At 71.9% G+C, this 55,983-nt stretch carries 54 protein-coding genes (2 of these 54 only partly in view); 18 read left to right on the forward strand and 36 right to left on the reverse strand.

Annotation, left to right across the window (positions count from 1 at the left end; all coding sequences use genetic code 11):
- The 5 genes from QFW80_RS08380 to QFW80_RS08400 all read right to left on the reverse strand — a co-directional run.
- Window positions 1-718, reverse strand: the 5' portion of a protein-coding gene (locus QFW80_RS08380; RefSeq protein ID WP_280601226.1) for a glycosyltransferase. It extends 416 nt beyond the left edge of the window; 718 of the gene's 1,134 nt are visible here — the first part of the coding sequence; the start codon lies at window positions 716-718; its stop codon lies beyond the left edge, outside the window.
- An 18-nt stretch (window positions 719-736) separates the two neighbouring features.
- Window positions 737-937, reverse strand: a complete 201-nt coding sequence (locus tag QFW80_RS08385) for a zinc-finger domain-containing protein (protein ID WP_280601227.1) — start codon at window positions 935-937, stop codon at window positions 737-739.
- Window positions 938-1,152: 215 nt separating this feature from the next.
- Entirely contained in the window at window positions 1,153-1,863 is a 711-nt protein-coding gene (locus QFW80_RS08390; RefSeq protein ID WP_280601228.1) for a pirin family protein, read from the reverse strand.
- Between the two features lie 10 nt (window positions 1,864-1,873).
- Complete coding sequence (locus tag QFW80_RS08395; RefSeq protein WP_280601229.1) at window positions 1,874-2,593, reverse strand: YceI family protein; 720 nt, start codon at window positions 2,591-2,593, stop codon at window positions 1,874-1,876.
- Between the two features lie 199 nt (window positions 2,594-2,792).
- Complete coding sequence (locus QFW80_RS08400; RefSeq protein WP_280601231.1) at window positions 2,793-3,383, reverse strand: malonic semialdehyde reductase; 591 nt, start codon at window positions 3,381-3,383, stop codon at window positions 2,793-2,795.
- A gap of 91 nt (window positions 3,384-3,474) precedes the next feature.
- On the opposite strand from QFW80_RS08400, the gene QFW80_RS08405 reads away from it, so the two are divergent.
- On the forward strand, window positions 3,475-4,452 hold the full coding sequence (locus tag QFW80_RS08405) for a mitochondrial fission ELM1 family protein (protein WP_280601232.1): 978 nt from the start codon (window positions 3,475-3,477) through the stop codon (window positions 4,450-4,452).
- Window positions 4,453-4,871: 419 nt separating this feature from the next.
- Here the strand turns inward: QFW80_RS08405 and QFW80_RS08410 are convergent, their stop codons facing one another.
- On the reverse strand, window positions 4,872-5,204 hold the full coding sequence (locus QFW80_RS08410) for an EF-hand domain-containing protein (protein ID WP_280601234.1): 333 nt from the start codon (window positions 5,202-5,204) through the stop codon (window positions 4,872-4,874).
- Between the two features lie 140 nt (window positions 5,205-5,344).
- Window positions 5,345-6,553: a DesA family fatty acid desaturase gene (locus QFW80_RS08415; RefSeq protein ID WP_280601236.1), complete on the reverse strand. Its 1,209-nt coding sequence runs from the start codon at window positions 6,551-6,553 to the stop codon at window positions 5,345-5,347.
- Window positions 6,554-6,663: 110 nt separating this feature from the next.
- Here QFW80_RS08415 and QFW80_RS08420 point away from each other — a divergent pair, with 110 nt between their 5' ends.
- From QFW80_RS08420 to QFW80_RS08435, 4 genes are all read left to right on the forward strand, one after another.
- On the forward strand, window positions 6,664-7,500 hold the full coding sequence (locus tag QFW80_RS08420; RefSeq protein ID WP_280601237.1) for an ABC transporter ATP-binding protein: 837 nt from the start codon (window positions 6,664-6,666) through the stop codon (window positions 7,498-7,500).
- Entirely contained in the window at window positions 7,493-8,320 is an 828-nt protein-coding gene (mutM, locus tag QFW80_RS08425) for a bifunctional DNA-formamidopyrimidine glycosylase/DNA-(apurinic or apyrimidinic site) lyase (RefSeq protein WP_280601238.1), read from the forward strand. Before QFW80_RS08420 ends, mutM begins: the two co-directional genes overlap by 8 nt.
- A gap of 66 nt (window positions 8,321-8,386) precedes the next feature.
- On the forward strand, window positions 8,387-8,950 hold the full coding sequence (locus tag QFW80_RS08430; RefSeq protein WP_280601239.1) for an ECF-type sigma factor: 564 nt from the start codon (window positions 8,387-8,389) through the stop codon (window positions 8,948-8,950).
- Window positions 8,951-9,032: 82 nt separating this feature from the next.
- Complete coding sequence (locus QFW80_RS08435; protein WP_280601240.1) at window positions 9,033-11,912, forward strand: serine/threonine-protein kinase; 2,880 nt, start codon at window positions 9,033-9,035, stop codon at window positions 11,910-11,912.
- Here QFW80_RS08435 and QFW80_RS08440 read toward each other — a convergent pair.
- Window positions 11,848-12,471 (reverse strand): thymidine kinase, encoded by a 624-nt coding sequence (locus QFW80_RS08440; RefSeq protein ID WP_280601241.1) that lies wholly within the window; start codon window positions 12,469-12,471, stop codon window positions 11,848-11,850. The two genes, QFW80_RS08435 and QFW80_RS08440, sit on opposite strands and share 65 nt — an antisense overlap.
- 90 nt (window positions 12,472-12,561) lie before the next feature.
- Between QFW80_RS08440 and QFW80_RS08445 the strand changes: the two genes are divergently transcribed.
- A complete protein-coding gene (locus QFW80_RS08445) occupies window positions 12,562-14,535 on the forward strand; it encodes a UvrD-helicase domain-containing protein (RefSeq protein WP_280601242.1) in 1,974 nt (657 codons plus the stop codon).
- Between the two features lie 30 nt (window positions 14,536-14,565).
- On the opposite strand, the gene QFW80_RS08450 is transcribed toward QFW80_RS08445, so the two are convergent.
- A complete protein-coding gene (locus QFW80_RS08450) occupies window positions 14,566-15,219 on the reverse strand; it encodes a YceH family protein (RefSeq protein ID WP_280601243.1) in 654 nt (217 codons plus the stop codon).
- A 107-nt stretch (window positions 15,220-15,326) separates the two neighbouring features.
- On the opposite strand from QFW80_RS08450, the gene QFW80_RS08455 reads away from it, so the two are divergent.
- Both QFW80_RS08455 and QFW80_RS08460 read left to right on the forward strand, forming a co-directional pair.
- Window positions 15,327-16,271, forward strand: coding sequence for a 5'-nucleotidase, lipoprotein e(P4) family (locus QFW80_RS08455; RefSeq protein ID WP_280601244.1), 945 nt, complete (start codon window positions 15,327-15,329; stop codon window positions 16,269-16,271).
- Between the two features lie 238 nt (window positions 16,272-16,509).
- A complete protein-coding gene (locus tag QFW80_RS08460; RefSeq protein ID WP_280601246.1) occupies window positions 16,510-18,081 on the forward strand; it encodes a hypothetical protein in 1,572 nt (523 codons plus the stop codon).
- Between the two features lie 19 nt (window positions 18,082-18,100).
- On the opposite strand, the gene QFW80_RS08465 is transcribed toward QFW80_RS08460, so the two are convergent.
- The 17 genes from QFW80_RS08465 to QFW80_RS08545 all read right to left on the reverse strand — a co-directional run bounded on the left by QFW80_RS08465 (window position 18,101) and on the right by QFW80_RS08545 (window position 30,801).
- Window positions 18,101-18,598 (reverse strand): hypothetical protein, encoded by a 498-nt coding sequence (locus QFW80_RS08465; protein WP_280601247.1) that lies wholly within the window; start codon window positions 18,596-18,598, stop codon window positions 18,101-18,103.
- A gap of 110 nt (window positions 18,599-18,708) precedes the next feature.
- Window positions 18,709-19,023 (reverse strand): hypothetical protein, encoded by a 315-nt coding sequence (locus QFW80_RS08470; RefSeq protein ID WP_280601248.1) that lies wholly within the window; start codon window positions 19,021-19,023, stop codon window positions 18,709-18,711.
- Window positions 19,024-19,094: 71 nt separating this feature from the next.
- Entirely contained in the window at window positions 19,095-19,436 is a 342-nt protein-coding gene (locus QFW80_RS08475) for a hypothetical protein (RefSeq protein WP_280601249.1), read from the reverse strand.
- 62 nt (window positions 19,437-19,498) lie between these two features.
- Window positions 19,499-20,137 (reverse strand): hypothetical protein, encoded by a 639-nt coding sequence (locus QFW80_RS08480; protein ID WP_280601250.1) that lies wholly within the window; start codon window positions 20,135-20,137, stop codon window positions 19,499-19,501.
- A gap of 90 nt (window positions 20,138-20,227) precedes the next feature.
- Window positions 20,228-20,671: a hypothetical protein gene (locus QFW80_RS08485; protein ID WP_280601252.1), complete on the reverse strand. Its 444-nt coding sequence runs from the start codon at window positions 20,669-20,671 to the stop codon at window positions 20,228-20,230.
- An 88-nt stretch (window positions 20,672-20,759) separates the two neighbouring features.
- Complete coding sequence (locus QFW80_RS08490; RefSeq protein WP_280601254.1) at window positions 20,760-20,969, reverse strand: hypothetical protein; 210 nt, start codon at window positions 20,967-20,969, stop codon at window positions 20,760-20,762.
- 128 nt (window positions 20,970-21,097) lie between these two features.
- A complete protein-coding gene (locus QFW80_RS08495; protein WP_280601255.1) occupies window positions 21,098-21,820 on the reverse strand; it encodes a hypothetical protein in 723 nt (240 codons plus the stop codon).
- A 1-nt stretch (window position 21,821) separates the two neighbouring features.
- The gene (locus QFW80_RS08500; RefSeq protein ID WP_280601256.1) at window positions 21,822-22,334 is read right to left on the reverse strand and encodes a hypothetical protein; all 513 of its coding nucleotides are present in this window, start codon (window positions 22,332-22,334) and stop codon (window positions 21,822-21,824) included.
- Window positions 22,331-23,674 carry a FliI/YscN family ATPase gene (locus tag QFW80_RS08505; RefSeq protein ID WP_425603529.1) on the reverse strand — a complete coding sequence of 448 codons (1,344 nt, stop codon included), beginning with the start codon at window positions 23,672-23,674 and terminating at the stop codon, window positions 22,331-22,333. The genes QFW80_RS08500 and QFW80_RS08505 overlap by 4 nt, the downstream gene beginning before the upstream one ends.
- Window positions 23,675-23,685: 11 nt before the next feature.
- Window positions 23,686-24,372 carry a FliH/SctL family protein gene (locus QFW80_RS08510; RefSeq protein ID WP_280601259.1) on the reverse strand — a complete coding sequence of 229 codons (687 nt, stop codon included), beginning with the start codon at window positions 24,370-24,372 and terminating at the stop codon, window positions 23,686-23,688.
- Window positions 24,362-25,024, reverse strand: a complete 663-nt coding sequence (locus QFW80_RS08515; protein ID WP_280601260.1) for a hypothetical protein — start codon at window positions 25,022-25,024, stop codon at window positions 24,362-24,364. Before QFW80_RS08515 ends, QFW80_RS08510 begins: the two co-directional genes overlap by 11 nt.
- A complete protein-coding gene (gene sctJ, locus QFW80_RS08520; protein WP_280601261.1) occupies window positions 25,002-25,799 on the reverse strand; it encodes a type III secretion system inner membrane ring lipoprotein SctJ in 798 nt (265 codons plus the stop codon). Before sctJ ends, QFW80_RS08515 begins: the two co-directional genes overlap by 23 nt.
- Window positions 25,800-25,819: 20 nt before the next feature.
- A complete protein-coding gene (locus tag QFW80_RS08525; protein WP_280601262.1) occupies window positions 25,820-26,233 on the reverse strand; it encodes a hypothetical protein in 414 nt (137 codons plus the stop codon).
- A 96-nt stretch (window positions 26,234-26,329) separates the two neighbouring features.
- The gene (locus tag QFW80_RS08530) at window positions 26,330-26,665 is read right to left on the reverse strand and encodes a hypothetical protein (protein WP_280601263.1); all 336 of its coding nucleotides are present in this window, start codon (window positions 26,663-26,665) and stop codon (window positions 26,330-26,332) included.
- Between the two features lie 136 nt (window positions 26,666-26,801).
- Entirely contained in the window at window positions 26,802-28,067 is a 1,266-nt protein-coding gene (locus QFW80_RS08535; RefSeq protein WP_280601264.1) for an FHA domain-containing protein, read from the reverse strand.
- 65 nt (window positions 28,068-28,132) lie between these two features.
- Entirely contained in the window at window positions 28,133-30,190 is a 2,058-nt protein-coding gene (locus QFW80_RS08540) for an FHIPEP family type III secretion protein (protein WP_280601265.1), read from the reverse strand.
- Between the two features lie 164 nt (window positions 30,191-30,354).
- The gene (locus QFW80_RS08545; protein ID WP_280601266.1) at window positions 30,355-30,801 is read right to left on the reverse strand and encodes a flagellar biosynthetic protein FliO; all 447 of its coding nucleotides are present in this window, start codon (window positions 30,799-30,801) and stop codon (window positions 30,355-30,357) included.
- 126 nt (window positions 30,802-30,927) lie between these two features.
- On the opposite strand from QFW80_RS08545, the gene QFW80_RS08550 reads away from it, so the two are divergent.
- The 6 genes from QFW80_RS08550 to sctT are packed head-to-tail and all read left to right on the forward strand — an operon-like array spanning window position 30,928 to window position 35,840.
- Window positions 30,928-32,007: a sensor histidine kinase gene (locus QFW80_RS08550; RefSeq protein ID WP_280601267.1), complete on the forward strand. Its 1,080-nt coding sequence runs from the start codon at window positions 30,928-30,930 to the stop codon at window positions 32,005-32,007.
- Window positions 32,008-32,010: 3 nt separating this feature from the next.
- Window positions 32,011-32,607, forward strand: coding sequence for a response regulator transcription factor (locus QFW80_RS08555; RefSeq protein WP_280601268.1), 597 nt, complete (start codon window positions 32,011-32,013; stop codon window positions 32,605-32,607).
- Window positions 32,600-33,721, forward strand: a complete 1,122-nt coding sequence (sctQ, locus tag QFW80_RS08560; protein ID WP_280601269.1) for a type III secretion system cytoplasmic ring protein SctQ — start codon at window positions 32,600-32,602, stop codon at window positions 33,719-33,721. Before QFW80_RS08555 ends, sctQ begins: the two co-directional genes overlap by 8 nt.
- Window positions 33,722-33,761: 40 nt before the next feature.
- A complete protein-coding gene (locus tag QFW80_RS08565; protein WP_280601271.1) occupies window positions 33,762-34,784 on the forward strand; it encodes an EscR/YscR/HrcR family type III secretion system export apparatus protein in 1,023 nt (340 codons plus the stop codon).
- Window position 34,785: 1 nt separating this feature from the next.
- The gene (gene sctS / locus QFW80_RS08570) at window positions 34,786-35,052 is read left to right on the forward strand and encodes a type III secretion system export apparatus subunit SctS (protein WP_280578834.1); all 267 of its coding nucleotides are present in this window, start codon (window positions 34,786-34,788) and stop codon (window positions 35,050-35,052) included.
- Window positions 35,052-35,840 (forward strand): type III secretion system export apparatus subunit SctT, encoded by a 789-nt coding sequence (gene sctT / locus QFW80_RS08575; protein WP_280601272.1) that lies wholly within the window; start codon window positions 35,052-35,054, stop codon window positions 35,838-35,840. The genes sctS and sctT overlap by 1 nt, the downstream gene beginning before the upstream one ends.
- 112 nt (window positions 35,841-35,952) lie before the next feature.
- Here sctT and mdoH read toward each other — a convergent pair whose 3' ends face one another.
- The 10 genes from mdoH to QFW80_RS08625 all read right to left on the reverse strand — a co-directional run bounded on the left by mdoH (window position 35,953) and on the right by QFW80_RS08625 (window position 52,419).
- Complete coding sequence (mdoH, locus tag QFW80_RS08580) at window positions 35,953-37,875, reverse strand: glucans biosynthesis glucosyltransferase MdoH (RefSeq protein WP_280601273.1); 1,923 nt, start codon at window positions 37,873-37,875, stop codon at window positions 35,953-35,955.
- A complete protein-coding gene (locus QFW80_RS08585) occupies window positions 37,872-39,374 on the reverse strand; it encodes an OpgD/OpgG family glucan biosynthesis protein (RefSeq protein WP_280601275.1) in 1,503 nt (500 codons plus the stop codon). The genes mdoH and QFW80_RS08585 overlap by 4 nt, the downstream gene beginning before the upstream one ends.
- A gap of 117 nt (window positions 39,375-39,491) precedes the next feature.
- On the reverse strand, window positions 39,492-41,531 hold the full coding sequence (locus tag QFW80_RS08590; protein ID WP_280601277.1) for a M3 family metallopeptidase: 2,040 nt from the start codon (window positions 41,529-41,531) through the stop codon (window positions 39,492-39,494).
- Window positions 41,532-41,664: 133 nt separating this feature from the next.
- A complete protein-coding gene (locus QFW80_RS08595) occupies window positions 41,665-43,254 on the reverse strand; it encodes a serine hydrolase (RefSeq protein WP_280601279.1) in 1,590 nt (529 codons plus the stop codon).
- Between the two features lie 19 nt (window positions 43,255-43,273).
- Window positions 43,274-44,389, reverse strand: a complete 1,116-nt coding sequence (locus QFW80_RS08600) for a YkvI family membrane protein (RefSeq protein WP_280601281.1) — start codon at window positions 44,387-44,389, stop codon at window positions 43,274-43,276.
- Window positions 44,390-44,407: 18 nt separating this feature from the next.
- The gene (locus QFW80_RS08605) at window positions 44,408-45,448 is read right to left on the reverse strand and encodes an N-acetyltransferase DgcN family protein (protein ID WP_280601283.1); all 1,041 of its coding nucleotides are present in this window, start codon (window positions 45,446-45,448) and stop codon (window positions 44,408-44,410) included.
- A 53-nt stretch (window positions 45,449-45,501) separates the two neighbouring features.
- The gene (locus QFW80_RS08610; RefSeq protein ID WP_280601284.1) at window positions 45,502-47,853 is read right to left on the reverse strand and encodes a TonB-dependent receptor; all 2,352 of its coding nucleotides are present in this window, start codon (window positions 47,851-47,853) and stop codon (window positions 45,502-45,504) included.
- A 311-nt stretch (window positions 47,854-48,164) separates the two neighbouring features.
- Entirely contained in the window at window positions 48,165-49,313 is a 1,149-nt protein-coding gene (locus QFW80_RS08615; RefSeq protein WP_280601285.1) for a DUF819 family protein, read from the reverse strand.
- Window positions 49,310-50,326: a dipeptide epimerase gene (locus QFW80_RS08620; protein ID WP_280601286.1), complete on the reverse strand. Its 1,017-nt coding sequence runs from the start codon at window positions 50,324-50,326 to the stop codon at window positions 49,310-49,312. The genes QFW80_RS08615 and QFW80_RS08620 overlap by 4 nt, the downstream gene beginning before the upstream one ends.
- A gap of 74 nt (window positions 50,327-50,400) precedes the next feature.
- A complete protein-coding gene (locus QFW80_RS08625) occupies window positions 50,401-52,419 on the reverse strand; it encodes a serine hydrolase domain-containing protein (protein ID WP_280601288.1) in 2,019 nt (672 codons plus the stop codon).
- 275 nt (window positions 52,420-52,694) lie between these two features.
- Here QFW80_RS08625 and QFW80_RS08630 point away from each other — a divergent pair, with 275 nt between their 5' ends.
- The 4 genes from QFW80_RS08630 to QFW80_RS08645 form a co-directional block, all read left to right on the forward strand.
- Entirely contained in the window at window positions 52,695-53,456 is a 762-nt protein-coding gene (locus tag QFW80_RS08630; RefSeq protein WP_280601289.1) for a helix-turn-helix domain-containing protein, read from the forward strand.
- A gap of 120 nt (window positions 53,457-53,576) precedes the next feature.
- Window positions 53,577-54,740, forward strand: coding sequence for a zinc-dependent alcohol dehydrogenase (locus tag QFW80_RS08635; protein ID WP_280601290.1), 1,164 nt, complete (start codon window positions 53,577-53,579; stop codon window positions 54,738-54,740).
- Between the two features lie 147 nt (window positions 54,741-54,887).
- Entirely contained in the window at window positions 54,888-55,649 is a 762-nt protein-coding gene (locus QFW80_RS08640; RefSeq protein ID WP_280601291.1) for a DUF72 domain-containing protein, read from the forward strand.
- Window positions 55,642-55,983, forward strand: partial view of a DNA-formamidopyrimidine glycosylase family protein gene (locus QFW80_RS08645; protein WP_280601292.1) — the 5' end (the start) only. It continues 387 nt past the right edge of the window; only the first 342 of its 729 coding nucleotides appear in the window; it begins with the start codon at window positions 55,642-55,644; the stop codon falls past the right edge of the window. Before QFW80_RS08640 ends, QFW80_RS08645 begins: the two co-directional genes overlap by 8 nt.

The following is a 55,983-nucleotide window of genomic DNA, read 5'->3' on the forward strand; positions in this document are numbered from 1 at the left end:
CGGCCTGGACCGCGCCGGGCATCCACAGCCGCACGTCGCCGCCTTGGCCACGCAGCATGGCCAGCAGCGCGATCGCATCGGCATGGCCCTTGAGCCGCGTCCCGCGCCCGGGCAGCAGCAGCAGCGGGCCCTCGCCGCCCAGCGCCGGATACCGCGCGGCCACGCGCGCGCGCGCCGCACGGTCGGGCATGGGCGCGCGCGGGAACTGCGCCGGATCCACCCCGCGCGGGATCACCCGCAGGCGCGCCGGATCGGTGCCGGGATAGTGCCGCAGCACGTAGTCGCGCACGGTTTGCGACACGCAGATCACGCGTTCGCCACGCGCCATGATCGCGCTGTAGCGCGAGGGCGAGTTCAGCCCGTGCACGGTGGTGACGAAACGCGGCCGCGGTGGCGACGCCATCCCGCGCACCGCGTGCCAGCCCAGCCAGGCCGGCAGGCGCGAGCGCGCGTGCACGATATCGACCTGCTCGCGCGCGAACAGCCGTCGCAGCGCGGGCACGTGGCGCAGCGCCAGCAGCGACTTTCGGCCGATGTCGAGGGTGATGTGCTCGGCGCCGGCGGCCTGCAGCCGTGGCACCAGGCGCCCGCCGGCCGAGACCACGATCGCGCGGTGCCCGGCGCGCACCAGGGCGTCGGCGATCTCCAGCGTGGACCGTTCGACGCCGCCGGACTCCAGCGCCGGCAGCAGCTGCACCACGGTCAGCGGGCGCGGCACGGCTGGGCCGCCGCGGCGTCAGTCGACGAGGACGAAATGGGCGCCGCAGTACGGGCAGTCGGCCTGGCCACCGTCGGCTTCGATCGGCAGGTAGACGCGCGGATGCGAATTCCACAGCGCCATCGACGGCAGCGGGCAGCTCAGCGGCAGGTCGGCGCGGTGCACCTCGTACTGGCGCTGCGCGTTGGCTTGCGTGGGCTGGGGCTGGGTGGCGGTCATGGCGGCGGCAGGGAAGTCGGAAAGCCGCGGCATTCTACCGCGGAAGCGGGCGTGCCCCGGCCTCGGCCACGGGACGCGACCTGGCCGGATCGCCCACGCTCGCCGCATGCGCCGGGCGCCCGGCGCCGGACAGGCGGCTGCGCCCAGGCGGCATCCCTGCCGCTCCGGCAGCGTTGCCAACGCACGCAGGAGCTCCGCGCGGCGACGCGTGCCGCTCAGGGTGGCAGGTCGAACAGCAGCAGGTCGGCCACGTCTCCCGGCCGGCCCGCGAGCCGCAACTCGCCCGACTCGGCGGTGAGGCCGACCGCGTCGCCGGCCGCCAGCGCCTCCCCGTCCAGCGTCGCGCCGCCCTGCGCCACGTGCAGCCAGTACAGGCGCGCGGGATCGAGCGGATGTACCAGCTCTTCGCCCTCGGCCAGCCGCGCGCCGCGCAGCCAGGCCTGCTGGCGGATCGCCAGGCTGCCCTGTTCGCCGTCGGGCGAGGCCAGCGTCGCCCACCGGCCCTGCCGCTTGGCCGGGTCGAACATGCGCTGCGCATAGGCCGGCGGCAGGTCGCCGCGGTCGGGCATGATCCAGATCTGGAGGAAGTGCACCGGCTCGCCCTCCGAGCCGTTGTACTCGCTGTGCTCGATGCCGCTGCCGGCGCTCATCCACTGCAGCTCGCCCGGCCGCAGCACGCCGCTGCTGCCGGTGCTGTCGCGATGCGCGAGCGCCCCGCTCAGCACGTAGCTCAGGATCTCCATGTTGGCGTGCCGGTGCGGCGGGAAGCCGCCGCCCGGCGCCACCCGGTCCTCGTTGATCACGCGCAACGGCCCGAAGCCCATCCACGCCGGGTCGTGGTAGTGGCCGAACGAGAACGTGTGCCGGCTGTCGAGCCAGCCGGCCGACACGCGGCCACGTTCGTTGGCGCGGCGGACGACGCGCATGGCCGTGTCCTCAGCCCGCCGGGACGTCGGCGCCTTCCGCCGCCGCGACCATGGCTTCGGTGGTGATGCGCAGCTCGACCTCGTCGCTCACGTTCGGCGCGTAGGCGCCGACGCCGAAGTCGCTGCGCTTGAGCGTGGTGGTGGCATCGAACCCCGCGGCCGGACGCTTGGCCATCGGGTGCTCCGCGAAGCGGTTGATGGTGGCGTCCAGCACCACCGGCCTGGTGATGTCCTTGACGGTGAGGTCGCCGGTGATCTTCAGCCGGTTGCCGCCGGCGGATTCGACCGACGTGCTCTTGAAGGTGATCGTCGGGAACGTCCCCGCGTCGAAGAAATCGGCGCTGCGCAGGTGCTCGTCGAAGTCGCTGGAGAACGAGTCCAGCCCGGCCAGCGGCAGGGTCACCTCGACCGACGAGGCGGCCACGTTGTCGGCGTCGTAGACGATCGCGCCCTCGGCCTGGCCGAAGTTCGCGATCGGGTTGGAGAAGCCGAAGTGGCTCCACCGCGCGACCACGTTGGTGTGGTTGGGGTCGATCACGTAGGTGCCGGAGACACCTTCGACTGGCGCGGCATCGGATGTGGCCGGTTCCGCGGCGGGCGTGGCGGCGGCATCGGCCACGGGCGTCGCGGGGGCGGCGGAATCGGCGGCGGCAGGCGGTTCGGCCGGCGAGCAGGCGGCGATGGCCAGGGTCAGGGCGAGCGGAAGCAGGAGCAGGGCGGGACGTTGCATGGGAATCACCTCGGAATGCGTGTGTGGAAGGCGCGGTGCGGAGCGGACGGCTGCCTCGCGCGCGCGACGGGAACTGCGGAACTTCACTGCTTCGCCGGGCGCGAAGGTACCGCCCCGGCGCGATGGTGGGACCCGGCGCGGCCACGACCCGCGCTGCTGCAGGCAGCGGCCGGTTCCTGCACGCCGGGCACGGGATGCGTCATTCGATGCGCGCCGCCTCGTCGAAGGACAGTCGCGGCGAGCGCGGGTAAAGCACGCTCTCGTCGCCCCGCCCGAGGTTGACCAGGATGTTGGACCGCACGTTCGTGCCGGCGAAGAAGGCCGCATCGACCTTGGCGTTGTCGAAGCCCGACATCGGCCCGGTATCCAGCCCCAGCGCGCGCGCGGCCAGGATCAGGTAGGCCGCCTGCATGCTCGAGCCCCGCAGCGCCACGCGCTGCAGCCGTTCCTCCGGCGAGCCTTCGAACCAGGACTTCGCATCGACATGCGGGAACAGCACCGGCAGCTTGTCGTAGAAGCGCAGGTCGTGGCCGACGATCACGGTGACCGGCGCCGCCATGGTCTTCTCGTAGTTGCCCTCGCTCAGCGCCGGGCCGAGCCTCTCCTTCGCCTGCCGCGAGCGCACGAACACGAACCGCGCCGGACCGGCGTTGGCCTCGGTCGGCCCCAGCTTCGCAAGGTCGTAGAGCCGCCGCAGGGTGGCGTCATCGATCTGTCCGCTGAACGCGTTGTGGGTGCGGGCGTTCCGGAACAGCTGGTCGAGCGCGGAGTCGGACAACGTGTCGGTCATGGGGGTCCTGCGGAAGCGGTCGGGAATGGCTGCAGTGTAGAGTTCCACGCATGACGTTCAGCCGCGGTCATCGGAACGGATGATTACAGAAATGGAACGGGCCGCGGCCTCCGGCACGCATTCGTCGCAGATCTGGTCGCTCAGCGACGGACGCGCCGGCAATGCCCGCCAGGCCGATGCCCTGGCTGCGGCGCTGGGTGGCGCGTCGGCCACGCTGGCGCTCGAACCGCGCGCGCCCTGGCGCTGGCTGGCGCCGCGCCGGTGCCCGGGGGCGCGGCACGCGTTCGGCGAGGCGTTCGCCCAGGCACTGGACGCCCCGCCCGCACTGGCGATCGGCTGCGGTCGCCAAGCCGCGCTCGCCACCCGGCTGCTTGGCGGACGCGGCGCGAAGACCGTGCAGATCCTCGATCCGCGCATCGATGCCCGCCACTGGGACCTGCTGGTGGTGCCGGAGCACGATGGCCGCGGCGGCGGGAACGTGGTGTCCATGCTCGGCAGCCTGCACCCGGTGGACGATGCCTGGCTGGCCGCGGGCCGCGACGCGTTCCCCGCGCTCGGCGACCTGCCCGCGCCGCGCACCGCCCTGCTGGTGGGCGGCCCGACCGCGCACGCGCCCTTCGACGGGATGCGCCTGGACGCGCTGTGCGCCGGGCTCGCCGCGCAGGCGGCGCGCGAACGCGGGAGCGTGCTCGCGACGGTGTCGCGCCGCACGCCCCAGGCCATGGCCGACGCCGTGGCGCGCGCGCTCGCCGGCACCCCCGGCGTGGTCTGGCGCGGCGCCGCGGACGGCCCGAACCCGTATCCCGGCCTGCTGGCCTGGGCCGACCGCATCGTCTGCACCCCCGACTCGGTGAACATGGTGAGCGAGGCCTGCGCCACCCGCGTGCCGGTGCACGTGTTCGACGCCCACCGCACCGACGGCCGGCCGCGCCGCTTCCTCGACGCCCTGCGGGCGCGCGGCCGGATCGACGCCATGGCGGACGCGGACGACGCACAGGGGAACATCGTCCCGCTGCGCGAAACCGCGCGCGTGGCGGCGGTGGTGCGGGAGCGGTTGGGGTGGGCCTGAGCAGAGGCGTCGCGGAACCAGGCTCGCGGCCCGACCTCGCAGCCGCGCGCCGACCGTGTGTCGACGCGATCCCGGGTGCGCTTCGCTTACCCGGGCTACGGACAAGACTTCGGGGGCACCGGCCACGGAGCGTTACCCGCTCGCGTAGCCCGGATAAGGCCGAAGGCCGCATCCGGGTTCGGACGAGCTGCACCTCACTCGCAATCCGGGTGCGCTTCGGTTACCCGGGCTACGGGCAGGACTCCGCGGAGCACCGGTCACCGGAACGTTACCCGCTCGCGTAGCCCGGCTAAGGCCGAAGGCCGCATCCGGGTTCGGGTTCGGGTTCGGTTCCGGTTTCGGGTTCGGGCGAGCGCCCGCTTCCATCGCGATCCGGGTGCGCTTCGCCTGCCCGGGCTACCGGCGCGGCCGTCGAGCGCCTACTGCGGCGGAGCCGCCAGTTCGCGGGCGTCCAGGAATCCGTCGCGGCTCGTGTCCTGGCGGCGGAAGCGCTCGGCCAGGCGGATCAGGTGCTGGTCGCGGGTGAGCGTCCGGCCCTTGCCGCCCGGCTGCTCGGCCGGCGAGAGCACGCCGTCGCCGTCGCGATCCATGCCGTCGAAGGCGTAGCTCATCCAGGCCTGGTATTCGCCGAGCGACACCCGGCCGTCGCCGTCGGCATCCATCTTCGCCAGGTAGTCATCCGTCTTCATGACCTGCGCCACGAGCGGCGCGGGCAGCGACAGGACGAGCAGCAGCAGGGCGACGGTTCGCATCATGGAAGTGTAGCGGCCAACCGTCCGCCGGATCGCGTGGACCGCCGGCACCCGCAGAGTGCCGCGATCGTCAGGGCCGGCACGATGGCCGGCGCAATCGCCATGCTGGCGAGGCCGCCGCAATCGCGGCGGCCGTGGCCTCAGGCACGGACCGACTGCAGCGAATAGCCCTTCAGCCGCGCCGAGTAGTCCTGCAGCGCGCGGATGCCGCTGGCCTCGGCCTCGCGACACCAGGCCTGCAGGCCCTGCAGCGCGTCGCTGGCGTTGGCGCTGCGCGCCTCGAGCACGGCCGCCAAGCGGCGACGGTATTCCACAAGGGTGTGGATGCGCGGACGCTGCGAGATCCACTGCTGCATCTGTTCGCGCGCTTCCGGGTTGAGCCAGCGGCCATCGTCGACCAGGCCCTTGCGCAGGCGTCGCGGCAGCAGCGAGCGCAGCTTCGCGCCGGCGGCCTCGGCCTCCTCGCGCAGCGCCGGCATCAGCACGTTGCGCTGGTAGTCGGTCATGGCCTGGAAGCGGTGCGCGAGCAGCGCGCGCATGGTGTCGGTGTCGGGCACGTGGATGTTCGGGCGCACGTCCAGCGCCGGCGCCACGCGCAGCACCTTGGCCAGGCGCACGGCCTCGAGCCCCTTGATCACCGCCCAGCCGATGTCGAACTCCCACTTGCGCAGCGCGAACTTGGCCGAGCTCGGGAAGGCGTGGTGGTTGTTGTGCAGTTCTTCGCCGCCGATCCACAGCCCCCACGGGGTGAGGTTGGTGGCGGTGTCGGTGGTTTCGAAATTGCGATAGCCCCACCAGTGGCCCAGGCCGTTGACCACGCCCGCGGCCCAGAACGGGATCCACGCCATCTGGATCGCCCAGATCGCGATGCCGGCGAAGCCGAACAGGGCGAAGCTGACGAACAGCAGCAGGGTCGGGCCGAGCGTCGCGTACGGGGTGTAGAGGTGGCGCTCGATCCAGTCGGCGGGCGCGCCCTTGCCGTACTGCTCGATGTCCGCGCGCATGCCGCGCGCCTCGCGATACAGCTCCACGCCCTGCCAGAACACCGTCTTGATGCCCTTGTGCATCGGGCTGTGCGGATCTTCCTCGGTCTCGCACTTGGCGTGGTGCTTGCGATGGATGGCCACCCACTCGCGGGTGATCATCGAGGTGGTGAGCCAGGTCCAGAAGCGGAAGAAGTGCGCGAGCACGGGATGGAAATCCACGCCGCGGTGCGCCTGGCTGCGATGCAGGTACAGGGTCACCGACAGGATGGTCAGCTGGGTGGCGACCAGGAAGTAGGCGGCGAGCGGCCAGAAGCTCCACTGCAGCAGGCCACCGGCGAGGAAATCGATCAGGGACGCGGGCATGACGTGTTCGGAAATGGACGGGACCCCTGCATGATGGGGCCCCCACCGGGCCATGGCCAGCCCTGCGCCCACGTATGGTGTTCAGTCCGATTCATCCCCACCTCGCGCAGATGCCTGCAGACGCCATCCCGCCCGACGCTCCGCTGATCGAATTCGACGATGCCCGCGTGCTGCGCGACGGCCGCGCCGCGCTGGACGGCGTGAGCCTGCGCCTGCCGCAGGGGCGGCACACCGCGATCCTCGGGCCCAACGGTTGCGGCAAGTCGACGTTCATCCAGGTGATGACGCGCCAGCTGTATCCGCTGGCGCATGGCGACGGGCGCGCGCCGGTGCGGATCCTCGGGGAGGCGCGCTGGGACGTGCGCGCACTGCGGTCGCGGCTGGGGATCGTGACCGGCGCGCTGCACGAGGACCTGCTGTCGGTACCGGAACTGGGCGTGCGCGACGTGGTCTTGGGCGCGTTCGACGCGCGGCTCGCGCCGCAGGACGATGCCGTTCCCGCGGCGCCCGACCGGCACCACCGGGCGGCGGCGGCGCTGGACCGGGTCGAGGCCGGGCACCTGGCCGGGCGTCCCTATGCCGCGCTGTCGACCGGCGAGGCCCGCCGGGTGCTGCTGGCGCGCGCCCTGGTGCATGCGCCGCAGGCGTTGCTGCTGGACGAGCCCGCCGCCGGCCTGGACGTTGTCGCCCACGCCCGCATGCTGCGCGCCCTGCGCCGGCTGGCGCGGGAGGGCGTGACCCTGGTGCTGGTGACCCACCATGCCGAAGAACTGATCCCGGAGATCGGCCACGTGGTGCTGCTGCGCGGCGGCCGGGTCGTCGCCGACGGCTCCCGTGGCGCCGTGCTCACGCCGCCACTGCTGGCCCGCGCCTTCGGTGGGCCTCTGCGGCTGCACGACGGTCCGCGGCCGCGCTTCGAACTCGAAGAGGCCGACACCGATGCCTGAGTTGCCCGAGGTCGAGACCACCCGCCGCGGGCTGGCCCCGCACGTCGAGGGGCGGCGGGTGCTGAGCGTGGTGCTGCGCCGCCCGGACCTGCGCTGGCCGATCCCGCCGGAGGTGTCCGGTTTGCTCCCCGGACAGCGCATCGAGGCCGTGCGCCGGCGCGCCAAATACCTGCTGCTCGACACCGCCGCCGGCAGCGCCCTGCTGCACCTGGGCATGTCCGGCAGCCTGCGGGTGCTGCCCGCGGACACGCCGGTGCGCGAGCACGACCACGTCGACCTCGTGCTCGCGCACGCGCGCACCGGCCCGGCGCAGGTGCTCCGCTACAACGACCCGCGCCGCTTCGGCTGCCTGCTGTGGCAGCCGCCGGGCGAGGTCCACCCGCTGCTGCGCGGGCTGGGACCCGAGCCGCTGACGGACGCCTTCGACGGCGACTACCTGTTCGCCCGCAGCCGCGGCCGCCGCGCGCCGGTGAAGGCGTTCCTGATGGACCAGCGGATCGTGGTGGGGGTGGGCAACATCTACGCCGCCGAGGCGCTGCACGCGGCCGGGATCTCGCCGCTGCGCGCGGCGGGGCGGGTCTCGCGCGAGCGCTACCGCGTGCTGGCCGACGCGGTCCGGCGGATCCTCGACCACGCCATCCGCCGCGGCGGCACCACCCTGCGCGATTTCCTCGCCCCCGACGGCGCGCCCGGCTACTTCGAGCAGGAGCTGTCGGCCTACGGGCGGGGCGGCGCGCCCTGCCCGCGCTGCGGGCGGCCGCTGCGGCAGGCGGCGATCGGGCAGCGGACCACGGTCTGGTGCGGGGCCTGCCAGCGCTGACGGCCGGCCGCGACCGGCGCGCCTTCGCGGTATAGTCCCGGCGCTGAACGGGGACTTCTCGCGCGCATGGCCGACACTGCTGACATCACCCTCTGGCTGGACGCCGCGCGTGGCGGCGACCGCGGCGCGCTCGACCAGGTGCTGGCGACGCTCTACCAGGAGCTGCACACCATGGCGCGACGCCAGCTGTCGGGCCAGATGGGCCAGACCCTGGACGCCACCGCGCTGGTGCACGAGGCCTATCTCAAGCTGATCGGCCGCAAGGAGATCCAGTTCGACGACCGCGCCCACTTCTTTGCGTACGCCGCCTCGGCGATGCGCAGCGTGGTGGTCGACTACGCGCGCCAGCGTCTGGCGCAGAAGCGCGGCGGCGACCTGCACCGGGTCACCGACCTGCCGCACGACATCGAGGGCGGCCTGCGCCTGGACGAGGACATGCTGGCCCTGGATGTGGCGCTCAACCGCCTGGCCGGCGTCGACGCCAAGCTCGCGCACGTGGTGGAGCTGCGCTATTTCGGCGGCCTGTCGGAAGCCGAGATCGCCACCCTGCTCGGCCGCTCGGACCGCAGCATCCGCCGCGACTGGCAGAAGGCGCGGATGTTCCTGCTGGCCTCGCTGCAGGATTCGTGACCGGGGAACCGGGCGACATGCGGGGCACGCGCCGGCGCAGGCATTCCGGGACATCCCGGGTTGGGCGGGGGAACGCGGGCTGATGGATGCCGAACGCTGGCAACGCCTGTCTCCGCTGCTCGACGCCCTGCTCGAGCTGGACGAGGCCGCGCGCGCCAGCAGCCTGGCCTCGCTGCGCGAGGACGACCCGCAGCTGGCCGACGACCTGGAGGAACTGATCGCGCTCGAGGCCGGCGGCGACGATTTCCTCAACGAACCGCTGATCGCACCCAATCCGGGCGTGCAGGCGGGCGCCAGCGTGGGGCCGTACGAGCTCGAACGCATGCTCGGCGAAGGCGGCATGGGCCAGGTGTGGCTGGCGCGCCGCGCCGACGGCCTGTACCAGCGGCGCGTCGCGCTGAAGCTGCTGCGCCCCGGCCTGGCCGACCCGAACCTGCGCCTGCGCTTCACCCGCGAGCGCCAGATCCTGGCGCGGCTGGAACATCCGCATATCGCCCGCCTGCTCGATGCCGGCATCAGCAGCGACAACCAGCCCTATCTCGCGCTGGAATACGTCGAGGGCGAACCGATCACCGACTGGTGCCGCGCGCGCGACCCCGGCGTGATGGCGCGGGTGCACCTGTTCATGCAGGTGTGCGAGGCGGTCAGCCACGCGCACACCAACCTGATCGTCCATCGCGACCTGAAGCCGTCGAACATCCTGGTCACGCCGCTCGACGACGTGCGTCTGCTCGACTTCGGCATCGCCAAGCTGCTCGACACGCCCGAACAGGCGCTCGACCACACCCGCACCGGCCTGCGCACCTTCACCCTGCACTACGCGGCGCCCGAGCAGATCCGCGGCGAACCGGTCACCACCATGACCGACGTGTATTCCCTGGGCGTGGTGCTGTACGAACTGCTCGCCGACCGCAAGCCCTACCAGCTCAAGCGCCCGAGCGATGCGCAGTGGGAAGACGCGATCCTCAACGTCGATCCGCAGCGTCCGTCGCAGGTGCTGCAGCGCGCGGCCGGCGAGGACGGCGCGCCCGACGCGCGCGCGCGGCGCCGGGCGCGCGAGGTCACCGGCGACCTCGACAACATCGTGCTCAAGGCGCTGTCGAAGAAGCCCGAGCAGCGCTACCCCTCGGTCGAGGCGCTGGCGCTGGACCTGCAGCGCTGGCTGGACGGCAAGCCGGTGCACGCGCGCGCGCAGAGCATGTCCTACCGGCTGCGCAAGTACGTGCGCCGGCATCGGTGGGTGCTGTCGACCGCCGCGGCGGTGTCGCTGGTGGTGGTGAGCGCGCTGGGCATCGTCGCCTGGCAGGCGCGCCAGGCCCTGGACGAATCGGCGCGCGCGCAGGCGATGCAGAACTTCGTCGTCGGCCTGTTCGAGACCGCCGGCGACGTGCCGTCGGACGCGTCCGTCGACGTGCGTCAGCTGATCGGGAACGGCGAACGGCGGATCGAACGCGAGCTTGCGCACCAGCCGCTGGCGCGCGCCGAACTGCTGGGCGTGGTCGCGCGCCTGCGTGCCGGCCTGGGCGACTACGACCAGGCGCTTGACGTGCTGCTGCGACAGGCGGCGCTGGTGGAGGCGCTCGACGACGCGCCCGCCAGCCTGCGCCTGCAGTCGGCCACCGACCTGGGCCGCGTGCTGCGGCTGAAGGGCGACATTTCCGGCTGCATGGCCCGGATGCAGCCGCAGATGGCGCTGGCCCGGCGTAGCGAACGGCGCCTGCCGGTCCCGGTGTCCGGGTTCTATTCGCAGCTCGGCCGCTGCCACGCCGCGGCGCGGCGCATCACCGAGGCGCGCGTGCTGTACCTGCGATCGCTCGGCCTGCGCCGCGATCCGCTCGACGACGAGCCCGGCATCGTCGAGAACCTCGCCGACCTCGCCAGCCTGCACGCGGCCGCCGGGGACACGCCGCGTGCCCTGGGCGAGATGCGCGCCGCGCTGACCCTGCTGCGCAGCAGCGCCGGCGCCCGTCATCCGCTCGCGATCGAACTGCTGCGTTCGCTGTGCTCGCTCGAGCGCGAATCGAGCAACGTCCCGGCTGCCGAACGCGACTGCCGCGAGGCGCTGGCGCTGGCGACGGAACTGCGCGGGACCAACCACCACGCCACCATCGACGCCCGCCGGCAGCTGGCCGCCCTGCACGTCGACCAGGGCCGCTTCTCCGATGCGGAGGGCGAGCTCCGCGACACCCTGGCCTGGGTCACCGCCCGGCTCGGCCCGCGCCACGTCGATGTCGCGCGCATCCGCAACAGCCTCGCCATCGTGGCCTGGGAGCGCGGCGAGCTCGACGCGGCTCTGGCCGAGATCGCGATCGCCGTCGACATCTGGCGCGAACGCGGCAACGAACCGCTGCTGGCGTCCGGCCTGTTCAACCAGGCGCTGGTGCTCCACAGCGCCGGCCGCGACGCCGAGGCGCTGCCGCTGCTGCGCGAGGCGCTGGCGCTGCGCCGCGCAGCGTTCGGGCCCCGCCACGGGCTGGTCGGCGACACCCTGCGCCTGATCGGCGAGGCCAAGGCCGCGCTCGGCGACGCGACGGCGCTCGAGGCCCTGCGCCAGGCACAGGCGCTGACCCGGGGCGACTACGGTGCGCGCCATTCCCACACCCGGCGCGCGGAGATCTCGCTCGCGCGCCAGCAGGCGCTGCAGGGCGACGCGGTCGCCATCACCCGCCTCGATGCGCTGGCCGAACTGCCGCAGGACGACGCCGAGCTGCGCAAGGCCGCCTGGCTCGCGCGCGCCTACGCCGCCGACGCGCGCTGCCGGCTGCCCGGCGAGCGCGACCTGGCGCTGGCCAGCCTGCAGGCGCTGGCGGTGGTGGTCGCGCAGGCCCAGCCGGAAGGCGGCACGGTGCCGCGCGAGATCGCCCGGCTGCGCGCGACCTGCGTCGGTGGACGCGCGCTCAGCCCAGGGGCAGCGGCGGCTGCAGCGGTTCGATCCGCCCCTCGCCGCGCGAGATCCGCTTGAACTCGGCGCGGCTCACCGACACGTAGCGCTCGTTGCCGCCGATCTCCACCTGCGGCCCCTCGCTCAGCGCGAAGCCCTGTTCGTCCACCCGCACCGTCATCGTCGCCTTGCTGCCGCTGTGGCAGATGGTCTTGATCTCGCTGATCTCGTCGGCCCAGGCCAGCAAGTACTGGCTGCCTTCGAACAGCTCGCCACGGAAATCGGTGCGCAGGCCGTAGCACAGCACCGGCACCCGCAGCGCGTCGACCACCTCGCCCAGTTGCCACACCTGCGGCCGGGAGAGGAACTGGGCCTCGTCCACCAGCACGCAGTGCAGCCGGCCGTGCGCGGCGATGTCGCGCTCCACCAGCGCCTGCAGATCGTCTTCACGGCCGAACGCGACCCCATCGGCCTGCAGCCCGATGCGCGAGGCCACCCGTCCGCGCCCGGCGCGGTCGTCCAGCCGCGGCGTCAGGATCAGCGTGCGCATCCCGCGTTCGCGGTAGTTGTGCGCCGACTGCAGCAGGGTGGTGGTCTTCCCCGCGTTCATCGCCGAATAGTAGAAGTAGAGCTTGGCCATGGGCGGATTCTAGACCGGCGCCGGAACGCGGGCCTCCCGGCGCAGCGCCGCGGCGCGGTAAAATGGGGCCGCTTCCCGTCGTTGGTCCGCATGTCCCTCAATCCCCAGCAACGCGCCGCGGTCGAGCACTGCGACGGTCCCCTGCTCGTGCTCGCCGGCGCCGGCAGCGGCAAGACGCGGGTGATCGTGGAGAAGATCGCGCACCTGGTCGCCACCGGTCGCTATCCGGCCAAGCGCATCGCCGCGATCACCTTCACCAACAAGGCCGCCAAGGAGATGCGCGAGCGCGTGGGCAAGCGCATCCGCGGCGAGGCCGCCGAGGGGCTGACGATCTCCACCTTCCACGCGCTGGGCCTGCGCATCCTGCAGGCCGATCCGGCGAAGCTGGGGCTGCGCCGCGGGTTCTCGGTGTTCGACAGCGACGATGCGCAGACCCAGATCAAGGACCTGATGCCCGGCGCCAAGCCCGACGCCGTGCAGGCGATGCAGTCGCTGGTATCGGGGATCAAGAATGCGGGCCTGTCGCCCGACCAGGCAGCCGAGGTGGCGCGCAGCGCGCGCGAGCACGAGGCGGCCTCGCTGTACGCGCGCTACCAGGCCCGGCTCGCGGCGTTCAACGCGGTCGATTTCGACGACCTGATCCGGCTGCCGGTGCAGTTGCTGGAAACCGACGCGGACGCGGTGGCCGGCTGGCGCGAACGCATCGGCTACCTGCTGGTCGACGAATGCCAGGACACCAACGACGCGCAGTACCGCCTGCTCAAGGCGCTGGCCGGGCCGAAGGCCAACTTCACCTGCGTGGGCGACGACGACCAGAGCATCTACGCCTGGCGCGGCGCCAACCCGGAGAACCTGACCCAGCTGGGCAAGGACTATCCGAACCTCGTCGTGGTGAAGCTGGAGCAGAACTACCGCTGCTCCAACCGCGTGCTGCGCGCCGCCAACGCGCTGATCGCCCACAACCCGCACGAGCATCCGAAGACGCTGTGGAGCGCGCAGGCCGACGGCGAACGCATCCGCGTCTGGGAATGCCGCGACGCCGCGCACGAAGCCGAGCGGGTCGCCGGCGAGATCCACTTCCTCGGCACCGCGCGCAAGGCCGAGTGGGGCGACTGCTGCGTGCTGTTCCGCGGCAACCACCAGTCGCGCGCGCTGGAGAAGGCGATGCAGCTGTTGCGCATCCCCTACCACCTGTCCGGCGGCACGGCGTTCCTCGACCGCGGCGAAGTGAAGGACGCGCTGGCGTGGCTGCGCCTGGTCGCCAACCCGGAAGACGATGCCGCGTTCCTGCGCGCGGTGCAGTCGCCCAGCCGCGGCATCGGCGCCACGTCGCTGGCGAAGCTGGCGGAGATGGCGCAGCACGCGCAGCTGCCACTTTCGCGCGCGGCCGAGTCGATGGGCCTGCTCAAGCAGCTGCAGCCGCGCGTGGCGAACGCGCTGGGCGCCTTCACCGACATCCTGCGCGGCCTGCGCGCCGATGCCGCGCGCCTGGCGCCCACGGATCTTGTGCGCCAGCTCACCGAACGCTCCGGCCTGCTGGCCGCGCTGCGCGAGCAGTGCAGGACCGACGAGCTGTTCCGCATCCGCCGCGGCAACCTGGACGAACTCGCGGACTGGTTCGAAGGCGCACGCGCGTCGGGTCCGGGGGAACTCGCGGCCCAGCTCGCCCTGCTCTCGCACGCCGACAAGGGCGATCCCGGCAACCAGGTGCGGCTGATGAGCCTGCACGCGGCCAAGGGCCTCGAGTTCCGCTACGTGTTCATCGTCGGCATGGACGACAACACGCTGCCGCACGAGGCCAGCCTGGACGAGGGCCGCCTGGACGAGGAACGGCGCCTGCTCTACGTCGGCATCACCCGCGCCAAGGAGCAGCTGTGGCTGTCCTACAGCCTCGAATCGCAGCGCTGGGGCGCGAAGCTGCGCCTGGCGCCGAGCCGCTTCTTCGACGAACTGCCGGCGGCCGAACTGCAACGCGACGGCGCCGACCCGGTGGCCGATGCGGCGCGCAAGCAGGAACGCGCGAGCGCCGGCTTCGCGTCGATCAAGGCGCTGCTGGACGGTTGACCGGCGCCGTCGGCTTCGGTGTAGCGCGCATCAGCGCCTGTCGTCCAGCACCTGCGCCAGCTGTGCGCGCAGGTCCTCCAGCGCGGCCTCCAGCGCCTCGACGCGCGCCTCGAGTCCGGTCGCCGCCGGATGCTTCTGCGACGGAACCGACGCGTGGCCGGCCAGCGCAGCCACGTCCACCGCGCCGCAGAGCTGGTGCACGAAGCGTTCCTCGCGCTGACCCGGCGCCCGGGGCACCACCGCCACCAGCGCCTGCGGATGCTGCGCCAGCCGCTCCAGATGGTGGCGCACGTCTTCGGCATCGGCGAAGCCGTGCAGGCGTTCGCTGCGCGCAAGCAGCTCGTGCACCGTCTGCGCGCCGCGCAGCAACAGCAGCCCGAGCAGCGCCACCTGCGCCCGCGGCAGGCCGAGCACGGCCTCGGCGCGGTGTTCGTAGCGTTCCGCGCGCGAGGAGAACACCTGGCGTGCCAGCCCCCTGCGGTCGAGCTGGCGCAGGGCGTGGTGCACGGTCCCGGCATCGAGCGAGAGCACGGGCTCGCGCGCGGTCTTCTGGTTCGCCGCGGACTGGGCGGCGTTGACGGTGAGCGGATACTGGTCGGGCGTGGTGGCCTGCTTCTCGATCAGGCAGCCCAGCACGCGCGCCTCGGCCTCGGTCAGCGGCAAGCTGTCGGGGGTCTGGTCCATCGGTGGCTCCTGTCGGCTCCCGTATCGGGGTGCGCAAGGATAGCGGGCGGCTGCGCGACACATGCCTTCGCTAAACTCGGAGGTCCTGCCCGAACCCGAGGTTGCGCATGCGCGCGAAGATCCACGCCACGACCACGGCGCTCGCCGCCCTGGCCCTGTCAGTCGCGCTCGCGGCCTGCAAGCCGACTGCGCCCGCGCGCCCCGCCGATGCCGGCGCTACGCCGGCCGATGCCGCCACGCCCGCCGCAACCGCTGCGCCCCCGGCCGCGACCGCGGCCGACGACAACCTCAACGCCGTGCTGTGGGTGCAGCGCTCGGCCGAATACCGGGCCAACGCGATCTCGATCTTCCGCGCCGCCGCCGACCACCTCGACGCCGCCCTCGCCGAGCCGGAGTGGGACGCGCTCGTGCCCGACGAGCGCGAGCAGGCCGCTCCTGCGAAGGGGCTGGCGCCCGCGGTGATCATGGACATCGACGAAACCGTGCTCGACAACTCGCCCTACCAGGCGCGCCTGGTCGCCAACGGCCTGGAATACGACGAGGTGACGTGGGACCAGTGGGTCGCCGAGAAAAAGGCCCGCCCGGTTCCCGGGGTGCTGGAGTTCGCCCGCGCGGCCGAGGCCAAGGGCGTGACCGTGCTGTACCTGTCCAACCGCGCCGTGCACCTGAAGGAGGCCACGCTCGCGAACCTGCGCGCGGCCGGCCTGCCGGTCAAGGACGACAGCGTGTTCCTGGGCCTGGGGACGCACGTGGAGGGCTGCGAGCAGAACGGATCGGAGAAGCTCTGCCGGCGCAGGCTCGCGGGACGCGTATACCGGGTCCTGATGCAGTTCGGCGACCAGCTCGGCGACTTCGTCGAGATCACCGCCAACACCCCCGAGGCGCGCGCCGCGCTGCTGGACGAATACGACGACTGGTTCGGCGAACGCTGGTGGATGCTGGCCAACCCCACCTACGGCTCCTGGGAGCCGGCGGTGTTCAACAACGCCTGGAGCGAGCCCAGGGAGGCCCGCCGCGCCGCGAAGCGCACTGCATTGCAACGAGATATGTAGACAATTCAGATAGTTGCATTGCTTAAATTAAGGTGTTGCATCAGGTTCGTACAGGCGGTAGGCTGACGCCCGCCACAACACGAGTCCTCCGGCCATGCCGGATTCGACGGGGAACCGAACGGTTTCCCGTTTTTTTTTGCCCAACCCTCGGGTTCACCCCAGATACCGGGCGGCGATCCGGCGACGTAGCGTGGGTCGATGACAGGCGTGTGTCGCGCCGTGACCGGGGAGGCATGCCGTGACGTCGATCCCGTCCCCCTTCGACGCCCTGCGCGCGCTGCTGCCCCTGCCCGGCCGCGGCGGGCCGGACGGCGGCCCGTTCGGGCCCCTGGGCGATCTTCCCGATCTCGACGACGGACCGCCGCGCGGGCCCGGCCAACATGCGCGCCATGGTGACGGGCCATCTGGTCCGGCTGGCCCGGGTGGTCCGTTGCGCGCGGACGGACAGGCGCCCCTGAGTCCTTCCGAGGCGCACCAGATCGCCGATACGCTCACCGACGCGATGCGCCAGAATCCGTCGCATCCGCTGTTCCGCGATCTGCCGCAGACCTCGCCCGAAGCGTTCCGGCAGTGGGTGGTCGACGTGCTGACCTCGCCCCAGAGCATGATGCAGGGCCTGCCGCGTGAGACCGTCCACTCGCTGGCCCAGGCCACGTCGGTCGCCGCCGCGCTGCTGCGCGAACCGGGGCCGTCGCCTGCGATGGCCCAGGCGCGTGCGGAAGGCGACGCGATGCGGGCCAGCATCCAGGCCCAGGCGCAGGCACAACAGGCGACGGCCGAGCGCGCACACGCGATGCCGCGTGGCGACGATGCACGGATCCAGGCGTCGCTGGCCCAGCAGGCGGGAGATGGCCGGATGTCCGCCGATCCGCGCGTCGCGTCCGCGCTCGCACAGGCTCAGGCCCAGGCGCCAGGCCAAGCACCGGGCCTGACGCAGGCGCCGCGGGCCGAGACCGGCCTGCCGCCCGGCGCGTTCCCGCCGCAGGGCACCCCGACCACGCCGGCCGCGCAGGTGCCAGGATCTACCGTCGCACAGGGACATCCGGCTCAGGCCCCGGCAGACGCGGCGCGCCCGGCGACCGAATCGCCGGCGACGCTGCTGCAGGCCCGTGGACCCGAGGGCGTCCTGCCGGCCCGTGCCGAACGCGCGGGCGATGCGCTCCCGCAGGGCGGGCTCCCGGGCCTCGCCGGGGCGGCTGGCATCACTCTCGCCGCGGTGGCACAGCCTGCCGGCACCACGTTCGCCCACGCGCCGCAGGACGCGGTCCGCGCCCGCACGCCGGCCGAGCGCCGCGTCGCGCGCGACGCCGCCGCGAAGGAGGCGGCTGCGCAGGAACAGGCCCAGGCCCGCGACGGCGATGGGCGTCAGGAGCAGCGCAATCGGAAGCGGGCGGCGCCTGCGGACGGTGGCGCGGAACGGCGCCCGGCCAGCAGTGCGCCGCCCGGCACATCGCAGGCGAACGCGAACGCAACCGCGACCGCGGCCGGACACGTGGCCCTGGCGGGAGCGTCCGGTGCGGCGCAGGCCGCCGACGACGGCGACGGGGAGATCCGACCCGGCGGCCACCTCGCGCCGGGCGAGGACACGCCCGATGGAAGCGAGGCGGACTCCAGTCCGCCGCAGTGGCTGTACTGGTCGCTCATCGCCGTCACCTATGGCTGCCTGACCGGCGCGCTCGTCTTGATGTCTCCGTGGGCTGCCTCGGTTCCGGTCGCGATCGACGCGATGCCGGCGTGGCGCAACGGACTCACGATCGCCGGGCTGGCGAGCGGGATCTGGGCCTGGCTGATCGCCAGGCGCATGCGCTAGCCGATCGTATTGGCGCCGGTCACCGCGCCGGCACGCACTCGGTCACCATGATCATCTGCATCGGCCCGCCGGAGACGCTCGGGACGTTGCGCTGGCGCGTGACCATCCGCGCGCATTCCGGATCCCGGCCCTTGGCGCTGCGGCTGGTGCGGTCCGACTGGGCCTGTGTCCTTTCCCCCGATACGCGCGCGGCGCCTGGCGCCGCGGCGGCATAGGCGCCCGCATCATGCCGACGCCGCACCCTCTCGCCATCCTCCCTGCCCATCCGCTCCGCGGTGGCGCGCAACCATGCGTCCGCGCTCGACCGACCGTCGGTTCGCACGCGCCGCTGGTACTCGGGCAGGAGTTCGCGGCGACGCTGGTCGATCGCGCGCTGCATGTCCTGCCGCAATGCCTGCTCGTTCACGGCGGCGCGTCCTTGCGTCTGCGCAGAGGCAGGCATGGAGGGGATCAGGAACGCGCCCGCCAAGGCGACCGCGGAAACGAGCATCAGGGAACGCGATGTCGACACGAACATGGCTTCGCCCTCCAACCGTAGACACGCGACCGGACCCTAGCAGGAGCGGCATTAATCGGATGGCAACATTGCGTGACCGTCCGACGCAGACGCCTCCGGCCCCGCTCCGGCTACCGGCGCGCTGGCACGCACTCGGTGACCATGACCATCTGCATCGGCCCGCCACCGACGCCCGCCACGCTGCGGGTCCGTGTCTCGATCCGCGCGCAGTCCGGATCGCCGCGCCGCTGGCGAGCTTGCGGACTGCGATCACCCGCGGGGTCCCGCACGCGGTCGTCGTCGCGTCCGACCGTGGCGCCGCCTGCCGCTGCCCGACCTGCATCCGCGCGCGCGCCGGTCGAGCGGTCGTAGTCCTCACACGCGACGCATGCATACGAGAGCAGACATGCGGCAACAACGGGACGAATGAGCATCTTCGGCTTCATCGAACCTCCCATACAAGAACGCCCCCTGCGAAACGCAGGGGGCGCCTTGCGGAACGACACAAGGACGGGAATCAGCCCGACTTGCGCGCGATCTGGGTGTTGCCCTCGCCCAGGCTCTTGATGATGTTGCTGGTGGCCTGCATGAACATGTTCATGGTCTGGCTGTAGGCGTTCATCTTGGCATTGAGCTCGGTGAGCTGGGAATTCTCGCCACCGTCGGACACACGCTGTTGCTCGGTATCGATGGCCTTGGCCATCTTCACCAGGTTCTCGCCCATCTTGTCGGCGATCTTGCCCAGGACCATCGCGAGGACGACGAGCCAGCTGCCGCCCTTGGCGAGCTTGGCCTCGACGGCCAGCTGGTCCACGCTCATCTGGGAATAATCGTTCATGGTGGGACGGATATCGGTCATGGCTGCTTCTCCTGGGAGTGTCGATTGCGATCGGATTCTTCAGATCTGTGTTCGGTACGAATCTAGCGACCACTGCGCGGTGGCGGACCCCTCACGCGCCGCGCTCTCGACCTGGTGGCATCCGTGGCTATGACCGGCGCCGGTTCGCCGATGCCATTGGACATGGCGGCGTGGACCGAGCCCGGCGATCCTTCGCCGAGCAGTGCGTCGCGGTTGTCCCGCAACCATTCCAGGGCCGCCTGTTCGCCATCGCGCGCCATCCGTTGGCTGAACTCGATCGCGAACTTCGATTCCCTGCGCTCGAATGCAGCCAGCGCGCCGTCCAGCTGGCGGACCAGCGCGTTGGCTTCTTCGTCCGACACCGCACCAGCCGCCTGCAGCGCCTTCGCCGCTTCCATCCAGGTCTCGCGATCCGGGGCCTGGAAGACGGTGTCGGCAGCGTCGACCGCATCCAGCGCCGCGGACAGTTCGCTGCGGATCTGGTCGCGGGTTTCAAGGTCGAGCGAAGGATCCTCACCCAGCAGTTCGAAGAACTGCTGCAGCAGCGCATCCTTCTCCATCTCGACCGCCGCGGCCACTCCCGCATCCGCGCCGTCTGCTTTCGCATGCGCCGCACCGCCGCCATTGCCCACCGTGCCACCCACCACATCGAAGCGGCGGTCGGCGGTTCCTGCGGGGCGGCGGATCTGGCGGCGTGCCATGGGGATTCGGACTACCGGTCGGGAATGGATTCGAATCTAGTGGAGGCGGATCGACAATTCAGCTGGGGCGGACCCTAGGCACCGATCACGCTACGCGGCGGCGCCAGGCGACAGGCCGGGAATCGTCTGCACCAGCTGGCGCATCTGCTCCCCTTGCCGGCGTCCCAGCGCCTCGGCGGCCTCGGCCAACCAGGCCCGGGTGTCGACTTCGCCGTCGCGCGCGAGACGATCGCGGAACTCCACTTCGAGTTTCGCCTTCTCCGCGCGCAGTTCGAGCACGAGCCCGTCATACCTGCGCAGGATCGCGGCCTCGTCGGCCACGTCCAGGCCACCTTGGCGACGCAGGCCGCCGAGCAATTCCATCAGCTCTTCGCGGCTGGTCGCCACCGGCCCATCGCCCTGCGCAGCTACGACGGGTGCGTCGCCCGTCGACACCCCGCCCGCGGCGTCCGGATCGAGGTGGACGGCCGACAGGCGATCGTCTGCAGGGGCCGGGCCACGGGTTGCGGGTCGCTGGGGAGGACGCTTGCTCATGGGTCACCAGTTCCGGGGCGAGAGGCGTGTGCGGTCCGGGGAGTCGGCAGGCGGGCCGTCGCCGGCCCGGCCGCCACCCCCGGAACCGTCAGCTGCCGAGGCCGTTGAGGAACCCGCTGCTGAAAGCGTTGTTGAACACGGCATCGAATGCCGAATCGCCGCTGCCGCCGGACTCGCCGAGCAGCGAACCGACCAGACCGCCGGCCAGCTGGCCGAGCATGGGGTTGCCGGTGTACGCGGTCACCGCGAGATTGATGACGCTGGAAACGATGTCGCCAAGGCCGCTGAGGAAGCTCATGGTGTGGACTCCTGTCTACGTCGATGTCGGGGGTCGAAACATCACGCGCCGGGGGCGCCATCGAAGTGTGCTGCGAGGCCGGGTTCGTCCCAAGCTGGGGCGTTCCCCACCTGGGGCCAACCCTGGCGTCAGCCGTTGTAGTGCGGGTCGATCTGCAACTGGCCGAGGTCGTGTTCGGCGAACCGGCGGGCCAGCGCCGGCGCGGCTTCGCGGATCGCGTCGTAGCTGTCGCGCGAGCGCACGTCGGCGCGCAGCAGCCAGCCGTCGGCGGTCTTGCTCAGCAGCAGGTCGGTGCCAGGCAGCGTCGCATCGGACATGCGCAGCAGCACGTGCCCGTCGCCGTCGGCTGAGGCGGCGCCATCCACCGCCAGCTGGCGCACGTGGCGTTCGAGCATCTCGGCCAGGGCCTTGCCGCTGGCCATGGGCGGTGCGGGGACCGCGGCCTGCGGCGTCGCTCCCGCGTCGCGCAGCGCGGACTGCGCCTGCATCATCGCCAGCAGATCGGCGCCGTCGATCGAATTGGCGCCGAAACCGTTGTTGTCGACACCTTCCTGCTGGCCTGACTGAGCGGCCTGGCCATGCACCGGCGCGTTGGCCTCGCCCTGGCGAGCGGCGGCGTGCGCGGCCTGCCGGCCGGCGTCCAGCGGCGCGCGCGGCAGTTCCTCGCGTTCCTGTGTGCCCGAACGCGCGTCCTGGCGGCCGTGCTGCATCAGCTGGCGGAAGCGGTCCACCTCTTCCTTGGGCGGCGCCTCGCGCGGGCGTTCGCTGGGTCTGTCGTTGTCCGTGCCACGCGTTTCGCCCGCGGAACGGTTCGTCAGCGACGAGGTGCTGCTGCCTTGATCGATGCTCATCTCAGGCTCCATGGAATCGGGTGCGGGCGCAGTGTGCCGCTTGCACCAGGTCGGCGGCGGCGTCTTCCTCCTGGCGCGCTTCGAACGCCAGCATTTCGCCACGCCAGAGGGTCTTGCGCTTCTCCAGTGCGTCTTCGCGCGCCTTGGCGCGGAAATACGCCTGCATCGCTTCGGCGAGCGCCTGCTCGGCCTCGCGGAGGGCCTGCTGGGCCTGCTGCAGTCGCTGGCGCGCGGCCTGCTCCTGTTCGCCGAGCCAGTCGATGTGCGTTTCGCGCTGTTCGAGCGCGAGCGGGAAGGGAATCCCGGGCGGCGGCGGGTCGAGCATGCGCAGCCGCTGCCCGGCACGCTCGCGGCGCAGCGCCTCGATCTCGGCCTCGATCCTCTCGCAGGCCTCGCGCCGCTCGCGCACCACGCGCTGGCGCTCGACCACTTCCTGGCGCGCCTTCTCGGTGCGGTGCGCGCGCAGCTGCAGCAGCTGCTGCAGCGGATAGCGGCGGCGCGAGGTGCCGATCACGGGAAGAGCTTCCGGAGCGTGTCGGACGACTGCGCGAACGGCACCAGTTCGCCCGAGCCCTGCTGCAGCAGCTTGCGGATCGCGCCGATGCGCTCGATCGCGAAGTCGGCGTCGGGATCGCTCCCGCGCTTGTACTCGCCCAGCTGCAGCAGCAGTTCGACGTCCTGGTACTTGGCCAGCGCCTTGCGCAACTGGCCCGCCGCACGCAGGTGCGCGCCGTCGACCACCCTCGGCATCGTGCGGCTGAGGCTGGTGAGGACGTCGATCGCCGGGTAGTGGTACGCGGCGGCCAGCTTGCGCGAGAGCACGATGTGGCCGTCGAGGATCGAGCGCACCTCCTCGACGATCGGATCGCCGCCGTCCTCGTCCTCGGCCAGCACGGTGTAGAAGGCGGTGATGCTGCCGGCGTGGTTGTTGCCGGCGCGCTCGAACAGCCGCGGCAGTGCACTGAACACGGACGGCGGGAATCCGCGCCGCGCCGGCGGCTCGCCGATCGCCAGGCCGACATCGCGCAGCGCGCGCGCGAAGCGGGTGACCGAATCGAGCAGCAGCAGCACGCGCTTGCCGCGGTCGCGGAAATGCTCGGCGATCGCGGTGCCCACCCAGGCCGCGCGGCTGCGCTCGAGCGCGGGCCGGTCGGACGTCGCGACCACGATCACCGACTTCGCCAGGCCCGCATCGCCCAGGTTGTCGTGGATGAATTCGTTGACCTCGCGGCCACGCTCGCCGACCAGCACAATCACGTTGACGTCGGCATCGCCGCCGCGCGCGAGCATGCCCAGCAGCGTGCTCTTGCCGCCGCCGGCGACGGCGAAGATGCCCACGCGCTGGCCTTCGCCTGCGGTCATGGTGGCGTCGATCGCGCGCACCCCGGTGGAGAACGGGCGTTCGATCAGGTTGCGCGCGAGCGGGTTGGGCGAGGCGGCGTAGATCGGCATGTCCACGCCCGGCCCGACCGGCCCCCTGTCGTCGATCGGCGTGCCGTGCGCGTCGAGGATGCGGCCGAGCAGGCCATCGCCGGCGCGCACCGTCGCCTGGCGCCCGCTGGCGACGATCTGGGTGGTGGCGGAAATGCCGTCGAGCGCGCCCAGCGGCGTGAGCAGCGTGTGCTGGCGCGAGACGCCCACCACTTCCGCTGCGAGATCGAACGCCGGGTCGCCCTCGCCCGGCGGGTTGCGCAGGTGGCACAGTTCGCCGATGGCGGCCTTCAGGCCGGTGGCGCGGATCAGGGTGCCGTAGGCCTCGACCACACGACCGACGCGCTCGATCGACTTGACCCCCGCCAGCGCGTCGAGCAGCGGATCGATCGCCCCTTCGCCCGGCGCGGACGCCAGCGGCATCCCGGGCAGGTTCACGACGCCGCCCCCGCCTGGCTGGCGCCGGCCAGGGCGACGCGGATCGCCTCAATCTGCTGGGCGACGCCCGCGCGCACCTCGCCTGCCTCGGAGACCACCACGCAGCTCAACGGATCCAGGCTTTCGTCGTCCACCAGTTCGATCACGCCTACCGCCGGATGCGCCTGGCGCACCGCGCCCAGGCCCGCCTGCACCGAGGCGCGGGCGCCTGGATGCACGCGGATCAGCAGGAACTGTTCGGCCTGCGCCGCTTCAACCGCCTGCATCACCAGCGGCGGCACCACGCTGGCGGCATCGAACCCGGGAGCCACGCGCTTGACGATCGCGCAGGCGAGTTCGGTGATGCGGCCGGCGGCGTCGGCCAGGACACGGGCGCGGCGCTCGTTCAGGGCGGTCAGCTGCTCGGTCATCTGCTGCTGTGCGCGCTTGATGCCTTCGGCGAAGCCTTCCGCCTGCCCGATTTCGCGGGCGCGGGCGACCTCGCCTTCCACTTCCGCACTGAGCGCATTGACCCGGGCCAGCAGATCGTCGAGTTCGTCGAGCGCAGCCCAGGACTGGGCCGGCACCACGCGCGCGGCCAGTGCCCGGCCGACATCGCGACGATCGAACACGGCCACGCCGCTCGCGGGCGCGTGGTCGCGCGCAGCGGTCGGGGCGGTTGCCGGGCGCGGGCTAGTCGGCATCGCGATCCTCGTGGTGTGATGCGACGACCAGCACCGCCTTCTCGGGCACGTGGGTCGGCAGCGGATCGGCCGGCGGGTGCAGCAGGCGCGCCCAGTCGGCGAGCGCACGGTTGCGCCGTCCCGCCCAGGCCTGCAGTTCCGCCTGCCCCTGTCGATCGAGCAGGCGGCCCAGCGGGGCGGGATCGGACCCGAACGTGGGCTCGGCCAGCAGCGCCTCCCATTGCGAAGACAGTCGCGCGCGCGTGGCGGCGTCGAAGCGTCCGTCCCACACCGTGCGGTCGAGGGCGAGCAGATAGCTGTTGCCGAGCGTGGCGCGCAGCCAGCGCACCGGTTCGCGGCGGACCTCCGCCCGGATCAGGGGCGCGTAGGCCAGGACGCCGAGATCGCGCACCAGGGCGGCGACGCGCGCGCGCGGCCAGCGCCTCGGCACGGCGACGTAGGCCGGTTCGCCCGGGCGCGGCGCCAGCAGCCCGTCGAGCAGGTCCTGCGGCAACGACCGCACCAGCAGCCGCCTGCCGAGCGGAGTCGTTCGCGCGCGTGCGATCAGCGCATCGTCGAACCCGTGAGCCGACGGATCGGCGAACCACGCCGGATGCACCTCGGCGAGCAGCGACTGCAGCGACACCGGCTCAACCGTTCCAGAGCCTGCCACCGTCGACCGCCTGCGGCGCGCGACGCTGGCGCAACCTGCCCCATGCCGCCCAGACCAGCGCAAGCAGCGCGAGCACGCCGAGCCCGATGCCGATCGACATCGCGTTGGCCGCCGACAGCGCGGCAGGCACGGTATTGGCGCGCGGCTGCGCCGCATTGACCGGCGCGCCCGGCATCGGCACGAACTCCACCGACACCTTGTTGATGTCGCTCAGCCCCTCGATGCCGTCCTTGACCACCGTCTTGATCCGGGTCTGCATGTTCTCGAGGTTGGCGCCCGGCTGCTGGAAGATCACCACCGCGGCGGATGAATCGCCGGCCTCGCCACCCAGCGGATCGCGCTGCGCCATGGCGATGTGGACCCGCGCCTCGACCACCCCGGGGTAGCTGGCCAGCGTGCGCGCCAGCTCCTGCTGGCGGCTGCACAGGTAGCGCGCGTTCTCCTCGACCGAAGACGAGGCGATGCCTTCCTTCTTGAACACGTCGCACATGGACACGTACTGCTGGCGCGGCAGGCCGCGCGACTGCAGCACCTGCATGGCCTGCGAGAACTCGCCCTTGTCGACCCGGATTTCCCAGCCGGTCTTGCTGATCGACGTGCGCTTCTCGGCATTCACGCCCGAACCGAGCAGCGCCGCGTACACCTCGTTGGCCTGGCGCTCCTCGAGATCGCCGTACAGCGTGACCTTCGAGCAGGCCGCGAGCAGCAGGCAGGCCAGCGCGAGGCCCGTCGCGCGCAGCGCGCCCGACATCCGCAATCGATCGCTCGTGTTCATGGTCCCGGCTCCGGCAGGGGTCAGGACTGCTGACGGAACAGCTGCTGCACGCCGTCGGACGTGCGGTTGGCCACGTTCGAGGTCAGCTGCGACTGGAACAGGAACTGGTGGCACTGCATCGTCATCTCGAGCATCTGCCCCGGCGTCATCTCCGTGGCGCTGGCGGACATGGCCCGCGACAGCGACTCGATGTTCTTGGCCGTGCCGTTGAGGCTGTCGAAGGCGTCGACCATCATCTTCGCGCTGGCGGACTCGCCTGTCGGCGCCGCGGGCGCCGCGGCGTCGGCGCTGGCCGTCTTCGACGGGGCGCCGGTGCGCTCGAGTGCCTGCGCGAATTCGCGCACGTCCACCGCGGCGGCCTGCGGCTGCAGCACCGGTGCCGCGGCGGGATTGGCGGCCGCGTCGAGTGCGGCGACCTGGATTGCATCGATCATGTGATTCGCTCCCTGCTGCCGGCGCCATGGCGGCGCCACCGGACCCGGCGCGGCGACAAGCGGCCGCGCGCGCCACGATCCACCGACCGCCGACGATTACTGCTTGCGGGCGACCGCGTTCAACGACTCGGCCACGCTGTTCTGCGAGGTCGCGGCGTTGTTGGACATGAACTGCATCTTCAGGCTGGCGGCGGTCAGCGCCACCATCTGCGAAGGCTGGTCGGAGCCGGCGCCGATCTGGTCGGACAGCTGGGTGATCTCCGAGGCCTGGGAATCGAGCGTCTGACCCCACGCGCGCGACATCGCTTCGTACCAGCTGCTGCCGCTGCCCGCGCCGCCGCCGCTGCGCACCCCGTTGGTGCCGGGACCGTTGTTGAACGTCGCCGCGCCGATGTACTGGTTGATCAGGTTGCCGTCGGTTGGAATCGTCATCGCAGTGCTCCTTGTGCGTGGAGGAACCGGACCTTGCAGGTTGATCGGGACGGACGGGTCCGGAGTGTCTCGTCTCGGAACTCTACCGGATAAACATGGCCGCGCATCGTGACCTAGGGTTTACCGCAGGCGATGTCTACGGCGTGTTGGGCTCGAGCGCGCCTGCACTCAGGCCCGGGCCGGTTTCAGGTTGCTGAACACCACGCGCGGGTCGCGCGGTCGCAGTGCCCGACGAGGCGCCCTGCGACGGCGCCTCGTCCGGCGGCGCATCGTCCGCGGGCGGCGCCGGTGCCGGCGACGGCCTGAGCTTCGCGAGCGCGCCGTCCGGACGCAGCACGTGCGCGTGCGCGCCGATCGAGATCAGCTCGCCCCAGCCGGGAATCGCGTCCCCGACCTGGTAACGCTCGCCGTCGGCGGTCTCGACGTACGGCGCGTCGCCGCGCACCACGGAGACGATGTGGGCCTGGGTCTGCGGAATCGCGCTGGCATCGGCCGTCGCATCCGCCACCGCCTCGTCCAGGTCCACCGGCTCGACCATGTTCACGCCGGTCTCGACCATCGCCCGGGAGCGGATGAATTCGCGCACCGCCTCGGCGTCGCCGCCCAGCCGGCCGGTGACGCGGACGTTGTTGTCGCCCAGGTATTCGGCCTGGACCTGGTAGCCGCCGGTCCGCATCACCTCGGCCACGTCCACCGCGAGATCCTCGCCGCTGCGCAGCTTGACGCTGGCCGGCAGCGCCTCGCTGGCGATGCGGGCGTCCAGGCGCCCGGCGGTAGCGGCATCGTCGACCGTGCCGGCCAGCACCGCGTGGCCGTCGACGTCACGGGTGATGCGCACGTCGCTGACGCGATGCTCGCGCGCCAGTTCGCGCAGCCGCTGCTCGACGTCGACCGGTGGCGGCGGGGCCGGCATCCAGGCGGCGAAGATCGCCAGGCCTGCCAGCGCCAGCACCGCGATTCCCGCGATCATCGGCAAGCGGCTGGTGAAGGCGGGGCGCCGGCGCGGCGGCGCCTCGAGCCCGTAGTCGGGCGCCAGCGCCACCCATTCGGGCGCGTCGACGGGGCCGAACGCGATCGCGGCCTCGCCGATGCCGATCCGCTGGACCTGCGAGACCTCCACCGGATCGCCCGGGTGCAGGGTGCGCCCGGGCAGCTCCAGCGGCGCATCGAGCGCGCGCAGGTGGAAGCGCCCGTCGACCACGTTCACCAGCGCGTGGTGCGCGGCGACGCCGGCGTCGGCCAGGACCACGTCGCAGTCGTCGCCGCTGCCGACCAGCACCATCTCGCGACGCGACAGCGGGCGGCTGGCGCCCGCATGCAGGCCGGCGACGATGCGCAGGACGGCGGCGCCTTCAGGCGCGTCGTGAGGGGCGGTCGTATGTGGATCGGGGGGCATGGACATCGGGTTCGGCTCCTGCGGGCGGGGGACCCCACGGGACGGGTGGTTCGGGCGGTGGCGCGGGACGGTCAGGCATTGATCTGTCCGGCCTGCACGATCCGGAGGTCAGGCGCGAGCTCCTGGTAGGAAAGCACCGGCAGGTCGAAGAAATCCACCTCCAGCAGCTTGCGCAGGTGGCGTCGCACGTCGAGCGAACACAGCAGCACCGGGCGCACGCCCGGCACCTGACGCGCCAGGTGCGCGCGGACCTCGCTGCCCAGCCGCGCGGCGAGTTCGGGCGAGATCGCCAGCTGGCTGGCGCCGCCGGCCACGCGTACCGACTGGCGCAGCTTGTCCTCGAGTTCGGGATGGATCAGCAGCACGTGCAGCTGGCGTTCGGCATCGGACCAGCGCTCGGCGATCTCGCGCTTGAGCGCCACGCGCACGTACTCGGTCAGCAGCACGACGTCCTTCTCGCGGCTGCCGACGTCGGTGATGGCTTCGAACGCGTCGCGCAGGTTGCGGATCGGGACGCCTTCCTCGGCCAGCCGTCGCAGCACGTCGGCCACGCGCTGCGGCGCCACCACGCGCAGCATCTCCTTGATCAGGTCCGGGTAGTCGCGCTGCATCTTGCCGAACAGGTTGGAGGTTTCCTGGATGCCCAGGAAACTGCCGAGCCGGCGCCGCAGCGCGGCATCGACGTGCAACACCAGCACGTCCAGCGGCGCCAGCGCGCCCTCGGCCGCGGGGCCGTCGCGCCATTGTCCCGACAGCGGCGGGAACCAGCCCGGCTGCGGCGACGCGCCGGGCGCCTGCGGTTCGAACGCGCCATCGCGCGGCAGGCGGCCGGACGCGACCCGCGCGCCGTGCGCACTGAGCCGGAACTCGCCCTCGGTCAACGCGCCGGACACGCGCACCACCGGCGTGGGCAGCGGCACGCCGAACTCGTCGCGCACCTGGCGCGTGACGCCGGCGACGCGCGCGCGCACCGGCTCCTGGCCGATCACCGTCGCCAGCGCCGGCGACAGCTCCAGCAGCAGCGGTGGCGGCGGCGCGAAGTCGTCGGTTTCCTCCGGCACCTGCGATGCGGCCATCTCCTCGTCGCTGACCTTGAACAGCTTGCGCAGGGTCTCGAACTGCAGACGGTAGCGCCAGGCGCTGAAGCCGAGCAGGCCCAGGCCCAGCACCAGGAACACCGGCCACGGGAAGCCGGGCACCAGGGTCATCAGCATCGCCAGCAGCCCGGTGATCAGCGCCACCCGCGGCTGCGCGCCGACCTGGCGGGTGATGGCGTCGCCGAGGTGGCGATCCTCGATCTCGCCCGCCGTGCGCGTGACCACCAGGCCCGCGGCCATGGTCGCCAGGATCGCGGGGATCTGCGACACCAGGCCGTCGCCGATGGTCAGGATGCTGTAGGTATGCGTGGCCTGGGCCAGCGACATGTCCTTCTGCAGCACGCCGATCGCCAGGCCGCCCAGCAGGTTCACCAGGATGATGACGATGCCGCAGATCGCATCGCCCTTGACGAACTTCATCGCGCCATCGAGCGAGCCGTGGAGCTGGCTCTCGGTCTCCAGCAGGCGGCGCTTCTTGCGCGCCTCGTCCTTGTCGATCAGGCCCGAGCGCAGGTCGGAATCGATCGACAGCTGCTTGCCGGGCATCGCGTCGAGGGTGAAGCGGGCCGCGACCTCGGCCACGCGCTCGGCGCCCTTGGCGATCACGATGAACTGCACCACGGTGATGATCAGGAACACCACCAGGCCGACCACCAGGTTGTTGCCGGCCACCAGCGTGCCGAAGGTTTCGACGATGTGACCGCCTTCGGCATGCAGCAGGATCGACTTGGTGATCGCGATCGAGATCGCCAGCCGGAACAGCGTGGTCAGCAGCAGGACGCTGGGAAAGCTGGAGAACGCGACCGGGTTGGGGATGTAGATGCCCAGCAGCAGCAGGCCGAACCCGATCGAGATGTTGATCGCCACCAGGGTGTCCAGCGCCACCATCGGCAGCGGCAGGATCATCACGCTGATGATCAGCACCGCGCCGAAGGCGAGGATCACGTCGCTGTAGCCGGCCCGGCGCCGCGGCGCGGAGCCTTCCGGTGCCGCGAGCAGTGAGGACAGCCAGCCGCGTACGTTCGTCGTCATCCTTGCCCCTGTGGTCGAGAGCGGGTTCCGGTCCCCCGCATCCGCACTGGTACCGCGTGCGATGCGGCGACGGGGCGACCATATCCCGTCGTGATGTTATATGTCCGTCAACAGGATGTTTCGTTCATCAATCACGCGCTGTCTACGCAAAGACTAGACGCGCATCACGATCGTTTAACCTTGAACCGCTGTAATAAGCCGGGCGTGCCGTTCGCGGTGCCGGAGTGCTGGCGGGCGAGGGTGTCGAGGGCCACCGGCCCCAGATCATCGTCGTCGAGCGTGGATACCAGCGTCACTGCGTTCGCGCTCACTCCGACGGCGAAGGCACGGCCGGCGCGCGACCGCAGCACCACGATGCGTTCGCGCGGGCCCACCGGCAGCACCTGCACGACGGACAGCGGCGCGTCCGGGCCGGCCAGGCCGAACCGGCGCCGCAGGAGACGGAGCAGCACCAGCAGGAAGACGATGATGAACGCAAGCGGCAACAGGATCGCGAGCAGTTCCCCCACGTACGACCCGCCTTCTCCAGCGGGCGCCACGGGCGTCGCGATCGCGGGCAGGGACAGGCTCGACAGCAGCAGCGGGGTGACCAGGCGTCGGCTCGGCGTCATCGTCGGACTTCATCGCGCGGGGACGCCGGACGGGACCGGCATCGGGGCCGCATACCCTAGCAGGCAACCGCGTTGGCCGCGTGTCGGCGCGGCGCGGCGCGCTGCGGGCGGCAGGAGACCGGCCGCGTGAGTCCGCGTGCCGCGCGCCCCGGTGCCACCGCGGGCGCGGCCGCTCCCGGACTCGGCGCGATCCTGGATGCGATCCCGTTCGCCTGCGCGGCATTCTCCCGCGCCGATGGCGCGCTGGCGGCTGCCAACCACGGCTTCCAGGACGCCTTCGCCGCCCTGCCCGGGCATCGCGACCGGCAGCAGCTGGCGAGCGCGCTGGGCGTGGCCCCGGACGCGGACGGCGCCGAAGCGCGCGCGCCGCACAGCGGCCACTGGTACGCGCTGCACTGGAGGCCGCTGGCGGCGGACGGACAGGCGTTCGACCTGCTCACCGCGGTCGACATCAGCGCCCGGCTGGAGGCGCTGGATACCCACAAGCACCGGCAGGAGAAGCTGCTGTTCACCTCGCGGCTGATGTCGGTGGGCGAAATGGCGGCCACCCTCGCGCACGAACTCAACCAGCCGCTGGCGGCGATCGTGAACTACCTCAACGGCAGCCTGCGCCTGGTGGGCCAGGCCGGCGGCCCGGCGCAGGTGGAGCGGGCACTGGTGGCCGCGCGCACCCAGGCCGAGCACGCCAGCGCCGTGATCGCGCGCGTGCGCGAATTCGTGCGCGCACGCGAGCCGCGGCGCGATGCGCAGGAGGTCGGCGTGATCGCGCACACGGTGCTGGAGCTGCTGCGGCTGGAGGCCGAGCGCCAGCAGCTGCGCATCGACCTGGCGCTATCGCCGTCGCTGCCGGCGGTCTACGCCGACCGGGTGATGGTGGAGCAGGTGCTGCTCAACCTGGTCAAGAACGCGATCGAGGCGATGCGCGAGGTGCCGGCGCCGCAGCGCGAACTGCGTATCGAGGGCCGCGTGAACCTCGACGATGAGATCGAGGTGCGGGTGCTCGACCGCGGCGGCGGGCTCGGCCCGGCCGAAAGCGAACAACTGTTCTCGCCCTTCTTCACCACCAAGTCCGATGGCCTGGGCATCGGCCTGGCCATCTGCCGCTCGATCATCGAATACCATGAGGGTCGATTGTTCTTCGAACCCAGGACCGGCGGCGGCAGCGTATTCGCGTTCACGCTGCCGCGCGCGGAAGGGAGGCTGTAGGGAATGGCATCCGCACGCATCTACCTGGTCGACGACAACGATCCCTTCCGCGAGTCCACCGCGTGGCTGCTGGAAACGGCCGGCTTTGAGCCGCGGCCGTTCGCCTCCGGCGCCGCGTTCCTGGCCGCCTACGAGGCCGACCGCCACGGTGCGCGCGACGAATGCCTGGTCTCCGACATCCGCATGCCGCAGATGAGCGGCCTGCAGCTGCAGGACGAGATGCTCCGGCGCGGGATCCGCCTGCCGCTGGTGTTCGTCACCGCGCACGGCGACGTGCCGCTCGCGGTGGAGGCGATGCGCAAGGGCGCCACCAATTTCCTCGAGAAGCCGTTCACCGACGATGCGCTGCTGCACGCGATCGAGGCGGCCTTCGCCAGCCGCCGGCTGCCGGCGCAGATGCGCAACGAGGCGCTGGAGAAGCTGAGCCCGCGCGAGCGCCAGGTGCTCGACCTGGTGGTGGCGAGCAAGCCGAACAAGATCATCGCCGACATCCTCGGCATCAGCATCAAGACCGTGGAACTGCACCGCGCGAACATGATGTCCAAACTGGGCGTGCGCTCGCTGCCCGAACTGATGAAGGTGGCACTGGGCCATGGCTGACCGTTCCGGCAAGACGTCACGCAAGGGCGCACCCCGCGTCCCCGCGCAGGCGCCCTCTTCCCAACCCGATGCGCGCCAGGTGGGCGCGGTCGGCGACCGCCTGCCGCGGCTGTCGCCGGCGCAGGCGGCTGCGCTGCGCGGCCTGTTCGCCTCGCCGCAGACCTGGACCCTGCAGGGCAACGGGGTGCTCCAGTTCATGCCCGGGCGCCCTGCCTCGCCGGCGCAGGCGTTCGAACTCGATGCGGAGGGCACCCGCATCGGCCTCGGTCTGCAGGCGCCCGACACCGACGCCGCCGTGCACTGGACCGACTACAGCGGCCGTTCGCGCGTGCTCGCCTGGAGCCTGGCGCACGAGGCGTCGCTGGTGCGGCTGAGCGACGCCTTCGGCGTCGTGCTCACGCCGCAGGTGGACGTGGACGCCGCGGCTCCGGCGGAGGCCGACGCGCTCTGGCTGGACTTCATCGTCGACGAGGATCCCGGCGACGACGGTGCCTCGCGCATGCCGTCGCTGCAGGGCGCGTTGCGCGCGCCGCCGGCGTGGACCGACCGCCTGCTCGAACGCGCCGATCCACCCTACGACGATCCCGTGCCGCTGCCGGCGCGCTGGCGCGAACTGGGCACCACCGTCTCGGTGCTGTGGCGGATCCCGCCGCTGCCCTGGGCCGACTGGTCGCGGCTGCGTCCGGGCGACGTGCTGGTCGCTGGCCGCCAGAGCCGTCCACCGCGCGCGCAGGCCTGCGCCGCCGGCCTTGCCTGGCCGATCGCTCCCGAATCCGGCGGCTGGCGCATCGACGGCCCGCCCGCTCCCCTACCCAGTGCTGTGCAGGAGGCTTCCCCCATGAGCGACACCCCCCAGGACGACGGCAACCCGGCGGCGGCACCGGACGGCGACGCGCTCGCGCGGCGGCTGCCGGTCGACATCGCGTTCGAACTCGGCCGCAGCGAGCTGCGCATCGGCGAGCTCTCGGCGCTGCAGCCCGGCTATGTCTTCCCGCTGGCTGCGCCGGTGGAGGGCATGAACGTGACCATCCGCGCCAACGGCCAGGCCGTGGGCCAGGGCGAACTGGTCGCGGTCGGCGACACGCTCGGCGTGCGCCTGCTGTCGTGGACCTGAGCACCCGCCCCCGCCCCTCCCGCCGCGCCCCGGAGCCTGCATGGACCTGAGCAGCTATTCCCCCGCCCTGGTACTGGTCGTCATCGTCGCGCTGGCGCTGGCGCCCTTCGTCGCGGTGATGGTGACCTCGTTCACCAAGATCGTGGTGGTGCTGAGCCTGCTGCGCAATGCGCTGGGGCTGCAGCAGGTGCCGCCGAACGTGGTCATCAACGGCCTGGCGATCGTGCTGTCGATCTACGTGATGTATCCGGTGATCCTGCAGACCTACGAAGCGGTGACCGCCCACCAGCAGGGGCGGCCGGTACCGGCCGAGGTGCAGGCGCAGGTGGACCGGCGCGAACGCGAGCAGGCCGCGCGCGCCCGGGCGCAGGCCGAACGCGCCGCGCAGCGGGCGCAGGCGCCGGGTGCGGACGGTGGTGCATCCGCCGCGGCGCCGGCCGGCCCGCTCGCGCAGGGTGCGGAGCCGCCGCCGGCGAGCCCGGCCGCGGCCGACGCCCTGCGTGCCGAATCCGAAGCGGAAACCGCGCGCGCGGCGTCCGAGCCCGGCCCGCTGTTCCGCAACGTCACCACCGGCGAAACTGCGGAGGGCGGCGACGGCGCGCAGGCCGAGATCGTGGTGCCGGCGCCGGCGCAGTCGAGCCCGCCGGTGGCTGCCGGCACCGACGGCGCGCGCCTGCTGGCCATGTTCGAGGCCGGCAAGGAGCCGCTGCGCACGTTCCTGATCGAGCACTCGAACGACGCCGAGCGCGGCTTCTTCCTGCGCAGCGCGCGCAGCCTGCTGCCCGAATCGCGCCGCAACGACCTCAGCGTGGACGACTTCATCGTCGTGGTCCCGGCGTTCACCGTGAGCGAGCTGACCGCCGCGTTCCAGATCGGCTTCCTGATCTTCCTGCCGTTCCTGATCATCGACCTGGTGGTGGCCAACATCCTGCTCGCGCTGGGGATGATGATGATGTCGCCCACCACCGTCTCGCTGCCGTTCAAGCTGCTGCTGTTCGTGCTGATCGACGGCTGGGCCAAGCTGGTGCACGGACTCGTGCTCACCTACACGCCCGGGGGCTGACATGGGCGAGACCCTCGAACTCACCCGCCAGGCGCTGTGGCTGGTACTGATGCTGTCGGGGCCGCCGATCGCGGCGGCGGCGATCGTCGGCCTGGTGGTCGCGTTCCTGCAGGCCGCCACCCAGATCCAGGAGCAGACCTTCGCCTACGCGCTGAAGTTCGTCGCCATCGTGCTGGCGCTGTTCGTCACCGGAGCGATGATCGGCGGCACGCTGTACACCTATTCGAACCGGATCTTCATCGAGTTCCCGTCGCTGATCCGGCGCTGATGGAAATCTTCTCGTCCGCGGAAACCGCGCTGCTGGCGCTGGGGCTGACCCTGCCGCGGATCGTCGGCGCGTTCATCATGCTGCCGCTGATCAGCCCGCAGAACATGCCGGCGATGGTGCGCAACAGCTTCCTGGTGAGCCTGGCGATCGTAGCCCTGCCGATCGTGGTGACCACCGCGCCGCCGGGCACGATGAGCACGCTCTCGTGGCCGGCGCTGGTGGTCAAGGAGCTGTTCATCGGGATCGCGATCGGCTTCTGCTTCGGCATCGTGTTCTGGGCGATCGCCGCGGCGGGCAACGTGATCGACACCCAGGTGGGCATGTCGATGGCGGTAGTGTTCGATCCGATCCAGGGCCACCAGACCTCGCTGCACAGCGAGTTCCTGTCGCATTTCGCGGCCTGGGTGTTCATGGCCAGCGGCGCGTTCCTGATCTTCCTCGACCTGTTGCTGGGCAGCTACGCGATCTGGCCGCCGACCTCGTTCTTCCCCAACCTGCCGGCCTCGGGCATGAACCTGTTCGTGGGCCACTTCAGCTACTTCATGACCACGATGCTGGTGCTGGCCGCGCCGGTGATGGTGATCCTGCTGATCGTCGACCTGTCCTTCGGCCTGGTGAACCGCTACGCGCCGCAGCTCAACGTGTTCGCGCTGACGCTGCCGCTCAAGGCCTGGGCGGCGACCGGGATCATCCTGCTGCTGCTGGGCGTGTACGTCGAGGTGCTGGTGCGGCGGCTGGGCGACAGCCAGGGGCTGGTGGAGATGCTGCGGCGGACGTTCGGGAGTTAGCGGCCCGACCGGCCCACACCGTCGCCATTGGCGCGCCACGTCGCCAGCGCGCGATGTCCTTCCCCTCCGCGTGCAGGCGCACCCCGACGCACCGGCGCCGCGGTCCGCGCCACTACGCCTGAGCCGGCCGCTCGACGGACTCGGGATGCCGGTAGCCGTCCGCGCGCGCCAGGATCTCCGGCGGCGTGGTTTCCTCGGGCGTGGCGAACACGCCCGTGCGCCGCAGCCATTCGCCCGGGGAACGCGCCGACGTCAGCGCCACCACCGGGATCGAGAGCACCAGGCCCGCGATCACCGGCGACATCCACGCGGCCAGTCCGGGCGAGACCAGGTACGCCACGATACCCGCGCCGATCCCGAACAACGTCAGGCCACCGTAGCGCGCCACCAGCGCCGACAGCGGCAGGCTGCCGTCGTCGCGGCGTTGCGCGTCCCAGCCCGAGTCCTTGCCGGCCAGCACTTCGGCCACGCCGCGCGACTGCAGGTACATGGTCACCGGCGCCATCAGCGCGGCGAGCACGGTTTCCAGCAGCGCGCCGGCCAGCAGCCGCAGCGTGCCGCCGCAGGCGCGCCGGGTGGCGCGGTCGAGCAGCGTGGCCAGCAGGCCGAGCAGCTTGGGCGCGAACAGCAGCCCCATGGTCAGCGCGAACACCCACAGGAAACGCTCGGGGTCGGCCTCGCGCCAGTAGCTCAGCGGCGAGTAGCGGCCGCCGCCGTCGGGCTCGGCATTCGCGGCTTCCAGCGGGATCGCCAGGCCCACCAGCATCAGCATCGCCCACATCGGCGCGGTGAAGTAGTGGCCGATGCCGACCAGCAGGTGGGTGCGGCTGATCCAGTGCAGCCCGCGCGCGGGCAGCACCATCGCATGCTGCAGGTTGCCCTGGCACCAGCGACGGTCGCGTACCAGCATGTCGGTCAGCGACGGCGGGCCTTCCTCGTAGCTGCCGTCCAGCCCGGGCTCCATGTGCAGCGCCCAGCCGCCGCGCCGCATCAGCGCGGCCTCGACGAAGTCGTGGCTCAGCACGGTGCCGCCGAACGGCTCGCGCCCGCCCAGTTCCGGCAGCCCCGCGCATTCGGCGAACGCGCGGGTGCGGATCATGGCGTTGTGGCCCCAGTAGTTGCTCTCCGCGCCGTGCCACCACGCCACGCCGTGCGCGACCACCGGGCCGTACACGCGCCCGGAGAACTGCTGCATGCGCGCAAAGATGGTGCTGCCGTTGACCACCACCGGCAGGGTCTGCACCAGGGCGAGGTCCGGGTGCCGCTCCATCGCGCCGGAGAGGCGGACGATCGTGGCGCCGCTCATCAGGCTGTCGGCGTCGAGGATCAGCATGTGCGCGTACGCACCGCCGAAGCGGCGCACCCAGCCGGCGATGTTGCCGGCCTTGCGCTCGCGGTTGTCGTCGCGGCGGCGGTAGTACACGCCGATGCGGCCTGCCAGCTGCGCGCGCAGGGTGCCGAAGGCCTGCACCTCGGCCGCGGCGATGTCGGCCTTGCGCGTGTCGCTGAGGATGAAGCAGTCGAAGCGGTCGCCCTGCCCGGTGGCGACCACCGACTCGAGGATCGCCCGCACGCCGGCGAAGGTGCGCTGCGGGTCCTCGTTGTAGACCGGCACCAGCAACGCGGTGCGCGTGGACAGCTCCGGCAGCGGACCGCCCGTGTCCAGGCCCAGGCGCAGCGGCCGCCGCGCGACCACGCGCGCGAATCCCGCCAGCGCGCCCATGAACGACATCGCGATCCAGGCGAACAGCAGCACGAACAGCACCAGCAGCACGCCCTCCAGCACGCGCACGTCGCCGCTGCGCATCAGCCACCACATCTGGTAGGCCGCGACCAGGGTCAGCGCGGCCGTGCCGCCGAACACGAACAGCCGGCGCCATCCGATGCCCGGCGGCGTGGTCGGCAGGCGCCGGTTCGCGAGCCGGCCGGCGTGCAGCGCCTGCACCGGCATGTCCAGCGGTGCGTCGGGCGGCAGCCAGGGGGCATCGGTGGAAGGATCGAGCGGTGCCACAGCCCCCGCGCGCGGTTCGCTCACGCCGGCCACCGCCACAGCCAGGTCTCCGACAGCGGCGCGCCGGCCGCATCGAGCAGCCGCGCCCGGAGTTCGACCACGTCCGCCTCGCCCGGGAACAGTTCGAAACTCATGCGCCAGCGGCCGTTCGCCGCCAGGCGATAGGCGACCGGGTTGCGCAGTTCGCCCGCCGAGGCGCTGGCCTCGACCCGCACCTGCGCATCGGCCGGCAACGCCGACAGCGCCTCGCCCTCCAGGTCGACCACGAACTGGCGCGGACGCACGCCGTCGCCGTCGCCTTCGCCGCTGCGGGTCGCGGCCACGCGGGCCAGACCCGGCAGCCAGGCGTGGTCGCGGCACCAGTGCAGGCGGTAGCCGAAGCGGTGCTCGCGCCCGGCGGCCAGCGGTTCGCGCGGTCGCCAGAACGCGACGATGTTGTCGGCGAACTCGTTGCCGGTCGGCAGCTCCACCAGGTGCACCTCGCCGGCGCCCCAGTCGCCCACCGGCTCGACCCAGGCGCTGGGCCGCTTCTCGTACGAGGCTTCCGCGTCCTGGAAATCGGCGAACTCGCGCTTGCGCTGCATCAGCCCGAAACCGCGTGGATGTTCGTCCTGGAACCCGCTGTGGTCGACCTGCGCCGGATTGCGCAGCGGGCGCCAGACCTGTTCGCCGCGGCCGTTGAGCATCGCCAGGCCGTCGGAGTCGTGCACCGCGGGACGGAAGTCGTCGACGCCGACGCGGTCGCCGGGATCGAACTCGAACATGCTCGTCAGCGGGGCGATGCCGGCGTTGCGCAGCGCCACGCGCGGATACAGGCGCGCGTCGACGTCCATCACGGTTTCCTCTCCCGCGGGCCGCAGCACGAAGCGGTAGGCACCGGCGACGCTCGGCGCATCGAGCAGCGCGTGCACGACGGCGTGGTCCGCGCCCGGCGCCGGGCGCTCGAGCCAGAACGCGCGGAACAGCGGGAACTCCTCCGGCCCCGGCTCGCCGCTGCCCAGCGCCAGCCCGCGCGCCGAGAGGCCGTAGACCAGCCCGCGCGCCACCGCGCGGAAATAGCTCGCGCCCAGGAACACGCACAGTTCGTCGAAGTAGTCGGGGCTGTTGACCGGCGCGTGCAGGCGGAAGCCGGCGTGTCCCAGCTGCGGATCGTCCGGCGGGGGGACCTGCGGGCCGAAATCGAAGCGCTCGCGACGGTACGGCAGCGGTGCCGCGCGCCCGTCCTCGACCACATGCAGGTCGACCCGGTCCTTGAAGATGAAGCCGCGGTGGAACAGCTGCACCTGGAACGGCGCGCCGCCGTCGCGCCATAGCGCATGCTCGCCGCGGAAGCGGTAGTCGCGGAACTGGTCGTAGTCGATCGCGTCCAGCGCCGCCGGCAGCGTGCGCGAGGGCGGCACGTAGGCGCGCGTGGCGAGATCGCGCGCCAGCGCGGGCACGGTGTCGTCGTCGAACGGCGTGGACGCATCGCCCGTGGCCGCGCGCACGGCCGCGAGGCCGGGCAGCGCGAGCATCAACGGCATCGACGCGCCGGCCGCAATCAGGTGTCGGCGTCGCAAGGCAACCTCGCAGTGACGGCGGGTGGGGAAAAAGCGGCGCCCATTAGACGGACGGCCGCTTAACCGCGCGTCAAGGCGGCGTCAGGATACCGCGCCAGCCATGCCGGAGTGGCGCAGCAGCGCATCGATCCGCGGCGCGCGTCCGCGGAAGGCGCGGAAGTTCTCGGCCGCCGGCCGGCTGCCGCCGCGCGCCAGCACCTCGTGGCGGAAGCGCGCACCGGTCTGCGCCACCTGGTCCGGCGCTTCCTCGAACGCGGCGTACGCGTCGGCGCTCAGCACCTCGGCCCACTTGTAGCTGTAGTAGCCGGCCGCATAGCCGCCGGCGAAGACGTGGGTGAACTGGTGCTGGAACCGGTTCCACGGCGGCTGCACGTTGACCGCCACCTCGTCGCGCACGCGGTCGAGCAGCGACTGCACCGGTTCGCGATTGCTCCCCGCGTCCTGGTGCAGGGCCATGTCGAACAGCGCGAACTCCAGCTGGCGCACGGTGAACATGCCGCTCTGGAAGTTCTTCGCCGCCACCATCGCGTCGAACAGCGCGCGCGGCAGTGGCGCGCCGGTGTCCACGTGCGCGGTCATGGCCTCGACCCGCGCCCATTCCCAGCAGAAGTTCTCCATGAACTGGCTCGGCAGCTCCACCGCGTCCCATTCGACGCCGTCGATGCCGGACACCCCCGGCTCGCCCACGCGGGTGAGCAGCTGGTGCAGCCCGTGACCCATTTCGTGGAACAGCGTGGTCACCTCGGCATGGGTGAACGTGGCCGGGTTCCCGTCCACGCCACGGCCGAAGTTGCACACCAGGTGCACCACCGGCGTCTGCACCCGGTCGCCGCGGTCGCGGCGGTTGCGGCAGTCGTCCATCCAGGCGCCGCCGCGCTTGCCTTCGCGCGCGTACAGGTCGAGGTAGAACTGGCCCACCAGCGCGCCGTCGCGGTCGACGATGCGGTAGAAGCGCACGTCCTCGTGCCAGACCGGCGCCTGGTCGGGCTCCACCCGCACCCCGTACAGGTCGTGGATCAGGCCGAACAGTCCCTCCAGCACCCTGGGCTCGGTGAAATACCGCTTCACTTCCTGTGCCGAGTAGCTGTAGCGCGACTGGCGCAGCTTCTCGCTGGCGTAGCCCACGTCCCAGGCCTCGAGCGCGTCGAGCCCGAGCGACTGCTGCGCGAACGCTTCCAGCTCGGCGCGGTCCTGGCGCGCGTGGGGCTTCGCGCGCGCCGCCAGGTCGCGCAGGAAGCCGAGCACGTCTTCGGGCGTGTCGGCCATCTTCGTGGCCAGCGAATAGTGCGCGTAGCTCGGAAAGCCGAGCAGCGCCGCGAGTTCGGCGCGCAGGGCCAGGATGCGGTCGATCAGCGCGCTGTTGTCGAGCGCGGGATCGTCGCCGAGTTCGGAGGCGCGCACGGCGTTGGCGCGATAGAGGGTCGCGCGCAGCTCGCGGTCGTCGGCATAGGCCTGCACCGGCAGGTAGACCGGCATCTGCAGGCCGAGCTTCCAGCCCGCGCGCCCCTCGCGCTGCGCGGCGGCACGGCAGGCGGCGACCACGTCCGCCGGCAATCCGGCCAGGCGCGATTCGTCCTCGATGTACAGGGCGAAGGCATCGGTGGCATCGAGCACGTTCTGCGAATACTTCGCCGACAGGGCCGAAAGCTCCTCGCGGATCGCCGCATGGCGGGCCTTGTCCGCCTCCGGCAGTTCGGCGCCGCCCAGGCGGAAATCGCGCAGGGCGTTCTCCACCACCTTGCGACGGGCATCGCCATGACCCGCGAACGCCGGCCCATCCGCCAGCCGCTGGTACTGCGCGAACAGCACCTCGTTCTGGCCCAGCGCGCTCCAGAAGCGCGTCACCGCCGGCAGCGTCTCGTTGTAGGCCGTGCGCAGCGCCGGCGTGCTCGCGACCGCCTCCAGGTGGGCCACCTGGGCCCATGCGCGCCCGAGCCGGCTGGTGGCCTCGTCCAGCGGCAGGACGAAACGCTCCCAGTCCACCGGCGCCACGGTCTCGGCCGCGCGCACCGCCGCCGACGCGTCGTCCAGCAGCTGCGCGATCGCGGGGGCGACATGTTCGGGCCGGATCGCGTCGAAGCGGGGCAGGCCGGAGAAGTCCAGCAGCGGGTTGTCGGTCATCGGCGCGGCATCGAGGGGGCGGAGCCACTGACGTGGGTGCCGGGCCCGCCCGGATCAAGACCGGGCCGGCGATGTCACCGACCCATGGCCCGCCGCGCCGCCCTCCCCGGCGGCGCGGCGGACACACCCCCACTCACTCGGTGGCGGCCTGCGGCACGAACCGCAGGTCGTGGTAGTCGTAGCTGAAATCCGCCAGCGGCGAGACCGCCTTCATCGTGATCCGCGCCACCCTGCCGTCGGCGTCGAGCGCGAAGGTGACGAAGGCCGGCTCGATCGAGGCGTCGTCCCAGTCCGCGCGGAAGGTGTCGTACTGCCAGTGGCGCAGCGTGCCGGTCATGCCCGGCGTGCGGGTGAAATCGATCCGCAGGTCGCGGCCGCGGGTGGCGATCGTCATCGGGCCGTACCAGGGGTCGGCATAGGTACCGGCGTAGCCGGCCGGCGGCAGCGACGGTCGCGAGGTCGTGTTGCGCCGCGCGTCGCCTGCCGCCTCCAGCGCGGCCAGCCCGCCCTGCAGACGCGCCTGGTTCCACTGCCCGAACGCCGCCACCCAGTCCTTGTGCTCGAAGCCGAGGTAGTGATCCAGCAGTTCCTGGCCCAGGCCGCGGATCACGTCGACGTCCTCGGCGTTGATCTGCAGCGCGATGCCGAGGTTGCGCTCGGGCACCAGCACCACGAAGGCGAGCACGCCGAACACCGCGCCGCCGTGCTGCACGGTGCGCACGCCGCGATAGTCCTGCACGTTCCAGCCCAGCGCGTAGCTGGAGAACTGCGGCGTGAGCGCGTCGATCGGCGCCGGGTACTGCCGGACCGGCACCGGCACCTGCGGCGTCCACATCTCGCGCGCGGTCGCCTCGCTCCACAGCCGGCCGTCGCCGTCGGGCCGCGCGCCGAGCGCGAGCTGCACCTGCAGCCAGCGGGCGAAGTCGTTCGCGCTCCAGGACAGCCCGCCCGCCGGCGCGCCGACCTGGCCCAGCCCCTCGCGCTCGGGCAGCAGCTGCTGCTCGCCCAGCCCGCGCAGCTGCGGATGCAGGCGCGCGTGCGGTTGCGCGCGGTTGGCGGTGGCGAAGCGGCGGTCCTCGCGGCTCACGGCGGTGGCCATGCCCAGCGGCGCGAAGATGCGCTGCTCGACGAACGACTCCCACGACTGCCCGCTCACTGCTTCCACCAGCTCGCCGGCGACGATGTAGAGGATGTTGTCGTAGGCGTAGCCGCTGCGGAAGCTGGTCGCCGGTTCGATGTGGCGCAGCGCGCGCACGATGTCGGCGCGGCTGCGCGAGGTGCGCGGGATGAACAGCAGGTCGCCCGCGCCCAGCCCCAGCCCGCTGCGATGCACCAGCAGGTCGCGCACGGTCATCTCGCGCGTGACCCAGGCGTCGGACATGCGGAATTCGGGCAGGTGGTCGATCACCCGGTCGTCCCAGCCGAGCTTGCGGTCGTCGACCAGGATCGCCAGCGCGGCGGCGGTGACCGCCTTGCCGGTCGAGCCGGTGGGAAAGATCGTGTCGGCGTCGACCGGCTCGCTGCCGCCGAGCCGGCGCACGCCGTAGCCTTTCGCGTGCACGATGCGGCCGTCCTCGACGATCGCGATCGCCATTCCGGGCACGTCGCGGCTGCGCATCGCGGCTTCGACGCGCGCATCGAAGCCCTCGGGCGGCGCGGCGGCGGCGGGCGCCGCGAGGATCGCCAGCGCCAGCAGGCAGGTCAGGGCCAATGGAATGCGCATCGGGACAGTCTCCAGGGAGTCAGGCCGGCACGGCGCGCGGCGTACGCGCCCGCCACAGGTGCCAGGCGCCGAACGTGAGCAGCGGCAGCACGTAGACGAACAGGAACAGCCAGGCCAGCGCGCGGTAGCCGTGGGCGATCAGCGCCACCAGGCCGAAGCGCTCGGCGACGAAGATCGAACCGACCAGCAGCACCGTCGCCACGCCCAGCCGCGCCACGCGCGGGAACGCGCCAGCGTCGCGGCGCTGCCATGCCCCGGCGATGCGTTCGTTGACCGCGTGCACCGCGCCGACCCCGCTTTCGAGCAGCGCCAGGAAGATCATCGCCTGGAAGCCGACGTGCAGCAGCGGCTGCTGCAGGCGACGCAGCATGTAGTCCGACGGCAGCGCCTCGCCGGCGATCCCGGGCGCCCAGGCCAGCATGCAGGCGAAGAAGGCGATCGCCGGCGCGATCGCCAGCGGCCCGGCCAGCAGGCCGGCGGCCACCGCGTCGCGGCGGCGGGTGAAGTGGCGCAGCATCGGCAGGATCGCCACCGCACCGACGATGTTGTAGCAGGCGTAGGTCAGTCCGCCCGCGGCCCAGCCATCGACCGGCTGCGGCGTGCCGATCGCCTGCACGATGCGGTCTCCGAACGTGGTGAACGCGACCACCAGGAACAGCGCGTACATCGCGTAGAGGAACACCGAGGCCCAGCCGAACAGCCGCTCCACCGAGCGGTTGCCGAATGCCACCACCCCACCGATCGCCAGCACCAGCGCCAGGGTGCCCACGAGCGGCGGCCATCCCGTCAGCGCCGACACCACCGCGCCGGCGGCCGCGCCGAACACCGCGAGGATCAGCACCATGAACACCACGTAGGCCAGTTCGAACACCACCCACCCCGGCCCCACCAGCCGGGCGAAGAAACTGCGGTAGTCGTAGCTGCCGGTGGCGAAGGCGAAGACGAAGGTCAGCGCGCACACCGCGCTCCACACGAGCATCGCCAGGCCCAGGCCGAGCAGGCCGCCCTGCGCCCCGCTGGGCAGGAAGTACTCGGCCAGTTCGCGTCCGGTGGCGTAGCCGCCGCCGATCACGAACCCCTTGAACGCCAGCCCCGGCAGCAGGAAGCGCTGGAAGCGCGTGGGCACGGAGGTCATCGCCGCGTGCCCGTCCGGTCACGCCAGGCAGGCTTCGACCAGGCGGTCGAACGCCTCGCCGCCGCGCACCGGGTCGGCCACCGGCAGGCCGAGGCGCGCGGCGGTGGCGTCGATCGCCTCGCGCGCGGCCGCCGCGTCGAGCGCGGCGGTGTTGAGGCTCACGCCGGCGCAGCGGATCTCCGGATTCGTGCGCGACCCCAGCCGCAGCGCCAGGTCGATCGTCTCCTCCAGCGAGGGCAGCGGGTAATGCGGATGACCGAGCACGCGCTCGCGGCCGTGCGCATGGCAGACCACGACCACGTCCGGCTGGCTGCCGTGCAGCAGCGCCAGCGACACGCCCGCGTAGGCCGGGTGCGAGAGCGACCCCTGGCCCTCGATCACGTCCCAGTGCGCGGGATCGGCATCGGGCGACAGGGTTTCCGCGGCGCCGGCGGCGAAATCGGCCACCACCGCATCCATCGGCACGCCCGCGCCGGCGATCAGGATCCCGGTCTGGCCGGTCGCACGGAAGTCGGCGTCCACGCCGCGCGCGGCGAACGCGCGCGCCAGCGACAGCGCGGTGTACTTCTTGCCCAGCGCGCAGTCGGTGCCCACGGTGAGCAGGCGGCGGCCGGAACGCTTGCGCCCGCTCGCCACCGGCAGCCCGGGCGGCGGCTCGCGCACGTCGATCAGGCGCCGCCCGTGCACCACCGCGGCGTTGCGCAGCGGTTCGATGTCGGCCAGCCGCGCGTGCATGCCGCCGATCAGGTCCAGCCCGGCCTGCAGCGCCTCGAGCAGCGGCGCGACCCAGGTCGAGGGAATGCGGCCGCCGGGATTGGCCACGCCGATCACCATCGATCGCGCGCCCAGCATGCGCGCCTGCGCGGGCGAGAGGAACGGCAGCCCGGTGCTCACCGTGGCACCGGTGCAGGCGTACTCGCCCACGCAGCGCTCGCCGGCCCAGTCGCGCAGCCCGAACGCGGTCTTGGCGTAGCCCGGCTCGGTCACGTCGCCCAGGAACAGCAGGTAGGGCTGCGGCAGCGCTTCGGTCTCGCGCAGCGCGGGAACGGCGTGTGGCATGCGGCGTGGACCCCGGTCCGGTGGGTGTTGGCCGCCCGCGCGGGCGGCGCGGGTCAGAAGCGGAAGTCGATCTCGAGCCCGAACGTGCGCGGCTGCAGCGGCACGCCGGCGACATGCGAACGGGTCCCGGTGAGCGCGCCGTCCATCGGCGTCATCGTCAGGTATGCATCCTCGCCGGTCACGTTGTTGACGTAGGCGCGCACTTCCCAGTTGTCCCGCCCGATCCCGGCGTACAGGTCGAGCGAGCGGTAGCTGTCGAGCTCCAGCGGCGCGGTGATCTCGTCCGGCTGCAGGATCGTCGATGGATCGCCCGGCGCGGTGACGCGCTGGCGCTCGGTGGTCTCGTTGAGCCGGTCGCCGGCGAAGCGCAGCGCCGCGCCCACCTGGCCGCCGAGGCCGCCGGCGGTCATGAACGCATACTCGGCCGTGGCCGCCCATGACAGTTTCGGCGAATACGGCATGCGATCGCCCGCCAGGCCGGACCAAAGGATTACGTCGAACAACGGATTGCCCAGCTCGTCGGCCTGCGGAATCACCGTGGGCGTGAAGTCGTTCTTGATGCTGGCATCGGTGTACGCCGCGTTGAGCCCGAGCTGCAGGGCATCGGTGGCGCGGAACTGCGCGGTCAGTTCCAGGCCCTCGCTGGTCGCCTCGCCGCCGTTGACCAGGCCGCCCACGCCGTTGAACGAGGACGCCACCTGGATGTCCTCCCAGTCGATCCGGAACGCCGCCAGGTCGAGCGTCACCCGGCGGTCGGCGAACTGCGACTTGAGGCCGATCTCGTAGCTGTCGAGCATCGACGAGTCGACCTGCGGCGGCATGCCGGCCAGCGCCACGTTCGGCCCGCCCGGCTGGTAGCCGGTGGCCACGCGCGCGTACAGCATCACGTCCTCGGCCAGCTTGAACTGCGGGCTCAGGCTCCAGGTGAACACGTCCTCGGTGGATTCCCCGGGGGTGTCGGCGATCGGCGCCAGGATGCCGGTCGGCACGTTCTGGCTGAACCACTGGTCGTTGCGCGCCTGGCGCAGGCCGGCGTCGATCTTGAAACGCTCGCCGATGCGCCAGGAGCCGTTGGCGAACAGCGCGACCTCCTCGTAGGTGCTGGGCAGGTTGATGATCGCCAGCGTGCTGAAGTCCGACAGCGCCGCGGGCAGCGGCGAGCCGTCGCGCAGGCCGAGCCACGCGAACTGGCTCTGCAGCGCGTCCTCCCGGGTGTAGAACGCGCCGACCATCCATTCGAACGGGCCGCCGCTGCTCGAGGTGAGCCGGAACTCCTGCGTCACCTTGTCCATGTCGTAGCGATAGCGCACGAACGAGCTGCCCGGCTCGGGCAGACCCAGCAACAGGTCGGCCACTTCGCCGAACTGGATGGTGGAATCGATCTGGTCCTCCGCCGTGCTTTCCGACCAGCCCGTCGCGGAGATGAAGTTGCCCCAGCCCAGGTCCCAGTCGAAGGTCAGCGCGGCCAGGGTCAGGTCCTTGGCGAACGGCCGCGGCTGCCAGGCCAGGTCGTCGTCCTCGCCGAACAGCGGCGTGAGGGTCCCCGGCGCGAGCGCCACGCCGGCGCGGTCGTCGCTGCGGATGCGCTGGTGCAGCACCGACAGCCCCGCGTCCACCACGTCGCCCTCCCACGACAGCGCGGCACGCGCACCGATCTGCTCGCCGCCGTTGATGTCCTCGCGGCCGTCGACGGCGTTGTCGGTATAGCCCGGCAGGCCGTTGCGCGCGAAGCTCACGCGCAGGCCCAGGCGTTCGTCCTGCAGCGGCAGGGTCACGCCGAAGCGCGCGTTCCAGTCCTGGTCGCCGCCGCGCACCGAGCGCAGGCCGAAGCCGAGGCGGGTTTCCTCGCCCAACGCATCCGGCGCCCGGGTCACGTACTTGAGCAGGCCGCCGATCGCACCGGCGCCGTACAGCGTGCCCTGCGGCCCGCGCAGCACCTCGATGCGGCTGATGTCGTAGGGCAGCAGGTCGAGCATCAGCGTGCTCGCGCCCTGGTAGATGCCGCTCGATCCGACCGGCACCTCGTCGATGTAGGTCGCCACCGTGGCGCCCGAGGACAGCGCGGCGATGCCGCGCAGCGACACCCGGGTCAGGCCCGGGCTGCCCTCGTTCTGCACCTGCAGGCCGGGAATGAAGGCGGCGTAGTCGGAGAGCGACACCGCGCCCAGGTTCTCCAGCTGGCGCTCGTTGAGGACGGTGATCGCGGCTCCGACCTCGCGCACGTTCTCCACGCGCTTGTTGGCGGTTACCAGCACGGTGTCGAGTTCCACCGCCTCGTCGGTCGCCGCGGCGTCGGCCGCTGCGTCCTGGGCGAGCGCGGGCGCCGCGGCGCAGGCGAGGGTCGCCGCGATCGCGAGCGACAGCGGGGAGCGGTACCACGGGCGGTCGGTCTGGGACGCGTGCATCGGTGTTCTCTCCCCCGGAGGCGTGACTGGACGGTCGGGACCCGGCGGGCGGCCTGCGCGGGCGGCGGCCGGATATCCTGATCAGGGATCATGATCCTAATCAGAGAATTGTCAACACGTCCGGAAAATGCGGCGCCCGCGCCGGGCGGACGGGCGCGTGGCGGCTCTACGAATCACGGCGACCGCCCCGCCACCGCTGCGCCGTTTCAAGCCGCGACACCCTGCGAGCGGCGCGGAACACGGGACATCCCTGGCTGACGGCGACGTTGCCGCCGCCGGGCTTAGGCTGGTGCAGCGCGTCCACGTCGCCATCAGCCCCCGGTGATCCGGAACACGCCGATCCCGACGAAGTTGCCCAGCGCATAGCCGAGCACGCCGGTGGCGACCGCCGGGACCGCCAGGCGCCGCCAGCCGAACAGCACCGCGAACGCGACCGCGATCGGCGGACCGCCGATGCAGGCGGTGGACGCCACGATGATCTCGGCATGGTTGAGCCGCAGCAGGCGCGCGCCGGCGAGGATGAAGACCAGGTGCACCGCGAAGATCACCAGTACGTACGCGAAGAGCGACGGCGCCGCGCCCAGCATCGCGCCCAGGTCGGCACCGGCGCCGAGCACGGCGAAGAACAGGTATATCAGCAGGGTCGCCGCCAGTTCCGGGCCCGCGATGTCCTTCAGCCAACGGCGGCCGAAGGTGGCGATCGCGACCATCAGGGCCGTCGTGTAGAGGATCGCGTAGTGCGCATGCCCCATCGCAGCCGCGATCGCGGCGCCGGCGGCGCAGGCCAGCGCCGCAAGCGCGAGCGCCAGCGCGAGGTCGAGCACCGTCGGTACGCGTTGCGCCGGCCCCACCGCATCGCCCCCACCCACCAGCTGCTCCGATCGCCATCCGAAGCGGCGCTGGAACCATGGCCAGGACGCGGACGCACCCACCGCCAGCAGGTAGCCCAGTCCGACCACGTTGTCGATCGCCACACCCGCGGCCAGTGCGGTCGGTTCGCGGAAACCGATCGCCTCGGCGACCGCGGCGAAATTGATCGAGCCGCCGACGTAGGTGGCGCTGAACACGGCCGCGTACTGCGCCTCCAACGGCCCCAGGTCGAGCCACGCCGCACCGAGCCACGCGCCGGCCACCACGCCCGCGGCGCCGAACGCGAACGCCGCCAGCGTACGCCCGCCTTCGACCACGATCCCCAGCAGGTCGGCGCGGATCAGGTACAGCGCGATCGCCAGCGGCACCAGGTAGGTCCAGATCGCGCCGTACACCGGAGCCGACGCCGGGATCACGCGCAGCTGCGCCAGGACGATCGCGAGCGCGATCACCAGCATCACGCCCGACACCCGCTTGCCCAGGCGGGTGCGCTCCAGTCCCGCGCCGATCGCGGCGACGGCGAAGAACACCGCCAGCAGCGCGAACGCGTTGTCCGCCGCGATCAGCGCGCTGGCGGGCGCGGCTGTCATGCCGCCGCGTCGGCGATGTCGGCGTGCACGCCCCAGACGGTGTCCGGGCAGTGGATCAGCCCGTCTTCGTACACCACCCCCGGGCTGCGGTCGCGGCGCAGGAACACCGGGCCGTCGAGGTCGACGATGTCGCACAGCTGGCCGAGCACGAATGCCGGCGCCGCGGCCAGGCTGGTGCCGCACATGTTGCCGACCATCACCTGCTTGCCGAGCGCGCGCGCGCGACGCGCCATCATCAGGCCTTCGGTGAGCCCGCCGCACTTGTCGAGCTTGATGTTGATCACGTCGAAACGGTGGTGGCGCGCCTCGAGCTCGGTCAGGTCGAGGATGCTCTCGTCGGCGGCGAAGGGCGGCACGTGCACGATGCCGTCGAGTTCGTGTTCGCGCCCGCGCACGCAAGGCTGCTCGAGCAGCGCCACGCGCGACTCGACCAGCGCCGGCATCAGCGCCGGCAACGTGTCTCCGCCGTAGCCCTGGTTGGCGTCGACCCCGATCCACAGCGCCGGGCAGCGCGCGCGCACCGCGCGCACGCGCGCCGCATCGAGCGACGCCTCGCCGGTGAGCTTGAGCTTGAGCGCGCGCGCGCCGGCGTAGGCGGCGGCGCGGTCGGCCATGGCCTCCGGCGCGTCCGCACCCACGGTGAAGGTGGTCAGCAGCGGGCGCGGCGGGCCGAGCCCGGCCAGTTCCCACACCGGCACTCCGGCGCGCCGCGATTCGAGCTCCCACAGCGCGCAGTCGAGCGCGTTGCGCGCGCCGCCGGCCGGCAGCACCTTGCGCAGCGTGGCGCGGTCCAGCCCGGCGGCGATCCGCGGCCGCAGCGCCTCGAGCGTGGCGCGCATGCCGTCGGGCGCATCGTCGTTGTAGTACACGCCCGCCGCTTCGCCGCGGCCGACGTGCGGCCCGTCGCGGAGCGTGACCACCAGCGCGGGCATCGCCTCGAACACGCGGCCGGCGATGCGGAACGGTTCGGCCAGCGGAAGGGGTTCGAGATGCAGCTGCAGTTCGACCGGCACGGCGCGGGCCTCCGGGTGGACGGGTCGTGGCGGGAAGGCGCCCGGCGGCACGCGGCCGCCGGGCACGTGGTGGATCAGTAGTTGGCGCCGAAGCCGATCACGTGCTGGACGATGCCGGTCCACAGCACGAACACGCAGGCCAGCGCCAGCAGCAGCGCCCACAGCTTGGCCAGCAGCCGGCGCTTGCCGCGTAGCACGTGCCAGGCGTTCCACAGCGCGACCGCGGCGCCGAGCGGCAGCACGATCGTGGCGAACAGCCGCAGCGCGATGATCAGGCCGTCGTTGGACGGGCTGGTCATCTCCAGCTGGCTGAGCATCGCCACCACCAGCCCCAGCACCGCGCCCATCGCCAGCAGCACCAGCAGCGCGGCGATGCGCACCAGCCGGTGCATGCGCGCATCCGTGCCCTGCAGCCGGTACGGCGCGCGATAGTAGCGGCGCACCAGCGCCGAGACCGGCCAGGCGAGCACGGTCAGCAGCAGGATCGCCAGGCTCGCGACCAGCAGCGGCAGCGCCATCGCCTGCCACGCCGACAGGCGCTGGAACACCATGATCGGGGCATAGGGCTCCATGCTGAAGCGCACGACCCGGCCGTCGACCACGTCGGCCGCCAGCCGGTCGCTGCCGCTGGTGTCCTGCCACAGGTACGGCGACACCTCGCGCCAGGTCTTCGGTGCGCCGCCCGGGCCGAGCGCGAGGGTCACGGCGATCGTGCCGTCCTCGTTCGCGACCACCTTCACCGGGCCGAGCAGGTTGGCCAGCGACAGCACGTTGCTGTCCGGCCGCCGGCTGCTGGTGTAGGTGCCGGCGATCTGCTGCGCGTGCTCCCGCGCCACGTCCTCCGCGACGCCGGGACCGGCCGGCGTGCCGTCGCCGGGCAGGTAGCGATCGGCGAAGCCGCGCGCGAGCGCACTGCGGATGTGGCCGGTCGCACCGTCGCGCCCGGAGCTGTTCATCGACACGAAGATGCCGACGCCGTCGTCCGGGAACAGCTGCAGGTCGCTGTGGAACCACTGCGTGTCGCCGCCGTGCGCGATGGCGCGGTGGCCGTTCACCGAGGTCTCGTAGAAGCCGAGCATCATCCGGTTGAGCGGGCCGACCGAAGCCTGCCCTGTGGTGTGCATCTGCTCGGCCGTCGCCGCGCCGAGGATGCGCGCATCGCCGTACGCGCCGCGCTGCAGGTGGGCGATCATGAAGCGCGCCATGTCCGCGCCGGTCGCGGCGAGGCTGCCGGCCGGCGCCAGGCTGATGAACTCGTATTCCTTAGCCTCGCCGTCGGATGCGCGCGAGTAGCCTTTGGACATGCCGTCCAGCAGCGCCTGCGGCAGCGGCTGGCGGAAGCTCGACCGCGCCATGCCCAGCGGCTCGAAGATGTGGCGATCGATGTAGTCGTCGAACGGTTCGCCGGACACGCGCTCGACAATGTAGCCGGCCAGCGCGGTGGCGTAGTTCGAGTACGCCGGGGTGGTGCCCGGCGCATGGATGCGCTCCGGGATCCAGTGCTTGAGCGCGTCGCCCAGCGGCACGATCTCGTCCGTGCGCGCGGTGATCAGGCCGCGGATCTGCTCCTCGAAGCCGGCGGTGTGGGTCATGATCTGGCGCAGGGTGACCGGCGTGCCCGCGTAGGCGGGCATCTCGAAGTCGAGGTACTGGTTGACGTCGGCGTCGAGGTCGAGCTTGCCCTGCTCCACGAGCTGCATCACCGCGGTCCAGGTGAACAGCTTCGACACCGAGCCGGGGCGGAACAGGGTGGCCTCCGGATCGACCGGCGCGCGCGCAGCCAGGTCCGAATAGCCGTAGCCCTTCTGCACCAGCACCTCCCCGTCCTTGACCACCACGACCACCGCGCCGGCGATGTCGCCCGCGGCCAGCGCGTAGGGCATGAAGCCGTCCAGCCAGGCTTCCACGTCGCTGCGCACCAGCGTTCCGGGACCGGCATCCGGCAATGGCAGCGACGCGACGTCGCCATCGTTGTCGGCGGGCAGGACCGTGGGCGGCACCGCGTCGGGGGCGACCGCGGCCTCCTGCGCCGCGGCGGTGGCCATGCCGGCGGCCAGCAGCCAGCCGCTCAGGATCAGGGGAATCACGCGCATCGGGCGGTCTCCGGTCGGGGACGGGGCGGGCGCAGGAGCTGGCCGGGACGCGGGCGACCGCGGTCGGTTATCCTGATTTGGCGATAATGATCCCAATCAGAGAATTGTCAACCAGTGCCGAAAGTCCCTGTGGCCGATGCCCCGCCTGGGCGCCTGGCAGATGCGTGGTGTCCGCCGTGCGCCTGCCCTTCCCACGCGTCGCCTCGTGAGGCGATGATGATCCTCCACGGGACACGCCACCCGCCAGCGGTCGCCACTCCGGAGATTCGGCAAGGATGACATCGCCACACCCCACCATCGGCGGACTGCTGCGCTCGCTGCGGGCGCGCAAGGGCTGGACGCTCAAGCAGATGAGCGAGCATTCGGGCATCCCGCTCTCGACCCTGTCCAAGGTCGAGCACGACCGGCTGACCCTGACCTACGACAAGCTGCTGCAGCTCAGCCAGCGCCTGAACCTGCGCATGTCCGAACTGTTTGCCGAACAGGCCGAGGCGCCGGAGCCGCCGGTGACCGCGCGCCGCAGCATCGGGCGCATCGAGGACGCGATCCGCGTCAACACGCCCAACTACGACTACTACTACCTGTGCCCGGAGCTGCGCCGCAAGCGCATGATCCCGGTGCTGACGCGCGTGCGCGCCAAGACCATCGAGGAATTCGGCGAACTGGTCCGGCATTCGGGCGAGGAGTACATCCACGTCCTGGAAGGCCGCATGGAAGTGCACACCGAGTTCTACGACCCGATGGTGCTGGAAACCGGCGAATCGGTGTACATCGACTCGAACATGGGCCACGCCTACATCGCCGCCGAGGGCTGCGACGAGGTGCTGTTGCTTGGCGTGTGCTCGAGCGCGGACGAGCAGCTGCTGGAATCGCTCATGACGCTGCACGGCGAGGAGGGCGCCGCGCGCCAGGCGTCGCCGCAGCGGCTGCACGCGCCCCCGCGCGACCCGCGCACGGCCCCTGCGCGCCGCACGGCCGCGGCGGCGAAAACCGCCGCGGCGAAGAACGCGAAGAACAAAAAGGCCGCGCGTCGCTGAACGCGCTGAACGCCGCCCGCGTGTCGCAGGCGTGATGCCGTCGGCGCACGCCGGCGCGATCACGGTGCATTGATCGCCGCTGCCGCAGCCTCGGACCTCCCGAGCGCAGCGAGCACCCCCATGCAGGCCTTGACCTACCAGGGATCGAAGGACGTCCGCGTCGAGACCGTCCCCGACCCGATCCTCGTCGAATCCGACGACATCATCCTCCGCGTCACCGCGACCGCCATCTGCGGCTCGGACCTGCACATCTACCGCGGCAAGATCCCGGGCATGGAGGACGGCGACATCCTCGGCCACGAGTTCATGGGCATCGTCGAGGAGGCCGGCCGGGACGTCACGAAAGTGAAGGTGGGCGACCGCGTCGTGATCCCGTTCGTGATCGCCTGCGGGCGCTGCTTCCACTGCCTGCTCGACGAATTCGCGGCCTGCGAGACCACCAACACCGGGCCCGGCGCGGCCATGAACCGCAAGTCGATGAAGCCCCCGGCCGCACTGTTCGGCTACAGCGCGCTGTACGGCGGCGTGCCCGGCGGACAGGCGGAACTGGTGCGGGTGCCGAAGGCGAACGTGGGTCCGCTGGCGGTGCCCGATGCGCTGTCCGACGAGCAGGTCCTGTTCCTGTCGGACATCCTGCCCACCGGCTACCAGGCCGCGGTCAACGCGGGGATCAAGCCCGGTTCGAGCGTGGCGATCTTCGGCGCCGGCCCCGTCGGCTACATGTCGGCGGCGTGCGCACGCATGCTGGGCGCCGAGACGATCTACATGGTCGACCACAATCCGTACCGCCTGGAGTTCGCGCGCCAGGCCTATGGCGTGCTGCCGATCAACTTCGACGACGAGGACGATCCTGCGCAGACCATCGTCGACGCCACCGGCGGGCGCGGCGTGGACGCGTCGATCGAGGCGGTCGGCTTCGAGGCCAAGGGCAGCGCGACCGAAACCGTGCTCACCACGCTCAAGCTCGAGGGCTCCAGCGGCAAGGCGCTGCGCCAGTGCATCGCCGCCACCCGCCGCGGCGGCACGGTGAGCGTGCCCGGCGTGTACACGGGCTTCATCCACGGCTTCCTGTTCGGCGATGCGTTCGACAAGGGCCTGACCTTCAAGATGGGCCAGACCCACGTGCAGGGCCTGATGCCCGAACTGCTGGACGCGATCGGCGAGGGCAAGCTGTCGCCGGAGATCATCATCTCGCACCGCATGTCGCTGGCCGATGCGGCCAAGGGCTACCAGATGTTCAACGACCGCGAGGACGAATGCCGCAAGGTCGTGCTGACGCCGTGACTGCCGCCAATTCCGGATGCGTGCGCGAACCTTGCCGCGGCGCCCGCATCGCGGGCGCGGGCGCATTGCGCCGGCCTCCCGGCCGATCCGCGCCCGCCGCGATGCCGCGGCGGGCGACCCGCCTGCACTGCTAGGGACGTCCGCAGCGTGGGCCGCGTTCGCGTGGGGTGTGCCGGGTGGTCGATCCCGGGCCGCCATCGCGCCCTGTTCGATGGCGGGGACAGCCAGCTGGCGCGTTACGCGACGCGGTTCGGCGCGGTCGAGATCAACTCCTCGTTCTATCGGCCCCACCGCCACGAGACCTACCGGCGCTGGGCCGGATCGGTCCCGCGCGGGTTCCGCTTCTCGGTCAAGCTGCCGCGCACGATCTCGCATGACCTGCGGTTGCGCGGCGCGGCACCGTCACTCGACCGGTTCCTCGCGGAAGTCGACGGCCTCGGCAGCCGGCTCGGCGCGCTGCTGCTGCAGTTCCCGCCCAGCCTGGCCTTCGATGCGCGCCAGGCGTCGGCGTTCCTGCGCCTGTTCCGCCGTCGCAGCGACACGCCGCTCGCGTGCGAGCCGCGACATGCCAGCTGGTTCACGCCCCGCGCGGACGAACTGCTGCGCATGCACGGGGCGACGCGGGTCGCCGCGGATCCTGCGCGCGTTCCCGCGGCGGCGGTCCCCGGCGGCGACACGCGCTGGAGCTACTGGCGCTGGCACGGTGCGCCACGCATGTACTACAGCGCATATCCGGACGATGCACTCGCGGAGCTCGTCGGCCAGCTCCGCGCGGCGCACGGCCGTGGCACGGCCTGGGTGATCCTCGACAACACCGCCCATGGCCACGCCGTGGACGACGCCGCGCGGCTGCAGTCATTGCTCGCCGGCGCAGCCACGCGCACGTCGCGGAGGCCGCGCGGTGCCTGAGGGTCCCTCGCTCGTGCTGCTGCGCGAGGCGGCCGCGAGGTTCCGCCGCCGCACCGTGCGCGACGTCGACGGCGACAGCACGCTCGACCTGCAGCGCATGCATGGCCGCCGCGTGGTCGCGGTGCGCACCTGGGGCAAGCATTTCCTGCTCGAGTTCAGCAGCTTCAGCCTGCGCGTGCACATGCTGATGTTCGGTTCGTGGCGCATCGACGATCCCAAGCCCAAGACGCCCCGGCTGGCGCTCGCCTTCGACAACGGCACCCTCTACTTCTATGCGTCATCGTTGAAGTACGTCGAAGGTGACCTCGACGATACCTACGACTGGCGTCGCGAC

Source organism: Luteimonas rhizosphaericola, assembly GCF_029888045.1.
GTDB classification, from domain to species: Bacteria; Pseudomonadota; Gammaproteobacteria; order Xanthomonadales; family Xanthomonadaceae; genus Luteimonas; species Luteimonas rhizosphaericola.

Coding starts and splice junctions, on each gene's coding strand:
- QFW80_RS08385 (WP_280601227.1), bottom strand. CDS start 937: ATGACCGCCACCCAGCCCCAGCCCACGCAAGCCAACGCGCAGCGCCAG.
- QFW80_RS08390 (WP_280601228.1), bottom strand. CDS start 1,863: ATGCGCGTCGTCCGCCGCGCCAACGAACGTGGCCGCGTGTCGGCCGGC.
- QFW80_RS08395 (WP_280601229.1), bottom strand. CDS start 2,593: ATGCAACGTCCCGCCCTGCTCCTGCTTCCGCTCGCCCTGACCCTGGCC.
- QFW80_RS08400 (WP_280601231.1), bottom strand. CDS start 3,383: ATGACCGACACGTTGTCCGACTCCGCGCTCGACCAGCTGTTCCGGAAC.
- QFW80_RS08405 (WP_280601232.1), top strand. CDS start 3,475: ATGGAACGGGCCGCGGCCTCCGGCACGCATTCGTCGCAGATCTGGTCG.
- QFW80_RS08410 (WP_280601234.1), bottom strand. CDS start 5,204: ATGCGAACCGTCGCCCTGCTGCTGCTCGTCCTGTCGCTGCCCGCGCCG.
- QFW80_RS08415 (WP_280601236.1), bottom strand. CDS start 6,553: ATGCCCGCGTCCCTGATCGATTTCCTCGCCGGTGGCCTGCTGCAGTGG.
- QFW80_RS08420 (WP_280601237.1), top strand. CDS start 6,664: ATGCCTGCAGACGCCATCCCGCCCGACGCTCCGCTGATCGAATTCGAC.
- mutM (WP_280601238.1), top strand. CDS start 7,493: ATGCCTGAGTTGCCCGAGGTCGAGACCACCCGCCGCGGGCTGGCCCCG.
- QFW80_RS08430 (WP_280601239.1), top strand. CDS start 8,387: ATGGCCGACACTGCTGACATCACCCTCTGGCTGGACGCCGCGCGTGGC.
- QFW80_RS08435 (WP_280601240.1), top strand. CDS start 9,033: ATGGATGCCGAACGCTGGCAACGCCTGTCTCCGCTGCTCGACGCCCTG.
- QFW80_RS08440 (WP_280601241.1), bottom strand. CDS start 12,471: ATGGCCAAGCTCTACTTCTACTATTCGGCGATGAACGCGGGGAAGACC.
- QFW80_RS08445 (WP_280601242.1), top strand. CDS start 12,562: ATGTCCCTCAATCCCCAGCAACGCGCCGCGGTCGAGCACTGCGACGGT.
- QFW80_RS08450 (WP_280601243.1), bottom strand. CDS start 15,219: ATGGACCAGACCCCCGACAGCTTGCCGCTGACCGAGGCCGAGGCGCGC.
- QFW80_RS08455 (WP_280601244.1), top strand. CDS start 15,327: ATGCGCGCGAAGATCCACGCCACGACCACGGCGCTCGCCGCCCTGGCC.
- QFW80_RS08465 (WP_280601247.1), bottom strand. CDS start 18,598: ATGTTCGTGTCGACATCGCGTTCCCTGATGCTCGTTTCCGCGGTCGCC.
- QFW80_RS08470 (WP_280601248.1), bottom strand. CDS start 19,023: ATGAAGCCGAAGATGCTCATTCGTCCCGTTGTTGCCGCATGTCTGCTC.
- QFW80_RS08475 (WP_280601249.1), bottom strand. CDS start 19,436: ATGACCGATATCCGTCCCACCATGAACGATTATTCCCAGATGAGCGTG.
- QFW80_RS08480 (WP_280601250.1), bottom strand. CDS start 20,137: ATGGCACGCCGCCAGATCCGCCGCCCCGCAGGAACCGCCGACCGCCGC.
- QFW80_RS08485 (WP_280601252.1), bottom strand. CDS start 20,671: ATGAGCAAGCGTCCTCCCCAGCGACCCGCAACCCGTGGCCCGGCCCCT.
- QFW80_RS08490 (WP_280601254.1), bottom strand. CDS start 20,969: ATGAGCTTCCTCAGCGGCCTTGGCGACATCGTTTCCAGCGTCATCAAT.
- QFW80_RS08495 (WP_280601255.1), bottom strand. CDS start 21,820: ATGAGCATCGATCAAGGCAGCAGCACCTCGTCGCTGACGAACCGTTCC.
- QFW80_RS08505 (WP_425603529.1), bottom strand. CDS start 23,674: ATGCCGCTGGCGTCCGCGCCGGGCGAAGGGGCGATCGATCCGCTGCTC.
- QFW80_RS08510 (WP_280601259.1), bottom strand. CDS start 24,372: ATGCCGACTAGCCCGCGCCCGGCAACCGCCCCGACCGCTGCGCGCGAC.
- sctJ (WP_280601261.1), bottom strand. CDS start 25,799: ATGAACACGAGCGATCGATTGCGGATGTCGGGCGCGCTGCGCGCGACG.
- QFW80_RS08525 (WP_280601262.1), bottom strand. CDS start 26,233: ATGATCGATGCAATCCAGGTCGCCGCACTCGACGCGGCCGCCAATCCC.
- QFW80_RS08530 (WP_280601263.1), bottom strand. CDS start 26,665: ATGACGATTCCAACCGACGGCAACCTGATCAACCAGTACATCGGCGCG.
- QFW80_RS08535 (WP_280601264.1), bottom strand. CDS start 28,067: ATGTCCATGCCCCCCGATCCACATACGACCGCCCCTCACGACGCGCCT.
- QFW80_RS08540 (WP_280601265.1), bottom strand. CDS start 30,190: ATGACGACGAACGTACGCGGCTGGCTGTCCTCACTGCTCGCGGCACCG.
- QFW80_RS08545 (WP_280601266.1), bottom strand. CDS start 30,801: ATGACGCCGAGCCGACGCCTGGTCACCCCGCTGCTGCTGTCGAGCCTG.
- QFW80_RS08555 (WP_280601268.1), top strand. CDS start 32,011: ATGGCATCCGCACGCATCTACCTGGTCGACGACAACGATCCCTTCCGC.
- sctQ (WP_280601269.1), top strand. CDS start 32,600: ATGGCTGACCGTTCCGGCAAGACGTCACGCAAGGGCGCACCCCGCGTC.
- QFW80_RS08565 (WP_280601271.1), top strand. CDS start 33,762: ATGGACCTGAGCAGCTATTCCCCCGCCCTGGTACTGGTCGTCATCGTC.
- sctS (WP_280578834.1), top strand. CDS start 34,786: ATGGGCGAGACCCTCGAACTCACCCGCCAGGCGCTGTGGCTGGTACTG.
- sctT (WP_280601272.1), top strand. CDS start 35,052: ATGGAAATCTTCTCGTCCGCGGAAACCGCGCTGCTGGCGCTGGGGCTG.
- QFW80_RS08585 (WP_280601275.1), bottom strand. CDS start 39,374: ATGCCGTTGATGCTCGCGCTGCCCGGCCTCGCGGCCGTGCGCGCGGCC.
- QFW80_RS08590 (WP_280601277.1), bottom strand. CDS start 41,531: ATGACCGACAACCCGCTGCTGGACTTCTCCGGCCTGCCCCGCTTCGAC.
- QFW80_RS08595 (WP_280601279.1), bottom strand. CDS start 43,254: ATGCGCATTCCATTGGCCCTGACCTGCCTGCTGGCGCTGGCGATCCTC.
- QFW80_RS08600 (WP_280601281.1), bottom strand. CDS start 44,389: ATGACCTCCGTGCCCACGCGCTTCCAGCGCTTCCTGCTGCCGGGGCTG.
- QFW80_RS08605 (WP_280601283.1), bottom strand. CDS start 45,448: ATGCCACACGCCGTTCCCGCGCTGCGCGAGACCGAAGCGCTGCCGCAG.
- QFW80_RS08610 (WP_280601284.1), bottom strand. CDS start 47,853: ATGCACGCGTCCCAGACCGACCGCCCGTGGTACCGCTCCCCGCTGTCG.
- QFW80_RS08615 (WP_280601285.1), bottom strand. CDS start 49,313: ATGACAGCCGCGCCCGCCAGCGCGCTGATCGCGGCGGACAACGCGTTC.
- QFW80_RS08625 (WP_280601288.1), bottom strand. CDS start 52,419: ATGCGCGTGATTCCCCTGATCCTGAGCGGCTGGCTGCTGGCCGCCGGC.
- QFW80_RS08630 (WP_280601289.1), top strand. CDS start 52,695: ATGACATCGCCACACCCCACCATCGGCGGACTGCTGCGCTCGCTGCGG.
- QFW80_RS08635 (WP_280601290.1), top strand. CDS start 53,577: ATGCAGGCCTTGACCTACCAGGGATCGAAGGACGTCCGCGTCGAGACC.